Source organism: Streptococcus sp. HF-2466, from assembly GCF_015594645.1.
In the GTDB taxonomy this organism is placed as follows: domain Bacteria; phylum Bacillota; class Bacilli; order Lactobacillales; family Streptococcaceae; genus Streptococcus; species Streptococcus anginosus.
In genome coordinates, this window is sequence record NZ_JADNQU010000011.1 from 1 (window position 1) to 57,671 (window position 57,671).

Consider the following 57,671-nt stretch of genomic DNA (forward strand, 5'->3'; position numbering starts at 1 on the left):
TTGAGTTCTCACTCATTTCTGTCACTGACAGATTTATTGTTTCTTCTTAATGTTTGACGGACTGTCTTCTTAAACAGTCGCCTGCACATTGGTTCGTCTTGTTCAGTTTTCAAAGGTCCAAAGGTCTTTGTCGCCACTCAAGCGACAACTATCTTAGTATATCATCTCCTTCTCTTCTTGTCAATACCTTTTTTCATCTTTTTTTATTTTCTTAAACTTTTTCTTTCAATTTGATAGCTGGCAACATTTATTTGTTTTTATTAAAGAAGTTCCCATAGCCAAAAATACAAACATCTAATTTTAGAAATGTCATATGAGATGGATATAATTATTAAAAAAAGGAAGCAAGTAACGAGAAATTAACTTATGACTTCTTTACTTTTAGGAAGATGGTGGCTGATATTTTTGAAGTCAGTTGGTTCAGCTAAACAAGTTTATCTTATTGTTACCTTAACTAAAGCAAGAAAAACTATCAATCCAACCTTTTCTTTGGCTTATCAAAATGATAATTTCACCACTTTAATGATTAAATTTAATCGGAAAACACTAAATTTTTACAAAGAGAAACCAATCTACACTCTTGACGAAAACGATTTTTTAGGATAAAATAATAAACGTTGTGGCGGTATAGCCAAGTGGTAAGGCACGGCTCTGCAAAAGCTTGATCGTCGGTTCAAATCCGTCTACCGCCTTTCAGTACCTAATTTAACAGGAATTAACCGAATGAAAAGCCCGTAAAGTCGGGCTTTTTTGATTTTCCGTCAGGTTAAATCAGATCAAATCTGATAAAGTTGGTGGGCAAATAGTGGACAAGTAGTTTTAGAATGAATTTATTATTTTGGATAAAAATAGATAGCATAAAAAAGCACGCTAGGAATCAATTTCTGCATATACTGATTCTAGCTTGCTTTTTGATTATAATTCAGCAATTTGGTTTAGATTTACTTCGGCAACTGTATCATTCCCGAATAGCGAAATAATCATTTTCACTTTGTTGTTGTCAATTTCGGTGATTTTACCCGTATAATCTGCAAAAGCGCCGTCAATGATACGTACGGTATCGCCAACTTTCACATCAATATCAAATTCTTGAACGGTTTGTCCCATTGAAATCAAGATTTGGCGAATTTCCTCTTCCAAAAGCGGTGTTGGTTTAGAGCGGTTTCCATGTGAGCCGACAAAGCCTGTTACGTTTGGTGTGTTCCGTACGACGAACCATGCTTCGTCTGTCATCACCATTTCTACCAAGACGTAACCTGGGAAACGATTTTCTTCAACTTCTTTGGTTTTTCCGTTTTTCTCCACTTGTACCGTTTGCGTTGGAATTTCTACGCGCAAAATATTTTCCAACATATTATAGGTTTGTGCACGTTGTAAAAGATTTTCTTTTACTTTATTTTCATACCCTGAGTATGTCTGCAAGACAAACCAGCCTTTATCAAAACTGTCCATGAGTTCTTCCTTTCCTAAATAAAAAAGCCTGTGGGCTTCGGTTTCTTTCTAGCCCTATTATACCACAAAAATAGCAAATGCAATCTTTTTACTGCTATTTTTATAATAAAAGATAAAAGCCTACTTGATAAAACAACAAGCAGGCTAAAATTTAAAAGATATTTAACAATCGTACCAAACCTCTTGTGACAAGTAAGTCGAAAAGATAAATAATGACGACAAAGAAAGCTGTGTATTCCATAACTGAGATAAAATCTACCCAGCTTTGCTTTCTAGTTGGCCAAGTTGTATCTTTTAATACTTGAAATGTATCTTTAATAAATTTCACAACTTTCTCCTATCTAGTTTCTTTATGAATCGTGTATTTACTGCAATGTTTACAATATTTATTTACTTCCAGACGTTTTGGTTTTGGCGTACTACTCACTTTGATTGAATAGTTTCTCGATCCACAAACCGTGCACGCCAGACTCGCTTTTTTTAGTGCCATAACGCCTCCATCTTGTTTATTATATCAAGAAAGCCCATTTTTGACAAGTCTATTGGAACCAACTCTTAACCGTGTCCCAAAGATTCTGTGCTTTTTCAGGAATCTTAGCATCGTCAATTGCTTTTTTAGCTTGGTCAACCAAGTTCTTAGCTTTATCCTGCACATCTTTCAAAACATCTGAACGATTGTCACTTTGATTCGTAGTGTTATTTGTACCACTCGTATCAACCGGTGCAATACCATTTTTTGCATAGGCATTTTCATCACCGAACTTCGTACCATTTGTGTACGGTAGGATACTATTTGCCACACTTCGGAAAATAGCTGAAGCTTCATTGGCACTGGTGCCTGTCAGATAATGATTTTCATCTGTCTTTGGAAAACCTAACCACTGACTGATAACCACATCTGGCGTGTAACCAATAACCCATTGGTCTCCTGATAAATCTGGGTTAAAGTCAGTCTCTGTCGTTCCTGTCTTCCCAGCCATGTCATAGCCGTAAGGAGCAGCATAAACACCGGTACCATTGGTAAATGTTCCCAGCATCATACTGGTCATTTTTTCTGTTGTTGAGCGGTTAAGCACTCGCGTTGAAGTTGATTTATGAGTTTTGACTACTTGTCCACTAGCATTTTCGATTTTGGTAATCAAATGAGCATCATTCATAACACCATTATTGGCAAAAGTCGAGTAGGCTTGTGCCATTTGTAGCGGATTGGTTGTTACGCCACTGCCGAGAGCCACCCCAAGAGTCTGATCCACTTTATCCATATTCAAGCCAAATTTTTTACCATATTCAAAAACTTTTTTCAGTCCCAATTCATTAGCAGCAGCAACCGCTGGAATATTTAAGGATTGCGCTAAAGCCTGATACATTGGCACAGTCGAACTGGATTGAATCCCACCATAGTTGTTCACGGTGTAAGTTCCATACGTTGTTGTGCTATTGTCTAACTCTTTATTGATGGACCAGCCTGCATCAACTGCCGGGCTGTAAACTGCTAAGGGCTTAATAGTCGAGCCAGGGCTTCTTGAAGATTGTGTGGCATAGTTAAAACTTCTGAAATTGGCACTGGTACTATTGATTTGCCCAACAAGTGCGCGAACACCTCCCGTTTTAGGATCAAGCGCTACGCTACCCGATTGGGCTCTGGTGCCGTCTGCTGCTTGCGGGAATAAATCTTCGCGATCATAGATGACTTGCATGCTAGCTTGGTAATTTTGGTCTAGCTCTGTGTAAATACGGTAGCCGTTATTGACAATATCAGCTTCTGTTAAGCCATAATCTCGAACTGCTTCATTGATAACCGCATCAAAGTAAGACGGATAACGATAATCTGCCGATTTTCCTGTATAAGCATCTACCAATTGACTACCTAAACCGTTTGCTGCTGCTTGGTTTGCAGTATTTTGATTGATATAACCTGCTGCTACCATATTTTGTAAAACGGTATTGCGTCGATTCGTTGCGTTTTTTATAGAAGCAAGCGGATTATATAGTTCCGGTCCTTTGAGCATTCCTGCTAAGGTAGCTGCTTGATCTAGTGTCAGTTGGCTAGCAGATACTCCGAAATACTTTTTAGAGGCATCTTCTACGCCCCATACACCATTTCCAAAGTAAGAATTGTTGAGGTACATGGTGAGAATCTGATTCTTACTATATTTCTTGGTTAATTCCAAGGCAAGGAAAAATTCCTTTGCTTTCCGCTCAATAGTCTGATCCTGAGATAGGTAAGCATTTTTGGCTAATTGCTGCGTAATAGTGGATCCACCGCCAGAACGTCCCGCAGTCAAAATCGCCATGATAAAACGACCGTAGTTAATCCCACTATTTTTATAAAAAGAACGGTCTTCTGTCGCAATGACGGCATGTTGTAAGTTCGGGCTAATCTGGGACAATTCTACGTAAGTTCCCTTTTGCCCTGACAAACTTCCAGCTTTTTTGCCGTCCTTATCATAAATAGATGTCGTTGCTTTCAAAGCATTCTGCAAATCATTCACATTAGTGGATTTGGCAACATAAAAGAGATAGCCCCCTGTCACCAAACCAAAACCAAGTCCCAGAATCAAAACAATCTTCGTCAGGTGATAGCGACGCCAAAATCGACGAAAAGGGTGTTGAGAAATCGGCTTTTTCCGACTTTTTCCAGACCGGCTCAAATGTGGCTCAGATTCTTCAACCTCTGTCACTTCTTGATGCTTGCGCTCAGGACTTTCCTTTTTAAAATGATTCACTACTATTTCAAATAACTCACTTAATTTTTTCATATCCTTATTCTATCACCTTCTCCATATCCAGACAAGAAAGGACTTCTTATCAAACGTTTAGTTTAGAAAACTTTAAGAAATTGTTTAATCTCGAGCTGGTTATTTTCAATCATCGACTATTTTGTTACAATAACTATATGCAATTTACGATTACGATTCCACAAGGTTTGCCAGAGATGACAGTCAAAGAGCTGCTGGAAGAACATTTTTTGATTCCACGAAAGATTCGCCATTTTCTACGCATTAAAAAACACGTCTTCGTCAATCAAAAACCGATTAACTGGCAGAGCATTATCCACCCACATGATAAAATTACATTGATTTTTGACGAAGAAGATTATCCGAAAAAGTTCATTTTAGTAGGAAAAGCTGATCTTGTGGAGGAATTATATCAAGATGAACACATCATCATTGTCAATAAACCTGAAGGTATGAAAACACATGCCAATGAACCGACAGAGCTGGCGCTTTTAAATCATGTCTCTGCTTATGTTGGAAATACTTGCTATGTCGTTCATCGCTTAGACAAGGAAACAAGCGGAGCTGTTCTTTTTGCGAAAAATCCTTTTATCTTGCCAATCTTAAATCGATTGCTAGAAAACAAGGAAATTTCGCGTGAATATTGGGCTTTGGTACAAGGAGTATTCCCCAAAAAACGTCAAATCTATACAGATAAAATCGGGCGTGACCGTCACGATCGGCGAAAACGGCTAGTGGATAACAAAAACGGTCAATACGCTGAAACGCAGGTCACTAAGCTCAAAGAAATTGGAAACAACACCCTTATCAAGTGTCAACTTAAAACTGGGCGAACTCATCAAATCCGTGTACACCTTGCTCATCATAGGCATCCTATCGTTGGCGATCCATTGTACAATCCTCAAAAGTCAGAGCGCCTCATGCTTCATGCTCATCGTTTAACTTTCACACACCCTTTCACACTTGAAAAAATTAGTGTTGAAGCCAGCTCTCAAAGTTTTGAAAAAGGATTGGATTAAAAAATAATGGGAGTGGAACAGAACTAAAAATTTTCGATTTTTAGTTCGTAATCCCACCCCCGCAAGGATGCTCAACAGTCTGGGAGACTATTGAGGTGACAGATAAAGAAAAAAAGTTTTCGTCAAAAGTGCTCTTCCGAGCTTGAAAAGCGAACAGCTTTGATACTTGCTTCGCAAGTTTTATCTGCTACCTCAAAGCAGTGTTTTGAGCAATCAGAGTAGATTGCTGTGCAAGGCTGATTTCCCGACTTCAACAATTTACTAAATTGTTGAAGCTGCGTTATTCGTTTATTACTAATTCTAATAGAAACTGAGACTCTTTTTGCCCAGCCTCTTTTTTCTATGCAACAGTAACAACTTTATAAATTGTTTTAGCAAGTGCTGCTTGGTAGTCTTCTGCGCTGTAAATGTGATCCGTGGTTACAGTAGCAGCCTTTGTGTCTAAATCAATTTGAACATCCGATACACCTTCCAATTTTAGGAAGTGCTCGGTGACATGCTTCACGCAATTTTGACAAGATATATTTTCTAAAGTAACAATTTGTTTCATGATGAACTCCTTTTATGATTTTATTTTAAAGCGCCGTAAACGCAGCGCATTGGTGACGACAGAAACAGAGCTAAAGCTCATGGCAAGGCCGGCTAACATAGGATTAAGCAGCGGACCGCCAAATACATACAGAAGCCCCATTGCAACTGGTATTCCTAGAGTATTGTAGGCAAAGGCCCAGAACAGATTTTTTTTGATATTTTTAATCGTAGCTTGACTGAGGCGAATGGCTGTCACCACATCTAAAAGGTCGCTGTGCATCAAAACAATATCGGCTGAGTCAATAGCCACATCCGTTCCAGAACCAATCGCAATCCCGACTTCAGCTTGCACCAGAGCAGGTGCATCATTGATCCCGTCACCCACCATGGCAACCTTTTTCCCTTGCGCTTGCAAATTCTTGACGATATCTGCTTTGCCGTCTGGAAATACTCCTGCAATGACTTGATTGACACCAGCTTCTCTTGCAATGGCTTGAGCTGTTTCCTCACGGTCCCCTGTCAGCATCACCACTTCTAAGCCCATTTTTTGCAATTCAGCAATAGCTTTCCGGCTATTTTTTTTGATTTGGTCAGCGACTGCTATCATCCCCACCAGTTGTCTATCCAAAGCGACAAACATAGTCGTCTTTCCTTGATGCGATAAGGAAATCAAGTCAGAGATATATTCTCCGAGCTCGACTTGGTATTGTCTCATTAAGTTTTCATTCCCAATTAGAATTTCTTGAGCTTTTACTTGAGCTATAATCCCTTTACCTGAAATCGCTTGAAAATCTGTTACCGATGCTAATGGTATAGCTTCCGCTTGAGCAGCTTCCAAAATTGCCACCGCCAATGGATGTTCTGAATGTTGCTCACTACTTGCAAGCAAATGCAGCAATTCTTCCCGTGTGACATCACCAAAAGTCAACACATCCGTCAAACTTGGCTTCCCTTCGGTAATCGTACCTGTCTTATCCAGAACGACAACATCTACCAAATGAGCCGCTTCAAGAGCCTCCCCAGACTTAATCAAGACACCATTTTCAGCGCCCTTCCCCGTGCCGACCATAATAGCCGTCGGAGTAGCTAGCCCAAGCGCGCAGGGACAAGCAATGACCAACACCGCAATAAAGATAGAAAGCGAGAATTGCAAACTTTCTCCCGCCAGAAAATACCACAACAGAGCTGCTAAAACTGCCAAACTCAAGACAATTGGTACAAAATAGAGCGAGATCTTATCTGCCATAGCCGCAATAGGCGCTTTCGAGCCTTGCGCTTCCTCTACCAAATGAACAATCTGAGCTAAAGTTGTGTCCGAACCGACTTTGGTTGCTTCATAGTCAATAGAACCCGTTTGATTCATAGTTGCACTGGTAATCACATCTCCGACGTTTTTTTCAACAGGAACACTTTCACCTGTCATCATAGACTCATCTACATAGGTTTGTCCAGAGATAACCACACCATCTACTGGCATACGTTCTCCCGGTTTAATCCGCACAATATCTCCAACCTTGATGTCTTCTGTATCAATTGTTACGACTTCGCCATAGCGAATAACGATCGCTTGGTCGGGTACCAAACTCATCAAACTTTGAATCGCTTGTGAGGTTCGTCCTTTGGCATTGTCTTCCAGATATTTCCCCAGTAAAACAAGAGTGATAATCACACCAACTGATTCAAAATACAACTGGTGTACAAAAGTATGATGCCCCAGTAAAACTTGAACGACCGAGTACAAACTATACAGAAAGGCTGCACTCGTTCCTACAGCAATCAAACTATCCATGTTCGGATGCCGTTTTGCCAAATTCCGAAAACCACGTACATAAAAACCGCGACCAACCCAAATCGCTGGTAAAGTAAGGAAAAATTGCGCCAATACAAAGGCAATGGGATGCGTCATGTGATCTAAAAAGGAGGGTAACGGCAAGCCAATCATACTCCCCATTGAAATATAGAGGAGTGGCACGGTCGCTCCTGCCGCAAACCAAATCTGACGCGCCATTTGGCGCACATTTTCTTGCTTTTCCGTGACCTGTTTCGCATAATCAGACTGCTTTTGTTCCCCTTTTTCTACCGCTTGGTAACCCGCTTCTTTCACAGCCTCTAGGACTTGCTCGCTTGCAAATCCTTCTTTGGGAAGAACTGTCAATTTTTCCGTCGCCAAGTTCACCGTGGCTTCTTCTACTGTTGACAAATCGTTGACGACCATTTCAATGGTCATCGCGCAAGCTGCACAGGTCATGCCGGATAATTTATACTCTTTTTTATCTTTTTCCATTTCTTACTCCGCCATTTTCGATTGATTCGTGTCATCTTGACAATGCGCGCCACAAGTACATTGACCTGGTGGACAATTACATTGAACTCTTTTAGGAGCTTGTACCTGCTTTTCTTTTACAACATCTAGGATTCGAGACAAATCTGTTTGACTGAATTGATTGCTTTCTAGTATTGAAACTACTAAATCGCCATGCTTGGTGTTGCACATATTGTCAAGCAAGGTACGCCAACTATTTTCCAAATGCTCATCTTCTAAAATCAGAGCATCATAGTAAAATTTCCCCTCAATCTTTTCCATTGAAATAAACTCTTTGGTTTTCAGGCGATTCAGCAAGGTTTTAACAGTAGCCGGTTTCCAATCAAAATCAGCTTCTAAACGCTCCACCACCTCAGTACTTCTGCTATGAGGATACGCCCACAAAACACGCATAACCTGCCATTCTGCCTGACTAATATTTTGTTGTTCCATTTTGTTTCATCTCTTTTCTGATTACAATTGTAATTATCAATTCTTTTATAGTTTACATCTGTAATCAGAGTTTGTCAAGCAAAAAAATCGAGAAGATTGCTCAACTCGATTTTTCTCTTTCTGTATAGAAATTGTGTCTTTATCAATGCGCCAGCATTTCTTGAGCAATTTCTTGTCCGCTTAATTTAGTTGGATAGTAAGTTGGCCAATTTTCTAATTCGTTAAAGAGGGCTTCTTGGCTTTCACCACCGTAGAAAATGTGGAAGTGTGCTGCTTTCGTTGGTGCAATATTATGGTCGCTAAATTGAACGTATTTATACTTACCTGCATCTGGGTCTGTCGCTTCAAACATGAAACGCACGCCTCGGTTTCCTTTAGAGTACGTCAATGTATGCTTACCAACATATTTATAAGTATATTTCTTCTTTTGTCCGTTGACTACAAATTCCATAGTCTTATCTGTGATATTGATATGAGACACATCTGTCTTGTAGCCTTTTTCATAATACGCTTTGTACTCAGCAGCTGTCATCTTACCGCTTAATTTTGCTTTGTAATCAAAGACTTGGTTTAAAGTTCCATCTTGCAAATATGGATAAACGGATTGCCATTGACCTGCATAGTCAGACAACGTACGGTCTTTGACAGCACTATCTTCAAAGTAGCCATTTTGTACAGTCTTTGTATTTTTTTCTTTTTCAGCAGAAATTTCAGTACCAGCTTGATCTGTCGTCTTTTTCAAAGCTTTCAAGTTTGATTGCATGATGGAAATGTAGTCTGCTCCATCTTTTGTTTGCTTTTCAGTTAAACTTTCAAGCGGATTAAGCACATCTAACTTCACACCCGTTTCTTTTGCCAATGTAGAAGCCAAAGCTTGAGAAGCATTTTCTTCAAAGTAAATGTACTTGATATTGTTTTTCTTAATATATTTTGTCAATTCAGCCAAACGTGCCGCTGAAGGCTCACTATCTGGTGAAAGTCCTGAAATAGGCACTTGCTTCAAACCGTAGTCTAACGCTAAATAACGAAAGGCTGCGTGCTGTGTCACAAAACTCTTTTGTTTGGCATTTGCCAATCCCGCTGTGTATTCCTTATCCAGAGCTTCTAATTTTTTAATGTAAGCTGCTGCATTCTTTTGGAAAGTGACTTTCTTATCTGGGTAGCGTTTACTTAAGCTGTCGCGAATATTCTCCACCATTTTAATGGCACGTTTTGGTGACAACCATACATGGGGATCGTATTCATGATGGTGTCCTTCGCTCCCATGATCATGGTCTTCTTCCTCTTCTGTACCAGGCAGTAGCAACATCTTCCCAGTCGCCTTCACCACATTCACTTTACCTTTTTTCAAGGTTTTAAGCAATTTTGGCACCCAAGTTTCCATGTTTTCATTTTCATAAACGAAAGTATCTGCATCTTGAATCGTTGCAACTGCTTTGGCAGAAGGCTCGTATTCGTGCGGTTCTGTTCCTGCACCAATCAAGAGTTTGACATTGGCAGTATCGCCTGCTACTTGCTTGGTAAATTCATAAACTGGGTAAAATGTTGTGACAACATTTAATTTCCCATTTGCACTTTTTTGATTGGAACAAGCCACTAAAAAGAGACTTAGTAAGCTTGCTACTAATAGACCAATTTTCTTCATTTTTCACTCCTATTTGATAAATTTTTTTAATAGATTCACTAGTAAAAATACACCGACAAAAATAATCGTAATACTTGCACTGGCTGGCGTTTCAACATAGTAAGAAATATACAATCCAGCAATCATACCTACAAATCCGATAAAATTAGCTAATAGAATAACAGATTTGAAATTTTTTCCAAGCCGTAAAGCAATACTTGCCGGCAAAACCATAATGGTTGATACCAGCAAGGCACCTGCCGCTGGAATCATGAGGGCAATGGCAACACCTGTCACAATGTTAAACAGAATGGACATGGTGCGCACAGGCAGACCGTCCACAAAAGCTGTATCCTCATCAAAGGTCAAAATATACATTGGTCGAATGAAGAGGAAGGTTAATGCCAGCACGATTGCCGCAATGATAAAGAGTGAAATCACCTGCTCCGTACTAATCGTGACAATAGAACCAAACAAATATTGGTCTAAGCTCATGGAACTAGAGCTTTTGCCCCTGCTCATCACAATCAAAGCAATGGCAAGTCCTGTCGACATCAAAATTGCTGTTCCGATTTCCATAAAATCCTTGTAAATTGTCCGCAGGTATTCTAAGAAAACTGCCGCAATCATCACAATAATGACGGTTGAAATCGTAGGTGAAATGCCCAAAACCAAGCCAAAAGCAACCCCCGAAAGCGACACGTGGCTGAGCGTATCACTCATCAAACTCTGACGACGTAAAATCAAGAAAGTTCCTAAAACCGGCGAAAACAGACTCATAGCAATCACTGCTAGAAAAGCCCGCTGCATAAAATCGTAAGCTAATAAATTAAACATGGCTCACCTCCTCCTTGTCACTTTCGTGAACATTGAAGCAGCGCCATGGCGAATCTTGATTTCGCACCAAATGAATATTGCGGTCCGCATATTTTCGGACTTCCTCTGGATCATGTGTAATCATCAGAACAGCCTTGCCATGCCGATGCGCACTGTGGTGCATCAAATCATAAAATTCATCCTTGCTACCAGCATCCATCCCCGTTGTCGGCTCATCCAAGACAAAAACATCCGGATCCGAAGCAAACATGCGTGCAATCACTGCCCGTTGCTTTTGCCCACCCGAAAGCGAGCCAATCCGCTTGTCTCGATGTTCCCACATGCCAACGGCGTCCAGACTGACCTTGATATGTTCTTCATCATGCGCATTCAAACGACGAAACCAGCCTTTACGCGGATACCGACCTGATTTAACAAATTCATAGACGGTGCTTGGAAAACCCGCATTAAAACTAGCGATTTGCTGCGGCAGATAAGCAATCCGCAACTTCTTGCCAGCTGTATTCGTCTTAGAAATCGTCACCTTACCAAATCGAGGCTGCAAAATCCCAAGACTAGCCTTGATCAAGGTCGTTTTTGCTGCTCCATTTTCACCTGTCAAAGTCACAAACTCACCACTATCCACATAATAGTTAATATGCTCCAACACAGGCTCCTTATCATAATAAAAGGACAAATCTTCAACTGTGATATATCTCATTTTCCGATTTCTCCTACTAAGGTTTCCAAGAATTTTTGAATGGTAGCTTGCTCATTAGGAGTGTATTGATTGGCGATTTTTTCGTAAATTTCCAATGTATGCTGATGATGATGATGATGCTCCGCGGCAACTGGCTTCGCTAATTCTGTCAACCGATAAAAAATAACACGCGCATCTTTCTGATTCTTGAAAGGTTCCAGCATTTCTTGTTTGATGAGCGATTTGATAGCCTTTGTTACAGCTGCTTGACTGACATTTAAGCGCTTCGCCAACTCTGAGTTTGTCAACGACTCCTCAGACAGCAACATCAAGATGTGCTCTTGAGTATTTGTCAAAGGCATTCCACTTGTACAAGAACCAATCAAAATCTCATGCTGATTCTCGGCTTTTAAAATGATTTCATTTAAGAAATGATCCATTTCATGTGCTAATTGACTCATGTTGCTCCTTTTCTGATTAACCAGTTAATTCTTTACTAGTTAAGTATATCATAAAGAAAAAAAGAGTCAAGTGAAAATTTCAGCATAGTTTCCACGAAAAGGATTAAGTATTCTCTAAATTTTTGTATAACTTTTCTAAGTCCATTTTCTCTAGGAAACAGCTCTTCCTTTTTCTTTTCACATTCTATGCTTTAGGCATCAAAAAGGGGATCTAAAGAGCCCCCATTTCGGAGGAGAATGCTCTCTAGATTCCCAATTTAAACTTATTATTTTTCTGAAGTCTTGATTTTATCAAGATTTCTTCTTGATGAGATAAACTGCACCAGCCAAAACAATGAGTCCAATGAAAATAGCTAACATATGAATGACAGTACCTGTCTTAGGTAAGCCCTTCTTCGGTGGAGTATAGCGATTTTCAAATGTCTTGATGTTCTTGTCGTAACTTACTTTAGCGTGCAACTGACCATTGCCATCATCTGTGACAGTGACTGTCACCTTAATCACTTTCTTATCATAAGTGATTCCTTGAAGTTTTGTATCTTTTTCAGTGATGGTGTAATGATAAGTACCAGCTTTCGTGTACTCAATGGTGTCGAAAGTGACACTACCGTCTTGAGCATTCTTCTTGCTTTGAGTAACTTTATCATCTTGGCCTTTCAATTCAAACTCAAACTCGCCATCTTTCAAAGCACGACCTGTCAAGGCTTTCTTAACAGAGAGTTGTGCGTTTGTTTTTGCAACGGAATAAGTGTTCTTGAAGGTCTGATCATCTTTTTCATAAGCAACTTTTGTTACTAAGCGGCCTTGACCATCGTCTGTAACAGTGACTGTCGCTTTGATCACTTTGGTGTCATATTTCACACCGCCGAGCTTCGTATCTTTTTCGATAATCGTGTATTGATATGTACCGACTGCTGTATAAGTTAGCGTCTTAAAGGTAATCTTACCGTCCTTATCATTTGTTGCCGTTTCAAGCACTTCGTCCTTGTCATTTTTCAGTTCAAAACTGAATTCACCGGCTTTAAGGTCACGACCAGTTAATTGTTTATTAGCTGAAAGCTGAGCAGTCGTTGAAGCAGCTTGATATTGGTTCGTAAAGGTTTGGTCATTCTGTTCATAGGCAACCTGTGCTACCAATTGACCTTGACCATTATCTGTTACGGTTACGGTTGCTTTAATCACTTTCTTATCATACGTTACACCGCCTAGTCTGGTGTTCTTTTCGGTGATGGTGTAATGATAAGTACCGGCTTTCGTGTACTCAATGGTGTCGAAAGTGACACTACCGTCTTGAGCATTCTTCTTGCTTTGAGTAACTTTATCATCTTGGCCTTTCAATTCAAACTCAAACTCGCCATCTTTCAAAGCACGACCTGTCAAGGCTTTCTTAACAGAGAGTTGTGCGTTTGTTTTTGCAGCGGAATAAGTGTTCTTGAAGGTCTGATCATCTTTTTCATAAGCAACTTTTGTTACTAAGCGGCCTTGACCATCGTCTGTAACAGTGACTGTCGCTTTGATCACTTTGGTGTCATATTTCACGCCACCGAGTTTCGTATCTTTTTCGGTGATGGTGTAGTGATAAGTACCCGCCTTAGTATACTCAATGGTATCGAAAGTGACGCTACCATCTTGTGCATTTGTCTTCGTTTGGCGAACTTGATCGTCTGTACCAGTCAGTTCAAATTCAAATTCCCCTTCTTTGAGGTTACGACCTTCTAATAGCTTCTTAGCAGAAAGAGTCGCAGTTGCTTTATCTGCTGAATAAGTATTCGTGAAGGTGTTTTGGTTGTTTTCATAAGCAACTGTTGCATGTAGTTGACCTTTACCATCATCCGTGACAGTGACTGTTGCTTTGATTACTTTGGTGTCATATTTCACACCACCTAAAGCACCAGCTTGTTCTTTAATGGTATAAGTATAAGTTCCAGCTGTTTTGAATGTCAACTCTTTGAATGAAATCTTACCATCTTTAGCGTTCTTAACGGTTTCCACCACTTTACCGTTTGGATCAATCAAGTCAAAGGCAAATTCATTCGCTTCTAGGTCGCGACCAGTTAGCACTTTGTTCGCTTCTAATGTCGCAGTTGTTTCCTTAGCAAGGTAAGTATTGCGGAAGATTGGATTAGCTGTATCATAAGATACTTGGGCAACTAACTGACCATTGCCATCATCAGTAACTTTGACAGTCGCTTTGATTTCTTTCTTATCATAGGTCACACCACCTAAGCCATTGTCTTTCTCTTTGATGGTGTAATGATAAGTGCCAACTTTTGTATAGTCAATCGCATCAAAAGTAACACGACCGTCTGCTGCATTTTTCTTCGTTTGACGAATGTTGTCATCAGATCCGACTAATTCAAATTCAAACTCTTGGTCGTTTAATGCACGACCTGTCAGTTCTTTGGTCACGCTTAGTTGTGCACTAACCTTTTGACTAGAGTATGTATTGTTGAAAGTTTGGTCATTGTTTTCATAGGTTACTTTTGAAACAAGCTGACCTTTACCATTATCAGTGACTTCAACTGTTACCTTGATGGTCTTGGTGTCGTAAGTCACACCACCCAATCCTGTGTTTTTCTCTGTAATGGTGTACTTGTGGGTACCAACAGTTTGATACTTGATTGCATCAAATTGAACCTTACCAGCTTTATCATTCTTCTTGGTTTGAAGAACGTCTGCCTTGCCGTCTTCTTTCAGTTCAAAGCTAAACTCGCCATCCTTCAAAGCACGTCCGGTTAATTTCTTCGTGACAGAGAAAGTAGCATCGGTACCTTTGGCAGTATATTTATTTGTAAAGCTTTGTTTAGAAATTTTATTCTTACCGCTCTCGTCAAAACCGAGGTAGACGATATTGTAAATCAATTGTCCATCCTCTTCCTGTTGAACACGAATGGTAACCTTAATTGGTTGTTTATCGTAGTCAACACCTAGAACCTTACCAGCTTTCTCTTTGATAAGGTAGTTGTAAAGACCAGTCTTGGTGAACTTAAGAGCTGTGAAAGGAATCGTACCATCCGCTTTATTTTTAGCTGTTTGAAGTAAACTATTATCTTTTCCATCATACAGCTCAAACTCAAACTCGTCATCTTGTAGATTGCGACCAGTTAAAGTTTTTGTCACTTGTAGTGGTACTGTGATTTCTTTTGGTGTGAACGTATTCTTAAAGGTCTTTTTACCACCGTCATAAGTCACGGTAGTACTTAGTTTCCCTTTACCATCATCCGTTACTTTAACTGTGACTTTGACTTCGCTCGAGTCATAAGTAACTCCTGTCAGACCATTATTTTTTTCTGTAATGGTGTAGTGGTACTCACCTGCCTTGTCGTAGTTAATAGCTTGGAACTGAACTTTTCCTTTGGCATCATTTTTAGCCGTTTGAAGAACATCTGGCTTACCATCTTCCTTCAACTCAAACTCAAACTCTTGCGCTTTCAGTTTGCGACCCGTTAACTCCTTGGTTACATCAAAGGTTGCAGAAGTAGCTTGAGTGGTGTAGGTGTTGTTGAAGGTAGTGTCGTTTTTTTCATAGACAATTTCAGAATGTAGTTTTCCTTTGCCGTCATCTGTAATTTTGACAGTAGCTTTTACTTCTTTCGGATCATAAGTAATGCCACCTAGACCGTTGTTTTTTTCTTTAATAGTATAATGGTATTCACCCGCCTTGTCATATTCAATTGTATCAAATTGGATTTTACCAGTGGCGGTATTTTTCTTCGTTTGGTGAATATGATCTTCCTTGCCAGTCAACTCAAACTCAAATTCGTCTTTTTGTAGCTGACGACCTGTCAGGACTTTATTCACTTCTAATCTAGCAAAAGTTTTTCCTGGAGTATAGCGATTCTCAAAAGTTGGATGTTTAGTCTCCTCACCAGCTTTCGAATAAGTGACCTTTGTAACTTCAAGTTTTCCTCCCTTATCTTCGACAGTTACAGTTGCCGAGATAAGATTCGGTTCATATTCAACTCCTGGAACATCACCAGCCTTTTCACTAATGGTATAATGATAGGTTCCTGCTTTAGTATATTTAAGCTCTTTGAATTGAACCTTACCATCAGCCGTATTTTTTACAGTTTCTAAAATCTTTTTATTTTGTTGTAGATCTTTGAGTTCAAATTCAAATTCACCTTCTTGAAGAGGACGACCTGTTAAAACTTTTTTCACCTCTAACTTAGCAGATGTTTTAACTGGAGTATAGCGATTATTGAAAGTTGGTTTTTTAATTTCTTCTCCATCTGTCATATAAGTCACTTTGCTAACTTCAAGTTTACCGGATTTCTCCTTGACTTCTACTGTTACCGTGATAAATTTTTGGTCATAGGTAACTCCTGGTGCAGAACCTTTGTTCTCTCGGATAAAATATTCATAAGTTCCTGCTTTAGTATATTCCAATGATTTGAAATTGACCTCACCATTGGCGTTATTTTTAACAGTTTGCAAGATTTTACCGACAGTTGGACTAACCTCAGTATTATCAACTAAATCAAACTCAAACTCTTGCGCTTTCAGTTTGCGACCAACGAGCTTCTTATTTACCTGTAAAGTCGCAGATACTTTTTGCCGTTTATTTGAAATATCTAAACTGTAAGACTTACTACTATTGAAATTTTCTGGTTTAACCTTAATTTCTTTGCCTGTTAACTGATAACCATCCGGCGCTTTGATTTCTTTAATAGTATAATTGTCTTTCAGCAAATTAGGAATCGTGACTTTTCCTGTACTATCCGTAGTGAAGTTTCCTACAACAGCACCATTCCGATCACGTGTTACTCTAAAGACTGCTCCTGCCAAAGATGATCCAGAGGTCTCATCTTTTTTATGCAAGGTTATAGAATAAACATAGCCTTCTGCACTTCCGCCCGCTTCTAGATAGGTCGTTTTGGCGATAGAGTCTATAATTTTTGTTTCACTGGACCAAAGAGATGCAATATTTTCAACGACTTCACCACTTTGTAATTTATAATTTGGCTTAGCTTTATATTTAATATGGTAGCCCTCACCTTTATTTATCTTCCCTAACTTAATAAAAAATTCTGACTCAGAGGGAAATTCTACTTTAAATTGACTTGTAACATTTTCTTTATCTTTTAAAACCCAACGATTATCTTCAATGACCCATTTCCCTTTGTAAATTTCAAAACTATTTTTATCATAAGAAACATTTGGTGTTTTTAAAATATCAGTTACTTTTGCATCCAGAACTTCTTTTCCTGACTGATTTACAGTGATATCATAAGTGATGGTATTGTCTGGTTTAAAATTGCCTACTTTTGCTAAATCTTTTTGGGTTGGCGGAGTTAAACCTCCAAATTCTGGTTCTCCTACTTTAACCACATTACGGTTAACCGTGATTTCGATTGGAACTTTTTTCTTTTCTTTCACAATATGATGATTGACGTAAGTATAAAAATAAAAGCTACCCGTAATATCTGATTTATTTTCTACATATTTAGTATAAATCAATTTCAGTGTTCGATTTGTCGTATCTACATTTGCACGTGCTACTACTTGACCATTTGGGTCTTTTATATCAAAATCAGGAATTGGTACTAAGACTAAATTTTCTGAGATTTTGAATGTTGTATAATCCCCTTCATGCACATCGTTATTTGGCAACTTAAACTGACCATCAATTTTAAATTGTTCCCATTGTTGCAACGGTTTGTCTAAAGGTTTTCCATTAGTATCAGTAATACTAAATTGCGTAATCGCATCTATTTCTTTTGCTGCCCTTTTAGTTTTAGGAGCTGCTTGGGTATCTTTAGTATCTTTAGCAGCAGGTGGAGCTCCTGGCTGAGTCTCACTCTTTTCCTCTACCTTACTAGCTTTTTGTGAAGATGTATCTTCTTTTACTTGGCTAGCATCAGAGCTTTCTTCTTTTGAGGTGCTTGGCTTATTTTCCTGCTCATTTGAATTAGCTTCCGCTTTATTCTCAGTAGCAGGCTGCTGCCCCTGACTAGAACTAGTATCTGCTGTCTTTTGCGTTGACTCAGTGGGAGACGTTGGCTGTTCAGTCGTTCCTGTTTTCGGGGATGACTGAGTTGTCACTGTAGAAGATTGATTCGACAATGTCTGAGCAACAGCACTAGCTGGTGATAAGATTGTTGAAGCCAGCAATAATGCAACCCCAACAAGATTCATCGCTTTTTTAATCATGACGATTTCCTTTCTATGGTTTTTCAGGACTTTGTACAAAAGTACAAAACTCCACTAATACCAGTATATCAACTACCTTATAGTCCTTTCAATCAAAATGCTCTATATTTTAGTTCTATTTCTTGACAAACTGTAAAGTTTTAAACACCCCATTGATATACAACAGGATATCTCGCAGGCGGTTTACAAAATGTAAACTTTTTTCAATGGTTTTGCTAGACTACATATATTTTTTAAATTAGAATATTTATAAGGAAGGAGCAAGATGGTACTTAATACGAGAGAAAAAATTCTAGAGGCTTTTTTTGAGCTTGCTATGGAACATCCAAATAAAATGCATTTTTCTTTAGCAGAAATTGCCAAAAAAGCTGGAATTTCAAGACAAGCCATTTATAAACGTCATTTCAATGGAAATCATGAAATTCTAGACTATATTCATAAAGAACTTGATGCTGAATTTCGAATGATTTTTCAAACTTATGATAAGAAAGTTTATCCTGATCCTTTTGTCTTTTTTGCAGAGGTAGTGATTCCTATCTTATACACCCACCGAAAACAAATCAGCTGTCTTTTTACAACAGCAGCAGATCCATATTGGAGGGAATTTTTACGAAATACCTATGGACAATGGATTGAACAACATATTACGATTGACTATCAAACATTAAACATTCCAAAAGAAAAGGCTGCTCAAGTTCTTGTTAGAGGAATTTTGATCTTTATCGAAATTTGGATTACCCAACCTGAACCTACCCCTCCTGAACAATTTGCAGAAACCTTTTTAAAGTTGATTCATTTCCCTCTCACAGACTATGTTTGTTTCAAGCAAACTTCCTCTAATGACAAACTGATCGTTACAAACAGTTTGGAAGATAAAGAAAGGGAGTGAAACCGAACTAATCTTGAAAATTCTTAGTTCATAGTCTCATCTCCCATAGCTCTTCTGAGCTTGAAAAACGGATGAAGAAGTAAGTTGTCACGCTCACTTTTTATGTTATTTTTTTGTGGAGCAGATGATAAGATAGAATAACCACACTAATACCAATCCTGCTAATGTTAACAGAAATTTTGCTAAAAACAGTATGTCTGGATTAAGGGTTAAAATCCCTCCTGTCAGTAATAAAGCTAGGAAGACAAGGCTTAGTACAAGACGATTGGCTAAGGATTCAATACGCCGAAATCGTTGATTGTAGTCAATTAAGTCATGGTTGACAACCAAGCGACCGTTCACCACTTGCTCCACAAGTTGGTGTAGTCGTCGCGGAATACTTTTTCCATGCCGTAGCAAGTAAAGTAGTTCGATTAAGAAAGAATCGTAACTCAAAGTCTGGTGCAAGATGTCTGATTTCATATTTTCGAGGAAATATTGCTTGGCTAAAGTCATCAGATTGATGTTAGGAGCTAACTCGCGAAAAAGTCCCTCAATTTGCAAGGCTGCTTTTTCTAAGATCGTCATCTGGGACGGTACTTGCAAATGATGACGCCTACAAATCGCTACTACGTCCTCAAACATATTTGTAATAGACAAGGAGCCTAACTCTAAATTGCCGTATTTGGTTAGCATGCGTTCAACGTCTTGCTCTAATTGCAATTTATTGATTGGTTCACTAGCAGTCGTAATGGTCAGAATGGCTTGTGTCATCGAGTCAATATCCTGTGTCGTAAAACTAGACAACATGTCGTTTAGAGACACACGAAAACCCGTTTCCAATTCCCCCATAATCCCAAAATCAATAAAATAAATCTTTCCTTCATAGATCAAAAGATTGCCCGGATGTGGATCACCATGAAAGAATCCGTCTTTAAAGACTTGCTTGATAAAGCTCAGCATGAGTTTCTGACCAATATCTGCCAAATCGTAGCCGGCTTCTTGTAAAAAAGCATATTGATTGATACGGACACCAGGAATGTATTCCTCGACAATCAAGTGCGGAGTAGTAAACTCTGGATAAACCTTAGGAACTCCCACACAAGGAATATCTTGATTATATTGGGCGAACTCATCCATGTACTTAGCTTCGTTGCGAAAGTCAATTTCGTTCAGCAATGTTGTCTGCAACTGTTGCAAAATCTTTGGTAAATCCACCATGGGCAGCAAATGTTTGGGAAAATGACGGGCTAAACGAACCAGAAGAGCAAGGTCTTCTGTAATTTGCTCTTGAATGTGCGGACGCTGAATTTTCAGTACTACTTCATCACCATTTAACAAAACAGCACGATGAGTTTGTGCCACGGAAGCGCTCGCCAAATGCTCTTGTGAAACATCTGAAAAGAGTTGCTCAATCGGACGCTTTAACTCATCTTCAATCGCAGCCATAACCGTTTCTTTGTCCAAAGGATTGACGTCATCTTGCAGCTTGCTCAATTCCTTGATATAGATTTCTGGCAATAAGTCACTACGGGTAGATAAAATTTGACCGATTTTTACAAAACTGGGTCCTAGTTGTTCAAAAACTTCTCGCAATTGCTTGGGAGCTTTTTTCTCGTCCAACGGTTTTTTTCGATCTTTCAGATTGGACCAGCCGACTGCACTAAAGGCTGTTAGAATCTCTCGTAAGCGTTTATTTGCCATAAGGTTATCCTCATTCTGCTTGTTATCATTATTTTTTCTTTCAAATCCTACTTTTAGTTTAGCAAAAAACGCAGCCTTTATAAAGTTGTGACTGCGTTATCAGGAAGATTATTCTTCTGTTTTTGAAAATCCTTTGAGTAGCTGATCTAGTTTATCTTCTAGTCGTTCAATATCTTGCTTGGTTGCATATACATTATCTATGTGTTCAACTTGACTTTCAGCGGTTTGTTCTTTTGCTTTGCGCTTTAATTCTGACTGAAGCTGCTTGCCTTCATCCACCGTCAAGCGACCTTTGGCAATCAATTCTTTGACAAATTCGGTAGCTTTATCATAGGTCATAGATGTCAATCCAATACCTGCCAGCAAAACTTTTTTCAATTCGTCCATTTTAACACCTCCATATATGCAAATCTTTCCTCTTTCATTATAGCGCTTTTAAGCCATTTATTCTAGAGAAAAATGAAATGATAGACAAATTTTTAAAACAGATCAACTACAAGTTTTACATTCAAAATGGTTAATAAAATAGAAACGGCATAAGCTAAGTAGGTATTCCATTTGCTGTTGACAAATTCGCCCATGAGCTTTTTATTAGAGGTGAAATACACGAGTGGAAAGATTGAAAATGGCAAGGCGACTGAAAGAAAGACTTGGGAATAGACCAAAAGATTGTCTAGCACTTGTTCTTTGTCTCCGTATAAAATAGCAACAATCACAACTGGCAAAAGAGCTAATAAGCGGGTTACCAAGCGGAGAAACCACGGTGGTAGCTTCATGTTTAAGAAGCCTTCCATCACAATTTGTCCCGTTAAAGTTCCTGTAATAGTTGAGTTTTGACCACTCGCTAACAAAGCGACTGCAAAGAGCGTTGAGAGGATCGGGCTAGCAATAGCTCCAGCAATTTGAGGGTCTTTTAAGGCGTTGTACATTGCAGAAAAAGCACCAATTTTATCCGCATGACCAAAGAATAAAGCTGCTCCTAAAATCAACAGCAAAGAATTAACCACAAAAGCCAAACTCAATTGAATATTCGAGTCCCACGTCATAAACCGTACAGCTTCATGTACAGATTGTTTAGCCTTGTAGTTAACTTTTCGCGTTTGGGCGATAGAAGAGTGCAAATACAAATTGTGCGGCATAACCGTTGCCCCTACAATGCCCAGTGCCAAGGTCAAAACGGACGTTCCATTTTTACTAGCCGTATGTTGATAAGCTGCCACGTTTGGCAAATATCCTGATAAAATATGATGAAGATTGGGCTTTGCAAGGATTACCAGATATAAGAAAATCAATAAAATAGTTAAAATCAGCGTTCCAACAATTGCTTCAATCTTACGAAAGCCCAATTTCATCAAAAAAAGCAACAAGAAAACATCAAAGACTGTAATCAAAATTGAAAATAACAAAGACCAACCAAATAGTAAATGAAGCGCAATCCCTGCACCGATGACTTCTGCCAAGTCCGTTGCCATTAAAGCCAACTCTGTAATAACCCAAAGGAGATAGCGAATTGGCTTTGACGTATGAGCCGCAATGGCTTGTGCCAAATCCATCCTTGTGACAATTCCTAATTTTCCCGCCATTTGTTGTAACTGCATAGCCATTACAGAAGAAACCAAGACAGCTGATAAGAGCAAATAACGATAAGTGGCACCACCTACAACACTTGTAATCCAATTTCCCGGATCCATATAACCAACGGCAACCAACATTCCCGGCCCTGAAAAAGCTAATAAAGTACGAAAGAAACCAGCGTTTTTAGGTGTTGCAATGCTTTGGTTAACTTCACTTAAGGAAACCTTTTTGTCTGACATTTCTATCATTCTTTCTATTGTAGAATTATTTCTACTATATATTATAGCACAAACTATTAACGGTGGTTAATTTATATTTTTATAATGGTTAATATTTGGTGCTATTTAAACAATAAAATGCTTAGAATAGCTAAAATCGCAGGTCCGCCCTGAGTCAAGATGATTTTCTTGTTAGCTGTGGCTGCACCATACGCTGCGACCCCGATAACAAACAAAACAAAAATGGTCACCATTTCTAAATTATGTGAAATATACAAGCTATATAGTAGGAAAAGAGCTAAAAAGGCATTGTAAATCCCTTGATTTTTAAACAAGGAAGTGACGGACGGGCGAGATAATTCTTCCTTTGTCATATTAAAGACTCGGCTGGTGCTGTCTGACTGGGTAGCGATACTTTCTAGATAAAAAATATAGAGGTGTTCCAGTGCGACAAGTGTAGCTAATATAGTAGTAATGAGTGACATAATTTTTTCTTTCTAATGTTTTTCCACGGTAATCTGATCTAAGCCAGATACAAGTTTTTCTAATAAAGTGCTCAGCGTCCTTTTCTCATCATTCGAGAGAACTTTTTCCATTTGCTTTTTAACATTTACATGATAACTCGGTGGATCATGCAAAAGCTGCCCTTTTGCATGATCTGTTACATCCACTAAGACTTCTCGTTGATTTTTGGGATTGCGGCTCCGTTGAACATAACCGCGCTCTTCTAAAAGTTTGAAATGCCGAGTTAAAGCCGCAGGATCGATTTTTAAGACCTCTTGCACAGCAACTTGACTGCATGGAGCATTGTCCAATAAAAAATCCAGTATCTCGTACCGCGTTAAGCTAATTTCTAATTTTTTCTCAAAGAGTTGCGTGATGGCTTGATCGGTTAAATGCAATTGATATAGCAGGTGATGAATGGCAACCATATATTCTCCTTCCTGGCTTTAATTGACTAGTCAATTATTGATAAATCAATTATAGACTATCAAAAAAAGAAAAGCAAATATTTTGCTCCCCTTTAACAGATTATCTGTTTAATCTCTAGTAAATGGTTGATTTCGTGATTAATGTTTGGTCGGTCATCGCAGAAATTGATTGATTGAATACCGCTGTTAAAGGCAACATCTACATCCAACGTCCGGTCGCCGATATAGTAAGTGCTTGTCTTATCCAGCTGGTATTTCTCTACGAGATAGTTCACACCTTCTGGGTCGGGCTTCCTTGCAAATCCATTAGCAGTAGTTACAATTTCTGTGAAATAATCCAAAATCTCTAAATCCGCCAAAATTTGATAAGCATTTTTCCCTTTATGAGTATAGACAAACTGCTGAATATCTGCTTCCTGCGCCCAAGTAAGAATAGCCTTAGCACCATCCATGAGCTGAATGTGAGCATTTTTCTCTTGCAAACTTTGACCTCGAAAGCGGTTCATCTCTTCAGCATCTAAACCTTTTTCTGTTGCGACTTTTTCCAGTAATTTCTGAACAGAATGTTGCAAGATATAAGCATGGATAGCTGGTCTGTCAAAATCCAAGCCATAGTGCATATAGGTTTCCTCAAGCCCCGCCAAAATCGCATCATAAGAGTCCAGCAAGGTTCCGTCCAAATCCCAAATAAAAGCTCTTGTCATGTTTGACTCCTCATTTTTCGTTGATAGATGATTTGTAAAAAAATCCAGCGAAAGGTATTGTCCAAAAGGGTGGCTGTCCAAACTCCGGGCAAGCCCAATCCCAGAGTTACTCCCAGAAAGTAGCCCGCCACAATGCGAATCAGCCACATACCAACCGTCGTGGCATAAAAAGGTAACTTCGCATTGCCCAATCCTTGCCAAACAGCCGTGTAGATGACTGTTCCTGCTGTCATAGGCACACCCAAAAGTGAAAAAAGAATGACCGACAAGCTAGCTGTTACAGCGCCGCTATCCTTTGTATAAAGATGTGTTAGTGGCTGTCCAAGTGCAAAAATAAGCAGAGCCACCGCTAGCATGAGTCCAAGAGATAGCCAGTAGGTCTGCTTCGTCAGCTTTCTAACTGTTTGAAAATCTGCCTGTCCCACCGCATGAGCCACTAACATAACCGTTGCAGTAGCGACTCCAAAACCCGGCATATAGTTAAACTGAGTCAGAACCTCTCCAATAGCATTTCCCGCAACGGCATCTGTCCCGAACTTAACGATAATGGCAATAATCACCACATCTCCAGCCCGCATCATCAGCCGCTCTCCAGCAGCTGGCAGAGATAAACGCAACAAGTCCCAATCCAGCCTCCAACTCCAAGGCGCTAAAGGCAGAGACAATTCTTTCCATAAAATCAAAACGCCTACCAGACGGGCTAAAATGGTGCCCAGCGCCACTCCAACAATTCCCATGTGGAAAATAAAAATCGCAATACTAGAAAAAAAGACATTGAGCAGATTGCTTAAAAAGCTGATATACATAGGCATACAAGGATTGCTAGTTGCTCGAATCAAGGAGCCTAGCGTAGTCATCAGACCCAAAAGGAGAATCGTCCCCCCGATTAAAGCCAGATAAAGACCACCTGCATTGGCGACGACAGGCTCCGTTCCCAGCCAAGCTAATATCTGGCGTCCAAAAACAAGCGAGAAAAGCCCCAGAAACATACTCACAAGCATGGTGAGCTTAATGGCTTCACTAGTGTGATAAGCCAGATTGTCTCGGTCTCCTTCTCCCAAACTCTTGGAAATGAGACTGGTTACTGCTGCTCCCAGCGCAATAAAAATGGCTTGGTAAATCGTAACGATATTACCAGCAACCGAAACTCCTGAAATAGCCACGAGACCGAGACTCGCTACCAAATACGAGTCCACCATTCCCATTAGCATCTGCAAAAAGTTTTCGACCATGGCTGGTAGGGCAATATTTAAAATCTTTTTATAAGTAGTCATACATCATGAAACTCCTGCTTTTGATTATACACTTTTCTGCACTTTGCTGGCAATATTTTGTTTACACCCTGTTGCAATCTGAAAACACTCAGCTGGTAGCCAACTGAGTGTTTGTTACAAAAATTTATTAGATTATTAAAGTCCTAAATAGCTTTCTACTGCTGCCTGCATTTGGTCAGCAGCGACAGTCGTTTTATGGCGGACTTGTGCGTTTTCTAAGCCATCCACCGCTGGCGGAACTGCCACACCGGAAAGTTCATGTAACTTAGCCAATGCTTCAAAATCACTCAGGCCTGTCTGCCCAGTCACAGCTTCGACTGCTACTACTGGGAATTTATAAGGGCTAGCGGTTGAAGCGATGACTGTTTTGGTCTCATCACCTGTAGCTGTCCGGTATTTTTGATAAACAGCTGAAGCGACCGCTGTGTGCGGATCTTCAATGTAATCAGACGCTTCATAAACTCGTTTGATTTCAGCTGCTGTCTCAACTTCGGTGGCATATTCTGCCGCAAAGAGTTCTAAAATAGCTGGGTCAAAATCAGTCAACTCATACTGACCATGCTGATTGAGAGACTTCATCAAATCCGCTGTCTTTTCTGCACTATTTCCTAACAGGTGGAAAATCAAACGCTCTAAGTTTGAAGAAACTAAAATATCCATAGACGGACTAGAAGTTACCTTAAAGCTGCGCTTTTTGTCATAAACATGTGTCTTAAAGAAATCTGTTAGGACATTATTTTCATTAGAAGCACAAATCAACTTGCCCACCGGAAGACCGATTTGTTTAGCATAATAGGCTGCTAAGATATTGCCGAAGTTTCCAGTTGGAACAGCAAAATTAACTGCTTCGCCTGCCTGAATCTGACCAGCCTTAACCAACTGTGCATAGGCATAAACATAGTAAACAATCTGTGGCACCAAACGCCCGATATTCATAGAGTTGGCAGAAGAAAATTGCAACTTGTGCGCTGCTAGCCGCTCACGAAGAGCCGCGTCATTAAACATACGTTTAACATTGGTCTGGGCGTCATCAAAATTGCCCTCAATAGCCACCACATGAGTATTGTCCCCCGTCTGAGTGGTCATTTGCAGCTCCTGAACCTTGCTGACACCATCTTTAGGGTAAAAGACGATGATTTCCGTTCCTGGCACATCGGCAAAGCCTGCCATAGCTGCTTTTCCGGTATCACCAGAAGTCGCCGTCAAAATGACAATTTTATTTTTCAAACCATGCTTTTTCGCTGCTGTTGTCATCAAATGCGGGAGAATAGACAAAGCCATATCCTTGAAAGCAATCGTAGAACCATGGAATAGTTCCAAATTGTATTGCCCATTCAGTTTCACCAGAGGAGCAATCTCTGGCGTGTCAAACTTGCTGTCATAGGCATTGTTAATGCAGTTATCCAGCTCTTGATCTGTAAAATCATCTAAGAAAGCAGATAAAATCAATTTTGCAACTTCCTGATAGGAAGCGTCTTTGAGTTTAGTAAAATCCAGTTCCACCTGCGGATAAGAAATCGGCGTAAAGAGACCACCATCCGTTGCTAACCCCTGCAAAATAGCCTGACTGGCTGTCACCGTATTGTTTGCATCACGCGTTGATTGATAAACTAAAGTCATGAATTTTTGTCCCTTTCGTGTAGTCTGTTCTATTATAACATGATTTATCAGAAAATTCCCGCATTTTATGGGAAATGTGAGAGAGTGGAGTTGGAGATTTTTATTGTTTATATAGCTACCTCAAAAAAACAAACGGACGTGAGTTCATAGAATCCACCATCCGTTTTGTTTTTATTTCACCTTCATTACTCTCACTAGACTAGCGCGCTCGGCTTCTTCTAGCTTCATTTCGATATAATGAATGGTTTCTGTGAGATCTGGAATGGTTGCATACTCTAAGCCATTGACCCGACGGCGGGTCTTTTCAATCTCATCTGCCATCAGCTGGCAGCTCTTTTCAATCTCTGCTAAGTGCAGGAGGTCGGGCAATAAGTTGCCCATATCCTCAATCGTCTCATCCATCTGGCTGTTAGAAGCCACATAGCTATAAACCACATCTCCCTCATCATCACCATAAGGATTATCAATATGAGCATGCATTTTTGGCACCTGCACACTCATGATATTCTCCTGTTCGATATGGAGGTTGACTTCTCGCATAGGGACAGCAAAAATCTCTTCTACCATGAGGTCACTTTCCAAGGTTTTCGCCAATACAAAATCCTGCATGTGACCAACCAGAGCTGTTTCAACTTTTTGGCGAAGGCGGTTGTTTTCGCGAACAGCTTCAATGAAACGACGCATCAGTTCATCTCGCTTATCCTTGAGAAGTTTATGACCGCGAGTAGCTGTTTTCAGGCGCTCTTTCAGGTTGTTCAGCTCCATTCGGGTTGGTTTGACATTTAAACGAGCCATTCAGATCACCTCCCTAGGCTTGCTGTTTACTTTCTGGTAAATATTGATCAATCATGTCGTCCTTGATCCGCTTAAGCTCCGTCCGTGGCAAAACAGACAACAATTCCCAGCCTAAATCCAAACTTTCTTCAATCGTCCGATTGGTATAAAAACCTTGATTGATATATTCTTTTTCAAATCGATCGGTAAATTGAACATAGAGCTTGTCGGTGTCAGATAAGGCTGATTCTCCTAATATAACCGCTAATTCTTTGGCTTGTTTGCCTTGTGCATAAGCCGCAAAGAGCTGATTCATAGTTGCTGCATGGTCTCCCCGAGTCTTTCCCTCGCCAGAGCCCTTATCCTTAAGACGCGAAAGAGACGGCAGTACGTTAATCGGTGGACGATAACCGCTGTTGTAAAGGTCACGCGACAGGATAATCTGACCTTCGGTGATGTAACCTGTCAAATCAGGAATGGGGTGAGTGATGTCATCCTCAGGCATAGTGAGAATGGGAATCTGCGTCACTGAGCCTTTCTTCCCCACCAAGCGCCCCGCCCGTTCATAAAGGGTGGAAAGATTGGTATAGAGATAACCCGGATAACCACGGCGTCCCGGCACTTCTCGGCGAGCCGCAGATACTTCACGCAAGGCCTCGCAGTAGTTGGTCATATCTGTCATGATGACGAGAACGTGCATGTCCTTTTCATAAGCCAAGTATTCGGCAGCCGTCAAGGCAATCCGCGGTGTCGCAATCCGCTCAATAGCAGGATCATTGGCTAGGTTGATGAAGAGGATAGAGCGATCAATAGCTCCCGTTTCCCGCAAGTCGTTCATGAAAAATTCGGCTTCTTCAAAGGTTGTCCCCATAGCTGCAAAAACGACTGCAAAATTTTCTTCTGAATTGAGCACAGTAGCTTGACGAGCAATCTGGGCAGCCAATTCCTTGTGAGGCAGACCTGAACCAGAGAAAACTGGCAATTTTTGTCCCCGAACCAAAGTATTGAGGTGATCAATGGCTGAAATCCCAGTCTGGATAAACTCATCGGGATAATCTCGCGCGACCGGATTGATGGCTTGACCGTCAATATCCAAGTATTTTTCCGGCAAAATATCTGGTCCACCGTCAATAGGCTTGCCCATACCATTGAAAATCCGTCCTACCATATCTTCTGATACTGGCAATTCAAGCGGTCGACCAGTAAAACGCACCTTGGCTTTTTCTAGATTGATACCGCTGGAGCCTTCAAACAGTTGCACCATCGCCTTGTCTTCCTGCACTTCCAAGACCTGCCCCTGGCGCTTGGTTCCATCATGGAGCTGGATTTCCACCAGCTCATTAAAATGCACACCTTCGACTTGCTCCACAATCATCAAAGGACCAACAACTTCACTGACGGTACGGTATTCTTTAATCACGTTCATTGTCCGCTCCTCCTTGTGCAAGAATCTCATGCAAGTTTTCTCGAATAGCAGCATCCAAATTACAAATTGCATCCAGCTGCTCTTCTGGGATAAATTTAGAGCGAGCAATTCGATCTCGCAACTCCACAGTACCGTTCATGATTTCGGTAAAGTAGGCACCTAAATTCAAGGCACGATTGGCTTCCTCATCAAATGTTAAAATATTAGTGAGCAGAGTTACTTGTTTTTTAAAGGAAGTGTAGGTGTCAACCTCATCAAAAGCATTCTGCTGCAAGTAATCCTCACGAATCATTTTTGCTGTATTCATGGTGAGGCGATCCCTTTCAGACAGAGAATCCAGACCGACCAACCGCACGATTTCCTGTAGCTCACTCTCTTTTTGGAGAACGTTCATCGCCTTGGTCACTTTTTCCGACCAAGCCAACTGTTCATGCTGATTGATATATTGACCCACCTCGTCTAGATAAAGCGAGTAAGAGCTAAGCCAGTTAATCGCAGGGAAATGGCGACGTTGTGCCAACTGAGCGTCCAAGCCCCAGAAAACTTTGACAATCCGCAGAGTGTTTTGCGTGACTGGCTCAGAAATATCTCCACCCGGAGGGGAAACGGCACCGATTGCGGTAATACTTCCTTCACGATCACCTCTCCCTAAAGTTTTAACCCGACCAGCTCGTTCGTAATATTCAGCAATACGGCTGCCCAGATAGGCTGGATAGCCTTCGTCACCTGGCATTTCTTCCAAACGCCCTGACATTTCCCGCAGAGCTTCTGCCCAACGAGATGTTGAATCTGCCATGATAGCCACAGAATAGCCCATATCTCGGAAATATTCAGCAATCGTAATCCCTGTATAGATAGAAGCCTCACGCGCTGCAACTGGCATATTAGACGTATTGGCAATCAGAACAGTTCGTTGCATGATAGACTGACCAGTCGTTGGATCAATTAGCTCTGGAAATTCATTGAGCACATCGGTCATTTCATTGCCCCGCTCACCGCAACCCACATAAATCACGATATCCACATTGGCAAACTTAGCAACCTGATGCTGAACGACCGTCTTGCCTGCTCCAAAAGGACCTGGAACGGCAGCCGCCCCGCCCTTGGTGACTGGGAAAAAGGTATCAATCACTCGTTGGCCCGTCACCAAAGGCTCCTCTGGAATCAGCTTTTGAGCAAATGGGCGACCTCGGCGAACCGGCCACTTCTGCATAAGACTGCCGACAAAGACGGAGCCGTCTGCCTGTGCAATCTCATAGACAGGCTGATCGACAGTATAGCTCCCCGCTTCTATCTTAGTCACACGACCGCTGACACCAATCGGCACTAGAATGCGGTGAGCTACTAATGTGGTTTCTTGAACCGTTCCCAGAATATCTCCAGCGGTCACCTCTGTTCCAATCTCCAGACAAGGCACAAAGTCCCACTTGGTCTCTCGATTCAGATGAGGCAGTTGCACTCCACGCACCAGGAAATCACTCTGCGTCACCGTTTGAAAGCGTGCCAAAGGCCGCTGAATTCCATCAAACATTTGCGAAATCAGCCCCGGCCCCAACTCGACCGACAACGGACTCCCCGTCGTTTCCACCGGCTCTCCTGGTCCAAGCCCAGAGGTTTCTTCATATACTTGAATGGAGGCCTCATCTCGACGCATCTCAATGATTTCCCCAATCAAGCCCAAATTGCCCACACGACAAATATCCTGAATATTCGCTTCCTGCATCCCAGAGGCGACCACCAAAGGACCTGAAACTTTTATAATCTTTCCTTGACTCACAATCTTCCTCCATTCTTTGGGAGATTTTTGCTTATTTTCTATTCTTGCCGTGAGCTTGAAATCTTTCTTAGTTATCTCTACAGCAAAAATTGATACTTCTTATTTTAAAAATCAGACAAAGCTTTTATTTGTTGCCCATTTTCATCGAAATTATCTGGGCTTAGCCATTTTTCTAAACGAATTTTAACCGCTGGCCAGTCCTTGTCAATCATGGCTAGCCAATCAGTGTCTCGGTTCCGCCCTTTATAAACAACCGCCTGACGAAAAGTGCCTTCGTAGATAAAACCAAGCCTTTCTGCTGCGTATCTTGAAGGTTGATTGAGTGCATCGCATTTCCACTCGTAGCGGCGATACTCCAGCTCCTCAAAAACATAGCGTGCCAACAGATATTGGGCTTCTGTCGCCAGTCTGGTTCGTTTCAACTGGGGCGAATAGGTCACAGACCCTACCTCAATGACACGGCTGCCCCGATCAATCCTCATTAAAGCAAAAGTACCTAATGCCTTGCCACTCTCCTTATCTACAATGGCATAGTAGAATCGATCCTGAGCTGCCAGCATCTGATCTAGCAAGACCGACCATTCTTCCTGACTTTGAACAGGATTTTGAAAGAGATAAGTCCACATGTCAGCAGGAGAATCCGGACCATAGACTTCATACAAATCCGCCCCATGTTTGTCCTTGGACAGGCATTCAACGATAACATACCGTCCTTCTAGTCGCTCCATCTTGGGCAAATCTCCCGGTTTGAAATTCGGCAGGGCATCTCCAATGGGCTGGCCTAATTCATTTATTTTCATAAAAACCTCACAATATATCCTGTCCAACTGCTTTTTCTACGTTCTTACGAATACGTCTCTGTCCTAATCCTGTTACTCCTTTATGAGTCGGGATTAAGATAATCGCTGGCAACACTTGCTTATCATAGTAAGCCAGCGTTTCAGGGATTTCAGCAGCCATGTCTTCTGTCAAATAAATAATAGCAAAATCTTCTCGGCTCAGTCGTCGTAAAGTATTCACCACATCGGTCGCTTCGGTGACTGGAAAAGTCTGAAAACCAATCAGGCGAAAAGGCAGAATGGCATCGCGATTCCCCACCACACCAATTTTATAAGTTTTACTGGCCATAAATCGGTCTCATCCTTTCTTTGATGATCTCTACTGGAAGCTGGTTCGTCAAACCAGTCAAAATAAGTCGAAGATTCTTCACTTCCAACTCTTTTCCAAATAAATAACGAACCAGCAGAAGCGGACCACTTGTTTCAAATCGTCCTTGCTCTAAGAGTTTAAACTGAACCAAGTCTGCCAAATATTCCAGTTCAAGATTTGTCAACTTACCCGAACGCATTTTTTCTTCATAAGTGCTCAGTTCTGCGTCAAATTCCAATGGATTAACTTTGGAAAACCAGCCAGCAAGATCGCCTTTTTCAGCCAACTCAATCCACTCTACACTCGTCAAAGAGCCTTCATCTGATAACAACTGTGTCATGAAACTGTGCGGTTTTTGGTGCCGAATAGCTCGCTGCACCGTTACTGCATTATAAAAATCAATTGTCAACCGCACCAGTTGCTTGAGCCGCTCATCTTCAAATGCAGACTCCAAGCTTTTTAAGTGCTTGAAATAAGCCAGATCCATTCCAATTTCCAGAACGCGTACATCTTGATAATCTTGATATTCCGCCCAAGTCGCCGCCATTTCATCCGCCATCAATTTAGGACAATGTTCAGCAGAAAAGGTTGCAACCAAATGCTCCAAAATATCTAAAGGATAAGGTCCAACAGAAATCAACAGATGCTTTAAATTCAAACCTGTCGCCTTGTGCTTAAGCAATACCTTAAGATTGTGATAAGTATATTTGAGCGTAAAAAACTCCACCAAAGCAGATTCTGGACTAACTTCAAAAGCCCAAGCATACTCTGCAAACAAATGTTTCATGAGAAACCTCTCAATCGCATTTAAGTCTGTTAGTTGCTCATAATCCAGATTATAAACCGTTCCTTCCAAAGCTGCTGACCGACCTTCAGAAGTGAAAGTCCGCAACAACTGCTCGTATTGCGCTAAGCTTAAAAAGCTACTCTCATGAATGCTAATTTCTGTATTCACTTGAGCGAAGGTCTTTTCATTCATAGAACGCCTCCTTAGTCTGCTTCATCTTGGAAAATCGTCTGAGCAAGCTGATAACTCTCCTCCTGCCACAAAGAATCTACTAAATTGCGATAGAGGTAATTATAGTCAATATTGCCTCGCGAAAGGAGAAAACCTGCTTCTCCATTCACAGGAGAGGAAGCCAATCTTACGTGCGGATAGTGCTCTAATAATCGTTCCAATTGTCCAGCCGAATATTTAACCAATGTCCGTGAGCCAACTGTCAAAACAAGCTCTTCTTGCGGATACTTTTTTAAGACCTGCTCCAAGAAAGCCTGCTCCTGCTCGATCGACCAAGCCGTCATTTGCTCATAAGCCCCCGCAAATAATTCTTTCAAAATCCCTTCCTTAGTCGCCAAAGTAGACTGACGTTTTTCATTTTCAAGCTGCTGCACTTCACGCTGTACCTGACGATTGATCGCCTTTATTTCTTGCTCACGCTGTTGCAGTTTTTCTTGTTTCAACCGTGCTTCTTGCTCTTTAGCTTCACGCTCAATAGACTCTTTAGCATCGGCTAATAACTGCCGCCCATTTTCATGCGCTTGCTCCAAAACCGAATCCCTCAAATGAGATTCAAATTCCATATCTGCCTCCTTCTATGAAATCTTGTTTCAAGACATTGAACCTGTCTCATTTTACATTCAAAACCATCAAAAGAGATACAACAAAGGCAAGGATAGCATAAGTTTCTACCATGGCAGCAAGGATAACCCCTTTCATGACATCTTCAGGTCGCTTTGCCAAAATCTGCATGCCAGCGGTTGCTACATTTCCTTGGTATTTAGCAGAATAATAACCAACGATTCCGATTGGAAGTGCGGCAAAAAAGAGGGCTAGACCTGTTTGAAGAGCCATCTCAGGTTGAATTTTAAAGAAAATCAAAATCCCGATAACAAAACCATACAAACCTTGCGTACCTGGCAAAAGTTGCAAAATCAAAGCACTGACGAATTTCTCAGGTTGCTCTTTTAACAGGGCTGCCGCAGCCTGACCGGTCGCTCCGACATTACGCGCAGAGCCAATACCGCTGAGGAAAATCGCAAAAACCACACCGAGTGCTGCGAAAAAGGCACCACCGTAAGTTGAAAAATAAGATGAAAAAGCTTGCATGAATAAACTCCATTTCTAATAGTAAACATTATTTATTTGGTTATTTTGTCAATGACATAAAACTTCTAGCTGAGTTGCTAAAATAATTTAGCTGTTCTATTTTTTGTAGCGGACATATTTCTCTGCTGGTTTTAAGGGTTTAAAGGCTTTTCCGCCACCGTCATAGAATTTCCCAAAAAACTCAACGAAAATCAAACGCGCTCCGTGCACATAGCCTGATAAAAAGGAGAGAAACATATTGATACTGTGGAGGGCGAGAAACAACACAATGCCAATACTGAAGCGAGCAAAAGGTGGAAAGAGACTAACAATTAAGTTAAAAGCTGAGCCAATGCTTGCACCAGCAAGCCCCAAAGCCATAAGTCGCGTAAAGCTCACCAAGTCTCCCACATAGCTACTGATATTGTATAGATTAAACAGTGCAGGACCCAAGCCTTTCAAACTTTTAGCGCTGATAATAGAAACCAGTACAATGCCCACAGCATTTACAGTAGCCAGCCATTCTCCGATAAAGCCGACCATAGCAAGATCTGGGAACAGTCGCCCCGCTGCTAGCAAAGCCAACCCGATGAGAATCAACATCCAAGCAAAACCCGAATTATAGGCTGCCGCATAATCCTTCATGCGGATATTCTTTTTACCACTGAGGAAAAGTCCTGTCATGACTGTCACAAAGCCAATCACGACCGAAATAATCAAAATAGTGATCACATCTGTGCTGGTATCAATGAGCGCAAAAGGCAATTTGAAGCCAAAGAAAGAACCATAAATCACTCCCCAAAGTGCAACGCCAATTCCTAAAATTCTAAAAAAGCGTAAATTCTTTGCCAGGCTTGGCTTGACATGTAAAGTCTTCAAAGCCCAAGTCGTTCCGCCAAAAAGCAACAAACCATAGCCAATATCAGCCGCCATCATGCCAAAAAAGATAAAGTAGAAGACCGAAACAACGGGCGTTGGATCTTTATCTTCGTACTTCGGCAGCGAATACATCTCTGTCACCAGCTCAAAGGGCTCAATCAGAGCATTATTTTTAAGTTTTGTCGGGACTCGCTGTCGATCGGCTTCCGTCAGTTCATGGATTTGAAGCAAGACAGCACCGCCAAATTGCTGCGCGAGACCCGTTTTCAAATCTTCTATCTGCCCCTGCTCCATCCAACCCTCTAAAGCAACCAAATTCTGCGTGCTGGCAAGGGCTTCCTTGCTCTCTTGGCGAGAGGTGAGATTCAAAATATAGTCCAATTGAAGCTTGAGCTGTTGCAGCTCCTCATTAGATGCCGCTAGTTGTGCTTGCGTTGAAGTTATGAGTGCTTCTTGCTCTTTTATCGTCTCTTGCAAGGCTGTCAAACGCTCTTTTGGTAATTCTTCAAAGGCATATTCAAAAGGTTTGAAACCAAGCTCTGTCAAGAATGCTTGCATTTCCTTAGCTGTTTCTGCTTTACATAGCACAAGAATTCCACTTTCTGTGGTACTGGTGAAAATCTCTTGGACTTCCAGATTAGGATAGTCCCGCAATCGAGCATTTAGCTGATTGTTCTCACTGCTTGGAATGCTTCCCACAAACGCACGAAGATGTTTAAAATGCTTAAGCGCTGACGGCGTAACGGCTAAACTCGCCCATTTTTCTAGCTCTGCCATCTCCGACTGAGCTCTTTCTTTGACTTCCTGCGCTCTTGCCAACGCTTGAAATTGTTGCTGAATATTGACAAGAAGAGCTTCTTCATCACGCGCCTGCCCCGCTTGCTCTAAATCCACAAACGTTATTTCCAAAGGCACTTCCTTCAACGACTCCAGTAATTTTTTCTTGGGCACAAACGCCTGCAAACGTTCAATCATATTGGCAAGTTTTTCCTGCCGCCGAGTCAAAGTTTGAAGATGTTCCGAGAAAGACTTATCAGGATTCCACACCAACTCTTGCTCAAAAGCTCCCTGCCAAGTCTCTTTTGCCTGCAAATCCTGAATCTCAACTGACTGGAGATTTTGCAAATAAGAAAGGACATCATCCAACAAATCTTTTGGCAATAGCAACGACAACTCTTGCATGTGACTAATGGCCATATTTTTCTACCACCCTGTCCACAATCATTTGCAGCAGTACCTCTTTTTTATTTGACAAAGCTGCTTGGGCTTTTTCTTCGTTCTCTTGTCTCGTTTTTTCTAAGTCTTGTGTCAAGTTGGCAATCTCTTTTTCAGATTGTTCTTTTAACTCAACAAGCAATTGTTGCTTTTCTTCATCATAGACTTTCTCTAGCTGTTTCAGATTGCTGCTAGCTTGCTCTCGCAATTCCTGAATTTGACTTTTATAGCTCGCCAACACTTCATCTGCTGCTTGCTCGATTTCCTGCATTTGCTCAAAAGTAGCGTTCGTCATGTCTTGCACCTCCTTTGTATCATACAATGGCTGTAACGTTTACTTGTGTAAATTATAACACATTTTCAAACCATTCGTCACAAAGTTTTATTGGTTTTCTTCGCTTAATTGAAATCATTTCACCCTATGCTATTTATCAAGCTACCTAGCGTCCTATTTTGTAAAACTATGTTATAATACAAATAGGTTTTTCAAAACATTTGTTCTATATCATTACAAGTAAAGAGAGTACATCTATGGAAAATACGCAGCATATCATGGCGAGGATTGAAAGCCATTTTGATAGCATGACTGACTTAGAAAAGCGGATTGCCAACTACTTTTTGAGCCCTTCTAGTATCTATGACGATCTCTCTTCTCAAAAAGTTGCGCAAACTCTCTACATTTCTCAAGCAGCCTTGACACGCTTTGCGAAGAAATGCGGATTTAAAGGCTACAGAGAGTTTAATTTTCAATATATTCACCAGTTGCAAGACAAATCAGAGCAAACTGAACATTTGCAAAATGACTTATCTCGTAGAGTGCTGCGAAACTATGCTCAAATCCGTCAACAAACTGAGGAATTGGTTGATGAAGACAAATTGCTACGCGTTGCCAATCTTATCGAAGCAGCTGACCGCGTCTATTTCTTTGGAACTGGAAGCTCTGGTCTTGTCGCACGCGATATGAAACTGCGCTTCATGCGGCTTGGTGTTGTCTGCGAAGCGTTGACAGATCAAGACGGCTTTGCTTGGACAACCAGTATCCTAGATGAAAATTGCTTGGTTATTGGATTTTCTTTGTCCGGAGGAACGCAATCTATCATCAACAGTCTCATCGACGCTCAAGCAATGGGCGCTAAAACGGTGTTAGTAACAGGACACCCCAACAAAGTCAAAGAAAACTTTACTGAAATCATCACCGTTGCTACTCAAAACAAGCCGGAGTATATCTTACGCATCTCAGCACAATTTCCTATGCTACTTATGATCGACCTCCTTTATGCCTTTTTCCTAGAAATTGACCGAGAAAGAAAAGAAAAAATCTTCAACAGTTTTTGGGAAAATCAAAAATTAAATGGCTATTACAGACGACACAAATAAGGCACCAAACAAAAATGAGCATCTCCTCACTAAGGATTTGCTCGTTTTCATTATAGAAGGCTTTTCGTTAATGATGTTTATTTTTAAAGTGATAATAAGCTCCAAACATCCCCGCAGCATTTTGATGATGAGCGAAAGCGAGCTTGGTTTTTTCAGCAATACTTGGCACCAAACAGGCTTTCATAGCAGCCTCAATTCGAGGACGGAGAATGGCTTCTTGACCCATAATGCCGCCACCTAAGATCACGACTTCGGGATTGACCACATAGCAAATATTCGCAATCCCTTGCCCCAAATAATTGACCATGCGGTCGATTCCTTGGATACAACGTGCATTTCCTTCTGTTGCTTCTTTGAAAACGCGGCGTCCATTCCACATAGTCGGATCTTCTCCGTGAAGCTCTGCTACATAATTGACCAAGGCAGTCGTTGAAGCCACATCTTGGAAAGCACCGTCTGGCAGATACACATAGCCGACTTCACAGGCCGAATTACTAAAACCGTGGAAAACCTGACCGTCCACCAGCAAACAACCACCAATCCCTGTTCCAATCGTCAAACAAATCGCAATACTCGCTCCCTTGCCGCTGCCTGACATGACTTCCGACAGACCAGCACAATTGACATCATTTTCAATTTCACAAGGAATGGAAAATGCTTCTTCCAACACTTTCTTGAACTGAGTACCTGCATAGTTCGGAATCTGAGGACCAGCATAAAAGATTTCTCCTTTATCTGGATCGACCATTCCAGCCGAGGAGATACAAACCCCAGCAACTGGAATTTGTTCTAAATAACGTGCTACAATTCCCTTTACCTTGCGCAAAATTTCTGGACCGCCCTTATGAGCCTCTGTTGGGATTTCGTGCGCTTCCAACAAGGTGTCGGTATCATCAATCAGACCATATTTGATATTTGTTCCACCAATATCAATGGCAATGTATTTTCTCATAATCCACCTCTTTTTCTATTATAGGAATGCTTCCTTAGCTGCACAAATCAAGCGCGCCGCTTCTTCTACAATCGGACGATCCGCGTCTGTAATTGGTGTTAATGGAGAACGGACAGAGCCGATATTCAGATTTTCATTGATTTTCAAGACTTCCTTGATGACGGAATACATATTCCCATGAGCAGCTGTTAATTTCCCGATGATAGCATTAATGGTAAATTGCAGTTCTTTTGCTTTTTCCAATTCTTTGTCAGCAATCAATTGATTGAGCTTCAAGAAAAGTTCTGGCATTGCGCCATACGTTCCGCCGATACCTGCTCTTGCTCCCATCAGGCGGCCGCCTAAGAATTGCTCATCTGGACCATTAAAGACGAGGTGGTCTTTCCCACCAAGTGCTGCAAAGGTTTGAATGTCTTGGACAGGCATAGAAGAGTTCTTCACACCAATCACGCGTTCATTTTTGAGCATTTCTGTATAGAGACTCGGCGTCAGAGCTACACCTGCTAACTGTGGAATATTGTAAATCACAAAATCTGTCTGCGGCGCAGCTGCGCTAATGTCGTTCCAATATTGGGCAACCGAGTATTCTGGCAAGCGGAAGTAAATCGGCGGAATAGCCGCAATAGCATCCACTCCCAAACTCTCTGCATGGCGCGCCAACTCCACACTATCCTTGGTATTGTTGCAAGCGACATGGGCAATAATCGTTAATTTCCCTTTTGCCACCGCCATGACTTCTTCCAAAATCAATTTCCTATCGGCAACGCTTTGGTAGATACACTCCCCAGACGAGCCATTAACATACAAGCCCTGAACTCCTTTTTTGAGGAAATATTCTACTAACGCCCGCACACGCTCCGGACTAATCTCACCTTGGTTATCATAGCAGGCATAAAAGGCCGGAATGACCCCTTCGTATTGTTTTAAATCTTTCATAGTTTATTCTCCAAGTTAATTGGTTTTATCGTTTATACTTATTAAAAATAGTTTCCATAATAGGCAATTGCAAAAATCCTAAGGCTGCAAAGCCAACTAATACAAAAAGAGTAAAGCCCAGTAGCAATACAAATCCTGAACTAGAGAGGAAAAAGACAATTACAGCTAATAAGGCTATCATCAAAAAGAACCACGGGAAATGCAAACTCACCATGATCAGTCCCGTTTGTAATAGATCTTTTACCGTCATTTCAAACTTAGCTGCCAAAGGATAGATGCATAAAAACAGCAAACTAGTAAAAATGATGACACCGATACAAGTTGCTTTTAGCATTTGAAACAGCATTGTTTCCTGCCTCCAAAAAAGCACGAGGTCAAATAGACTGATTCCTACAAGTAGCAGTTCTAGCAAACCAAGTTTTAAACCGACTTTCCAATTTTTTCTAAATGCTTGCATGTACATCGCTGTGACTTTTACGCGACGCGCACCCTTGATTTCAAACAAAGTTTCATACAAGCTAATTTTGGCAATACCAATCGTAACAAGTGGTAAACAAGACAGCAGAAAAAGAAGATTGACTGTCACTAAATCAAGAATTTTTTCACAAATTCTCATGAATAAATTATCCGTATTAAAAATAGATTTCACTAACTGAGAGCTTTTGTTCTCCATGCTCAATCTCCTTTATTTTTCTAGTTAGTCAAATAGCACTTTTACCACGCATTTCTTGACCGTCAACCCCTTGCCAGCAAAACCATTTGGGTGATGAGCTTCTTCTGGTAAAAACGCCACAAAATTCCGATGATCCAAAACTAGCGGATAGACTTGGTTGCAAGTGTTAAAACCAATATCTTTCTCTGCATCATAAACCCTGCGAAGTTCCGTTTGCTCATAGCCATACTGGATTATTTCTCGCCCTTCCAAGAGAAAATGCAAATCCAAATAACGATGATGAAATTCAAAGCCATCATTCTCTTCTTGATTAAGCTCATTTTCCTGCACAAAGAAGAAAACTTTGTCTCCATTAATCTCATACCGTCCTAACTCATAATTACTTAAATCGTGAGTTAGGAGATAATCAATGGCACAATCTAAATGATTATGGATACCTTTGTAATGGGCGAGATTTTCCAATTCATCGAAAATCATTCGTTTTCCCTCCTTATCCTTTCACAGCTCCCATGGTAATACCTTGTGTGAAGGATTTTTGGAAGACAAGAAAGACGGTTACAATCGGAACAGCTGCCATCGCAGCACCAGCCATAATCAAACCATAATTCGTTGCCATTTCAGCTTGCATCGTTGCCACTCCAAGTGAAATCGTTAGATTCTGCCGCGATGTCAGCATGACCAATTGCATAAAGTAATCATTCCATGTGTTGATAAAGGTAAAAATGGCAAGGGCAGCAAAACCTGGTTTTACAATTGGAAAAGCTACATTCCAAAAAGTCCGAATTTCACCACAGCCATCAATCTTAGCAGATTCCAACAATTCCGTTGGGATATTTTCACTAAATTGCTTCATGAGGAAAACCCCAAAAGGCCAACCGACAAGAGGCAAAATAACTGCAGCTAGTGTATCATGAATTCCCATAAAGTTGACAATACGGACCAAAGGAACCAGTACTACTTGTTTAGGCAGAGCCATAGCAGCGATAAAAGTTGCAAAAAGAATCCGCTGCCCATAGAAACGTTTTTTAGCCAGAACATAACCCGCTAAGGCAGAAGTAATGCAGACCAAAAACATGGTCGCTAGCGAGATAAACACACTATTCCACATCCATTGCAGGGCCGGGTTTTGCACCATCAGCTGTTGGAAATTTTCTAATGTTGGCATCTTAGGCCACCATTGAGGTGGAATGACGATCGTATCTGGCTGCGATTTGAAAGCCCCTGTTAAAATCCAATAGAAAGGAAAAACAAAGAGAACGGTCAACACCAAGAGAATAATCGTTGACATTACCGTAAAGGCACTCATTTTTTTCTGTTTCATCTTGTCTCTCCTTTCTTTAATATTCGACGTCATTTCCAAGAATCTTGAATTGGGCAAAGCTAATCAAAGCAATCATGACAGCTAAAAATACTCCCATGGTATTAGCATAACCATATTCAGATAACTTGAAGGCTTTTTCATACAGGTAATACATCAATGTACTGGTTGAATAGTTTGGCCCTCCGGATGTCAACAGCTGAATCAAGGCAAAACATTGGAAGGAATTGATTGTTGTAATGATCGCAATATACAGAGTTGTTGGCAAAAGACTTGGCCATTTAATCTTCCAGAAAACTTGCAGCTCTGTCGCTCCATCAACACGCGCAGCTTCCACCAATGAATTGTCAATATTTCCCATAGCAGCAATATAGAGAATAATAGGCTGCCCGACAGAAGTTGTCAGCAAAATCACAATAATCGCCATCAACGCCCAATGCTTATCACCCAGCCAAGAAATATTCTGATTGATGACATGACCCGACTTCAGGACGAAATTCAAAATCCCTGACAGTGGGTCGTAAATCCATTTCCATACAACCGTTACAGCTACACTCCCTGTCACCACTGGCAGGAAGAAGACAAACCGATAAAATGACCGTGCAATCGCATTCTGACTATAGGTTTGAGAAGCCACAAACAAAGAGAACAACACAACAATTGGTACCGAACCAATAACGATAATCACCGTATTAATGAGAGATTTAATAAAGACTGGATCTTTAAACATTCGTGAGTAATTGTCCAATCCAACGAATGAAAAGGATGTCATAGAATAATTAAAGAAACTCGTTACAAATCCCATCACCATCGGTGCCAATACAAAGACAATAAAGAATAATAGAACTGGTGCCAAAAAAGCATAGGAAATCACCGTTTCTCTCATTCTTATTTTATTCACTTTCACATTCAACACCTCATTTAGCTAGAGGAGATACTGACCTCCTCTTTTTGATAAAAAATTCCCTTTTCCTATTTTATGAAACCAACAACAGAAAAAGGGAAATCGTTACATTATTTATTTTTTACTTTTTTTAATGGTTTCATTTGCTTTTTCTGTAAAGGTCTTCAAAGCAGATTCAACTTTTTCATCGCCATTTGAAACAGATTGCAACATTGGGAACCAGAGTGTTCTCATTTCTGCAAATCCATCAATCGTATTGTAATATGGTGAATAATATTTTGTCCAAGTGCTGATTGTTTCCATCCGTTTGTCATTATACAATTTTCCAAATGAGGAACGGACTGGGAAGGCACCTGTACGAACAACATTTTTTGGCCCCCACTTTTTATCATCCGCAATAAATTTGACAAACTTTTTAGCAGCTTCTACTTTCTTTTTATCTTTATTGTTAAAGATACCAAAACCATTTACAAGGTATTCCAAAGCAGGTTTTCCGTTATCTGATGGGAATGGCACTTCCACAACTTCGACGCCACTGGCTTTCAAGAGTTTAGCTTGGATGCCTTTTTGCGCAGGTGCCCAAAGAACAGTATAAGAAGTTTGCCCATTCGCAAAGTTTTGAATATCTGCTCCACCATCGAATTGAGAGCCGTTTGTCATCAAACCATCTTTAATCCAGCTCACTGCTTTGTTCAAACCTTTGACAAAGTTTGGACTGTCCGTTGTATATTTTGTCACCTTATCATCTGTTACAGAACCACCATAAAGATTTGAAATGAAAGCACGTGTACCTTGGTCACCACCTTGACCATTACTGAAGAGTGAGCCAGGAGTATACCCTTTAGCTTTCAATGCTTTTAATACTTTTTCAAAGTCAGCAGTTGTCCAACCCTCTTTAACAAGGTCTAACACACCAGCTTCTTTCAGCATTTTCTTGTTCAATGCCATGTAAAATGGCGCAGAGCTAATTGGATACATATAAGCTTTGTCACCAGCTTTGCTGGCTTGAATGATTTGATTGTTATTGACATCTTTGACAAAATCATTTGTAAAGAGATCGTTCAATTCTGCCAATTTACCATTTTTACCATATTGAATGATCCGACCCGGTGCGTCAAAGAGGACATCTGGTGCTGTTCCTGCTTCAATCGCCGTTGTGATTTTTTCTGGACCAGATTTGAAATCAATTGTTTCTAGTTTCACTTTAATATCTGGATTGGCTTTTTCAAATGCTTTGATAATTTCTTTTTCATAAGTTCCAACACCATCGTTTGCTTTTTCTTGCGTGAAGACTGGGAAAGCCCACCAAGTAATCTCTGTCTTACCAGAAGAATTACCTGAATCAGCCGACTTGTTTGAACCACCTGAATTTCCACATGCTGCCAAAGATAAAATTGCAGCTCCTGCAACTAACGAACAAAGTATTTTCTTCATCCTCATATTGTTTCTCCTTTTATTGTCATCCTTTTTAGGATAAAATTGTTCCTACTTTTCACTTACTGCTGCAACAAAACGCTCTGTAATTTCTTTTGGACGCGTAATGGCACCACCTACTACAATTCCTCTAACACCTAAGTCATGAATCGTTTTAGCTTCACTTGGATAATGAATTTTTCCTTCCGCGATAACATCCAAACCTGCATCACATAAATTTTTTATCAGATCAAAATCCGGCCCCTCACATTGCAAACTATAAGAAGTGTAGCCCGACAAAGTTGTCCCTACAAAGTCCACACCCGCTTCTACCGCAGCAGCTCCCTCTTCAAAGGTACTCACATCTGCCATGAACAATTGATGAGGATATTTCTCCTTCACTTGCTTGATGAAATCCGCAATCTTTAAACCATCAAAACGCTCCCGCTTTGTACAATCAAAAGCAATTACTTCAATATCCAGAGCTGCTAGTTCATCAATTTCTCGCATCGTTGCGGTAATAAATGGCTCTTGAGGTGGATAATCTCGCTTGATAATGCCGATGATTGGCAGCGAAGTAACCTCTTTAATTTCCTTAATATCCCGAACACTATTAGCTCGAATGCCAACAGCTCCTCCTTGTTCAGCCGCTTTTACCAAAAGGGGAATAACTCCACCTGCTTCAGTATATAGCGGTTCGTGTGGCAAGGCTTGACAGGAAACAATGATGCCATCTTTTATTTTGGCAATCAGCTCGTCTTTTGTCATTTGTGCCATAGACAGCTTTCTCCTTTGCTATTGTAGATCAGTTTTTAAAGCGCTTTCAATCTCACGGTGTTATTATAACCATTTTTCGAAGCGCTTTCAACAATATCTGAGATTTTGGTTCTAATTTCTAATAACAATTACTTTTCTCTTAAATCTTGAAAGTAGTTTCAGAGAATAAATTATATTGACATGATATTATAATCATATCAAATTGCCTCTGAGGCATGCAAAAAGACTACATCTCTGCGAGTGCTATCTACCATATCGTCACAAGCTTTCCCCCAAGAATTTTCCAGAATGGAGACCTTATAATAGAATTAGCAAGGGGGAACACTTTTTTCAGGAGTATCAGCCAGAGTCGCTTTTGAATAAAAGTTTAAAAGTTTCTCAGTGCTGGTGTTCTTTGCGATATTGTCCTGGCGTCCGTCTAAATTTCTTTTTAAAAAGTCCGTTGAAGTGTTTTATAATATTTTATGCCACGCGACTTCTCACAAAAGATTATCAGTCAATATTTGCCAATTTTATTTTACGAACGAACCAGAGGTAGGGGACATATTGGGCAAGCATAAAAATTGAAAACGTAAATAAGCTACCGAAAATTTCATCGGTAGCTTATTTTTATGACAAATCAGTGCTTAAAACAATTCTTTGTAAAGAGCAATCGTTTCTTCTAGCGTCGGCATAAATGGATTTCCTGGTGCACAAGCATCAACGAGTGCATTTTTAGAAAGGTATTCAAAATCAAATTCCTCTTCTTTAATGTCCAGTTCTGTCAATTTTTTCGGAATACCCACAGTTGCTGATAATTTTTCAATTTCAGAAATGGCATAATCAGCGCATTCTTTATCACTTTTGCCTTCCGTATGGAGACCAAGAGCTTTTGCAACATTTCGGAATGCTTCTGGCACACGTTTTGCATTTTCACGCTCTACAATCGGTAAAAGCATGGCACAACAAACACCGTGAGGAAGATTGTAAACTGCTCCAAGTTGATGAGCCATAGAATGTACATAACCTAGCCCAGCATTATTAAAGGCCATACCACCTAGGAAAATCGCATTAACCATCGCTTCGCGTGCTTCAATGTCATGGCCATTTTCAACAGCACGTGGTAAAAATTCTTTAATTAACTCAATGGCACCAATAGATAATTTTTTCGTCACATTGTACGCACCTGGTGTTACCAAAGCTTCAACCGCATGTGTAAGGGCATCCATACCCGTGGCAGCTGTCAAAGCTTTTGGTTTTGAAATCATCAATTCCGGATCATTTACTGACAGGAGCGCAAGGCTATTCTTATCAACCATAACCATTTTCACTTTACGCTCTTCATCAGTAATAACATAGTTAATCGTGATTTCAGCTGATGTTCCTGCTGTCGTATTGATTGCTACAACCGGCAAGCCTTTTTCCTTTGATTTGTGAACACCTTCGTAATCTTGCGGACGCCCACCATTCGTTGCAAGAATTGAAATACTACTTGCAGCATCTTGCGGCGAACCACCACCAAGTGAAATAATAAAATCACAATTATTATCTCGCAAAACAGCTAAACCATCTTCAACATTTTTAACAGTTGGATTTGGCTCAACATCACTAAAAACGACATACTCAATGCCTTCCTTATCAAGTGGTGCAGTTACCTTAGGTAAAATGTCACTACTTGCAATATAATGGTCTGTCACCAAGAGAGCTTTCTTATACCCCAACTCTTTGATATGACCACCTATTTCATTAATCACACCACAACCAATAAGATTAACTGATGGAACATAAAATACTGACATTATATTTCCTCCTTATTTTTATAAATATCATCCATTTTAGAAACCGTTTACACAATTATATTATAACACTCATAATGCTTTAACATCAACTTTTCATTATTTTAGTATCAAATTTACAGATTCAAAACTTATCAGTCTATTATGATATTTTAGGGAAAAGAGAAGTATAAGATTTTCTGTATCCACAATGACATCGTCCCTATCAAATACCAACAATTGAAACATGACCGCCCTCCTTTTTTCACAACTAGTTTACAGGAAAACGCATACAATATTAAGCAAGAGAAAGGACACTCTCTCCAAATAGAAAAATCTCCCTACAAAAGCAGGGAGATGGTGACTGATAAACTGATTTATGTCTAAAAATCTGAATACATTGTCTGTACAATGACGAACGATTCAAATTAGAACAAACTTTACTGTCTATTTACGACGTCCTGGACGTTCTGCATAGCCATAGTAGGCATCAGCCATAATTTCTTCCATGTCAGTAACTATTGGCAAGCGTGGATTTGCTGGTGAACATTGGTCTTCATAAGCAAGAACGGCAATATCATGTAAGCTATCTTTCCAAGTTTTTTCATCAATACCTTGATCTTTAAAGTTCATCTTGATACCAACCGCTACACCAAGGTCATAAACAGCTTTAGCATACGCTTCAACCGCTTCTTCTGGTGTTGAGCAAGGAAGACCTAGCATACGAGCGATATCTTGGAATTTTTCATCAGCTTTCCAGTAATTGTACTTAGGCCATGTTGTAGTTTTAGATGGACGAGTTCCATTATAACGGATAACATAAGGAAGTAAAATAGCATTTGTACGTCCGTGAATGGTGTGGTGAACAGCACCAATCTTATGCGCCATTGAGTGACTCATTCCAAGGAAGGCATTTGCAAAAGCCATACCAGCCATTGTAGAGGCATTGTGCATCTTTTCACGGGCTTCTGAGTCAGCCGTTTTTACAGATTTTTCCAAGTATTTGAAGACTAACTTGATAGTTTGAAGAGCAATACCATCTGTATAGTCATTGGCAAAGTTAGAAGTATAAGCTTCAGTTGCGTGTGTCAAGACATCCATACCTGTGTCAGCAGCAATAAATGCTGGAACAGATTCTACCAAAGCAGGATCAACAATTGCAATGGTTGGTGTCAATGCATAGTCAGTGATAGGGTATTTACGATTATTTGCCTTATCAGAGATAACTGCAAACGGTGTTACTTCTGAACCTGTACCAGATGTTGTTGGAATACCAATATATTGAGCTTTCTTACCAAGTGATGGGAATTTGAAGGCACGTTTACGGATATCCATGAATTTTTGAACGAGGTCACCGAAGTCAACGTCTGGCTGTTCATAGAACATCCACATACCTTTAGCCGCATCCATTGGTGAGCCACCACCAAGGGCAATGATAGTATCTGGTTCAAACGAGCGCATTACTTCAACACCACGACGAACTGTTGTGATATCTGGATCTGGTTCAACATCTGAGAAGACTTGAATCGTGACTTTGTTTTTACGAAGATTCAATTGGTCAATCACACGTTGTACAAAACCGAGTTTTTCAATTGATTTATCGGTAACAATCATGACACGTTCGATACCTTCGCAAGTTTGAAGGTATTGGATTGAGTTACGTTCGAAGTAGATTTTTGAAGGAACTTTAAACCATTGCATATTATTTCTACGTTTCCCTACTTTCTTGATGTTAAGAAGGTTGATAGCTGATACGTTATCACCAACTGAGTTGTGTCCGTATGAACCACATCCAAGTGTTAATGATGGAATGAAGGCGTTATATACATCACCGATACCACCAAAGGTAGATGGAGAGTTCCAGATGATACGCATTGCCTTTATTTCCGTACCGAAACGTTTTGCAAGAGCTTCGTCTTTTGTATGGATAGCAGCTGAGTGTCCTAGACCATTAAATTCAACCATTTGACGAGCTTTTTTAAGTCCATCTTCAGTATCTTCAGCTTTCAAAACTGCAATAACAGGTGATAATTTTTCACGAGTCAATGGTTCTTTAATTCCAACTTCTGCACATTCAGCAGCCAAGATATTTGTACCTTTTGGTACTTTGAATCCTGCTTGCTCAGCAATCCATGTAGCTGGTTTACCAACAATATTTGGGTTCAATTTTGCACCAGCGCAGTTCTTGCTGTTGGCTTTTGCACCAAAACAGAATTCTTCCAAAAGCGCTTTTTCTTTTTTGTTGACAAAGTAAGTATGGTAAGATTTGAATTCTTCTACAAATTCATCATAGATTTCTTTATCAATGATCACGGCTTGCTCAGATGCACAGACCATACCATTATCAAATGATTTGGACATCACGATATCATGTGCTGCTTGGCGGATATTTGCTGATTTTTCAACGTAAGCTGGAACATTACCAGCACCAACTCCAAGAGCAGGTTTGCCGCATGAATAAGCAGCTTTTACCATGGCGTTCCCACCAGTCGCAAGGATTGTTGCAATCCCTTCGTGGTTCATCAAAGCTGTTGTTGCTTCCATAGATGGCTGTGTAATCCATTGAACACAGTTTTCAGGTGCACCTGCTGCAATCGCTGCATCACGTACGATTTGTGCCGCATGAGCAGAAGATTCTTGAGCAGATGGGTGGAAAGCAAAGATAATTGGATTCCGCGTTTTCAACGAAATCAATGATTTAAAAATCGCTGTTGAAGTTGGGTTGGTCGTTGGAGTGATTCCGCAGATTACTCCGACTGGTTCAGCAATTTTCGTTAAACCTGTAATAGGATCATCTTCAATCACACCAACAGTTTTAACACCACGCATATTGTTAACAACATGTTCGCAGGCAAAAAGGTTTTTTGTTGCTTTGTCTTCAAAGACACCGCGACCTGTTTCTTTAACAGCATGTTCTGCTAAGATACCATGTGCATCAAGAGCAGCAACTGAAGCTTTTGCAACAATGTAGTCTACTTGTTCTTGATTTAATTTTCTCATTTCTTCTAGAGCAATTAGCCCTTTTTGAACAAGTTCGTCAACATGCTTTTCAGCAGCTAACTTTTTTTCTTCGGGAGTTAATGTTTTTTTATCAGCCATGTGTTCCTCCAATGGTTCTCAGGATTTTTAAAAATCCTTTGTTAATTTTTTCACAAGATTATTATACCTTATTTTCTTTCTCTTGTAAACACTTTCAAGTAAACTTCACAAACTTTTTCTTTTATATTGTGAATTTGTTTCAAAATATGTGTTTTCTGCTGTGTCTTAAAGCATTGTTTGTGAATTTCAAAACACAAAAAATATATTTCACATACTTGAGCCAAGGTTTTATAGGCGAAAAGATTGTATCAAAGAGCCTTTTTTGCTGCCTTATTTACTCCGCTCACATGACACTCACTTCTTACGCTACACAAAAGCCATGAATCGCAATGCAATCCATGACTCCTAATTTATTTACTATTATTTCTTAACGGTTCCTTTTTTCGTTGCCTCCTCAATCGTTTGTTTGACGGTTTGAGCATAAAGTTCTCCACCCTTGGTGATTGTAGTCGACTCTGAACCAAAGTGTACGTAGTCTGTACCGTACCAAATTTCAGGATGTTCGATAGCTACCTGATACCAATCTGCTACAAAGACATAATCGTATTTTTTAGCCAATTCCAATTCATACTGACGTGTTTTTACAGCGATACTGGTCCCATCATGCGCTGTGCGTCCGTCATAAGGCGTTACCAAGATTAAGCGATGACCTTTCGGTAATTTTGCAATAAATTGATTGAGCAGACTTTCATAGTTGTCAACAGTATTAGCGCCCAACGCTAGCACAACATTTTCCAGAAGCACTTTATTGGAAATATCTGTTTGATAAACCTCCAATCCTGATGCTAAATTACGGCTAACAGCTGCATCTACTTGAGCCTCTGGCATAGCTTGTTTGAGCCATTCACTTGCCCGTAAAGCAACAGAATCTCCGATAACAGTTGTTCCTTTCGTAACATTGTATTGGCTGGCTGTCGCATGATCAACCTGTGTACGAGTGATTTGCATTTTATTATCAGCTTGATTGAGTCCATTGACCAATAAATTTTCTTCAAAGGCACCGATTTTGGGAGCAGTTATCATAATGATCAATGTTATCAAGGTAAAAGGAATTAAACTATAAAATACAGGTGTTGTGATCTGCTTAATATTCATTTTCAAGCCAAATACTTTGGGCTCTTTACCTGCTAATGTTGGCTCCAAAAGGTAAAAAGAGCCAGCAGCGAAAACAAAGGAGAGAATGGTTGTCAAAAGCACAGCTAAACCATTGCTCATCAATTGAGAGAAAATGATATAGAATGGCCAATGGAACAAATAGACACCGTAGCTCGTATCTGCAATGAAAGTTATAATCGGTGGCTCATCAACATGTGGCGTCTTCTCATGGAGCACACGTGTTGCTAAAATCATCACTACTGAAAATACCGTTGCAAGAAGAAAACCAAACAGATAAGTCAATAAATTGTCAAACCTCAGAAGAAAAGTCAACAGTAGCAAAGCTACAAAACTTCCACCAAGTAGATAAAAGGTTTTTTTCAAATCAAGCGCTTGCTCTATTTTATGGAAAGGTGCTCCCAAGTCGCTCACACCTGAAACCGTAGCTAGAACACTTCCTACAAAAAATGGGAAGATATGAGTAAAACTCGAAAAGTAAATCACAGAAAAGTTTGAAGAGAAAAAACCTCTGACAAACATAGAAAGAAAACTAATGAAGAACAAAGCAGACGAAACAAGAAAGATGACACCACGAAATTGTCCAACGTTCTTACTTTTCTTTGCTAAATACCATGTTGCCAACCCCCATAAAATATAGTAGTGCATTTCCAAAGCCAAGCTCCAAGTGTGCACAAAAAGGTGCGGGATGAATTGGCTTTCGTAATTTCCACCGGACAAGATTTCATAGAAATTGGTCATAAAGCCGAAGGCAGCAGCGATTTGCGTTCCAATCCCCGCCACAAAATCTCTCCGAATTAAAAGCGTGAAAGGCATAACAACCAAAATCATTAGCACAAGCGGCGGCACAATCCGATAAAATCGCCGTCTCAGAAATCCTTTGATGTCAATTCCCTTGTTTCTGGCAAATTCATCAATCAAGAGAGATGTAATCAAAAAGCCTGAGAAAGTGAAGAAAATATCCACACCAATAAAACCGCCAGGAAAAGCTTTCTGGAAGAAATGGTAGAGCAGGACCAGAAGTAACCCTGTAATCCTCACTAATGAAAACCATTTAACGCGCATTTTGATAAATCCCCTGTTTAAACTTTCCCTTGTAGACAACATTGTCCTCTGTCGTCAATTTTCCTTGACCATCTGCTTGACCATTTACAAAATTTCCTTCATACTTCCAGCCAGCTTTAGCGGTAAAAGTTCCTTGCCCATTAAACGTTCCATTTTTAAAATGCCCTTTATAGACATCGCCATTTTTAAAAGTCAAGGTTCCTTGTCCACTCATTTTCCCACGAACAAGGCTGCCATTGTACTTGATTGCTCCTTTATCCAACGTCAAAGCCCCTTGACTTGGAATCCCTGATGTAAAGGCAACAATCGCTGATATGACAATAACTGTTACTGTTAGCAACTCTAAATTATGCCTTGTGAGATAAATTTTGTACTTTTCGTAAAATTCTTTTAATATGTCCATTCTCTCCACTAATCTTCGCTCTTTATGCGCTCAATCCATTTCTGACAACCTACCAAAACAAGGTGGTAAGTCTCGTCAAAATCACCTGTGTACCAAGGATCTGGCACACTTCTCTCTTCAAATTGAAATACTTTCTCCAGATATTTTCCCGGTGCGATTTTCCTTAAATCTTGAAAATTGGATTCGTCCATTCCTATAATATAATCAAAGTCTACAAAATCCTGCTGTGAAATTTGTTGAGAAGTTTTGCTTTGGTCGTAAGGAATGGCATATTTCTTAAAAATCGCCTGCGTTCCCGAATGGATTGGATTACCATGCTCCCAATCCGAAGTCGCACGACTTTCAACATAAACACCATCTGTCAAATCTTTCATCACAAATTCTGCCATTGGACTGCGACAGATATTTCCCAAGCAAACAAACACAATTTTTTTCATAGCATAGACCTCTTTACTATTATAACAAAATCTAAAAAAATAGGAATTTAAACCCCTGAGAATTTTTGAATTCTTTTAAAAACACAAAAGCCGCCGATTGGGCGACTCTTATAGGGAGATTATTATGAAAAAGAAAAGTTTTTAGGAGTTCAAGTTAAGTTCTTCTCAACTTGTGATTATAGTATACCGATTCTGACTTAAATTTTTCTTAAAGATTTTACTATTTTTGAGAAATTTTAAAGAAATTCAATTTGAAGATTGTTCCACTTCTTCTGCCAATTCTTTTTGCTCAGTCGTTGTTCATAAAGAGCTTTTCTCGCTGGATCTGTTAAGAAATGCGGAGTCGGCTGAACACGAAAATGGAGAATGTCGTCTAAGCCATAAGGCGCAAAGAGTTCCAGCTGTCTATTATCCAACAAACGTAAACCCACAGCTGTACAGCGCTCTGGATATTTACTCATGGCATCTTGCGAGTTAGTATAAGATTGGGTATTTGGACTGTAGATATGCATATAGACTTGATTATTGACTTCCCAATGGTAATGTGGAAATTCTCGCTTGAGTCGATTTTCAATATTGAGCGTTTCCTCGTAAGAAATATCTGGGTCAAAGAAGATTACATCCACATCCGTCTCTGTATCAAAGCCGGGCTTGTCCGACAGGATATTCCAGATGAAATTTCGCACCGAACCAGCACAAAGCCAGCTGTCTTTCAATTGCAAGTCATAGATAATCTGTAAGATAGTCATCATATCTTGGTCTGATGAAAACGCATGTAAAATCTCTTTTTCGGACAGCATGTTATTTCTCCAAATATTCATAACCCAAATGCTCGTAAGCTTTACGAGTTGCCACGCGCCCTGTTCGAGTTCGCATAACAAAGCCTTTCTGGATCAAATAAGGCTCATACATGTCTTCGACCGTTTCTTGCTCTTCTGCGATATTGACAGACAGAGTCCCCAGACCAACTGGTCCGCCGCCATACACTTCAATCATGGTCTTGAGAATCTTCTGATCCACATAATCTAGACCTTCCTGATCCACATCCAGCATCGTCAGGGCTTGATCAGTAATTTGGTCATCAATCAGCCCGTCACCCATAATCTGAGCAAAATCTCGTACGCGTTTAAGAAGTCGATTGGCAATCCGAGGCGTGCCTCGGCTACGCAGTGCTAATTCTTCAGCTGCTTCATGCGTAATCTCCATTTCAAAGATGTCTGCCGTCCGCTCCACAATCTCCGTCAAATCTGCTTCTGCATAATATTCCATGTGACCAGTAATGCCAAAACGAGCCCGTAAAGGATTGGACAGCATACCAGCTCTGGTCGTAGCGCCAATCAAGGTAAACGGTGGCAAATCCAAGTGAACACTACGACTGGTCTCGCCAGAGCCAATCATAATATCAATGTAAAAGTCCTCCATAGCGCTATAGAGCACCTCTTCAACAGACATAGGCAAGCGGTGAATCTCATCAATAAAGAGAACATCTCCCGGCTCCAAATCGTTCAAGATTGCCACCAAATCGCCCGCTTTCTCAACAACTGGACCCGAAGTTTGCTTGAGATTGACTCCCAGTTCATTGGCAATGACAAAAGCCATAGTGGTTTTTCCCAACCCTGGAGGTCCAAAAAGCAACGTGTGATCTAGCGCTTCATCTCGCATTTTAGCTGCCTCAATGAAAATTTTCAGCTGATTTTTGACCTTGTCTTGCCCAATATATTCTTGTAAATACTGGGGACGCAATGTGCGCTCTACGAGCTCCTCGTCTCCCATCAATTCATTATCCAAAATTCTACTCATAAATACTATTATAGCAAAAAATCAGGTTGGTAAGCTGGTTTAACCTTAGATTTTACAAATAGAAATCAAAGGAAGTGAGATTATGATGATGTTTGATGATACTAAATGTCTTAAATCAAAAACGACAGAAAAATGTACTGCCGTTTTTAATATTCATTTTCATTTGCCTGTTGCATGATAAATGGTTGTGCTGGTAAAAACCTCACCTGCTTTCAAGATAACATCAGCTTTCAGGTCGCTGTGAATGGCATCTGGTAGGGCTTGGGTTTCAAGAGCCAAGCCATTGTGTTGAATCATGGATTGTCCATTTAAAATGACCGTATCATCTACAAAGTTTGCTGAGTAAGTCACTAGGCATGGCGCACTTGTTTTAAATGTCAAAAGGCGACCGGATTTAGGATCATACAAGGAACCTGCTTCTTTCTCTCCTTTTTTCAATGCAAACGGATGATCCAAGCCGAACACAATCTGAATCTGCTCATCTTGATTGGCAAAAATATCTTTAAAAGCCACACCTTTTGTTAGATCTTTGACAAACCCCCGCTCTGAATCTGACATTTTAGCAGGCACGCCGTCCGGTGCGATTGGAAATACACCTAAGGTATTCAACTGCAAGATACAGTTATCAATTGGTTGGCTGAAATCACCTGATAAGTTGAAGTAACTGTGATTGGTTGGATTGACCAAGGTATCCTTGTCCGTCTGAACTTGGTAAGAAATCTCTAACTCACCTAGTTCCGTTAAAGTATAAGAAACCCAGACTTTCAGATTTCCCGGAAAACCACCCGTTCCATCTGCACGTTCGGTATAGAAAGTGACGCCTTCATTTGTGACTTCCTCAACTTGAAAAATAGCACTGTCCCAGCCAGTAGAACCGCTATGATTGCAATTTTCTGCGTTGTTGACTTCTAACTGATAGGTTTCGCCATTCAGCTCAAACTGTGCTTTTGCAATCCGTCCTGCAACTGGTCCGACGCTTGCACCATATTTAGGGCTGTTGCCTACATAGGCATCAAAATGATCAAACCCCACCACGATATTTGCAAATTCATGATTTTTATCCGGAGTGACATACTCTAAGACAGTCGCACCATAAGTCATGACTTTCAAACGATAGCCCAAGTCATTTTCAAATGTATAAGCAACAATATCTTTTCCTTGAAATGTTCCAAAAATAGCTTCTTGATAAGATTTCATACAACTTTCCTTATTTTTATTACAAATTTATGTTTTCCTATTTTAAATTTTTAGTTTTTCCGTCCACGAAACAGCTGTTTCACGTAAAACACGATTCAAGTCTTCAATATTTTGACGCCCCGCTTCATCTAGCCAAGCTTTAGCTGCATCCGCTCCTTGATCTGCAAAGACCGTAACTGCGTCTTTCCAAGTAGCACGGCCACAAAGGACACCGTTAAATTGAGAGCCTGCCTCACGCGCCACTTTGAGCGTTTCCTGGAAAAGTTCTGCACTAACTCCAGCACTCAAGAAAATAAAGGGCAGATGAGTTGCATCAGACTGCTCTTTGAAAAATGTCTTGGCTTCCGCGAGGTTGTAGACAGCTTCAACTCCGCCTTTCGTAAACTCTTCGACAAAATTCATATTGACCGGTACTTCTACTTTCAAAACATCTACATTGTAACGTGGATCTGAAAAGAGTTTCATAGCTTCATTGACTTTGTGTGGTTTTACTTTCGCATAATCTGCATCTACTACATTATCACGCTTTGCATCATACGTCAAGATTTCAAGGAAGTAAGGAATGTGTTCTGCCACACATTCACTTCCTACGCGCTCTACCCAAGCTTGTTTGATGTCGTTGATTTCAGGTTTGTCATCTATATCATAGTAAATCAAAACTTTGACTGCGTCAGCGCCTAACTCTTTCATGCGTTTAGCTGACCAATTTGGTAGCAAGTCTGGCAGGCGCCCTTCTGTCGTCGCATCATAGCCTGTTTTTTCATAGGCAACAATAAGACCGCATTCTGGCGCACGTAATTTGGTAGCAGGTACACCGAATTCTGGATCCAAAAGGATAGAAGTTGCATACGGAGTCAACTGACTGGAAATCAATTGTTTAAATTCAATGAGCGCTTCATTTCCTGATACAGCATGTGCGCCACTTGCCAGCATTTTTTTCAACGAACCTCTCTGGTCAATCGCCAAAGCTCCAATAATATCATTTTCATCTGAAAGTTTTTTTAAGTGTGCTAATTTTTCGTGACTAATTCTTAATTTTTCCATGGATTCCTTCCTATTCTTTGTCAAATGAGTGAATGATAACACCCTGCACAACACGGTTGACGGTGCCTGTCGGAGACGGTGTGTCTGGACGATTTTTCACCTTGAGGGCTGTCAACAAGGCAAATAATTGACCATAAACAATATAAGGGAATACGCGATAAACATCATCTGCTAGCTGTTGACTAGAAAAAATGACTTGTTCAACATTTTCCAAATCTTCTTTTTGATCTGTCAATAGAATCACCTTGCGGGCAATCTCATCTCCGGCTACTTCTCGTACTAAGTCAAGGTCGTATAATTTGGTGTAGGAATCTGTCGAGCCAAACACCACAACGACTGTCTTTTCATTCACTAACGACTTTGGACCGTGACGGAATCCGACTGGGCTTTCATACATGGTCGCCACTTGTCCTGCGGTCAATTCTAAAATTTTCAGCTGAGCTTCATGCGCCAAGCCAAAGAAGGGACCTGCTCCTAAGTAAATGACACGGTTGTAATCTAAGGAAACAATCTCTTGAATCGCTTCTGCTGAGTCCAGCACTTCTTGACTCAATGTCATCAATGCAGAAACTTTTTCGGCTTTTGCAACCAAATCTGCTTTATCAAAGACGAGCAAAGCTGTCAACATCATAGACGTAAAGCTCGATGTCATGGCAAAGCCAGCATCATTTGACGGTGCAGGTTGGAGCAAGAGCAAATTGCGTTCGTCACCGTGTGCTTGCTGGGCTAATTTACCTTCTTCGGCGCATGTAATCGTGATTTGGTAAAGTTCCTCAACTATGTCTTTTGCCAAGTCAACTACCGCAACACTCTCTGGTGAATTGCCGCTACGAGCAAAGGAAACCAAAATGGTCGTCACTTCCTTGTGCAGATAAGCCAAAGGATTTGCTACAATATCTGTCGTTGCAATGGCATTAAAGTTCCACTTGCGTTCATCGTAAATCTTTCTGAAATAAGGG

Annotated in this window: 52 protein-coding genes and 1 tRNA gene (1 of these 53 running past the window's edge); 5 read left to right on the forward strand and 48 right to left on the reverse strand. The window is 40.5% G+C overall.

The window, feature by feature from the left end; genetic code table 11:
• Window positions 1-366 precede the first annotated feature (366 nt).
• Both IYQ91_RS08220 and IYQ91_RS08225 read left to right on the forward strand, forming a co-directional pair.
• Window positions 367-606, forward strand: a complete 240-nt coding sequence (locus IYQ91_RS08220) for a hypothetical protein (protein WP_195673580.1) — start codon at window positions 367-369, stop codon at window positions 604-606.
• A gap of 15 nt (window positions 607-621) precedes the next feature.
• A tRNA-Cys gene (locus IYQ91_RS08225) sits at window positions 622-692 on the forward strand.
• Window positions 693-915: 223 nt separating this feature from the next.
• Here IYQ91_RS08225 and nusG read toward each other — a convergent pair.
• From nusG to pbp2a, 4 genes are all read right to left on the reverse strand, one after another.
• Entirely contained in the window at window positions 916-1,452 is a 537-nt protein-coding gene (gene nusG, locus IYQ91_RS08230) for a transcription termination/antitermination protein NusG (RefSeq protein WP_003027329.1), read from the reverse strand.
• A 151-nt stretch (window positions 1,453-1,603) separates the two neighbouring features.
• Entirely contained in the window at window positions 1,604-1,780 is a 177-nt protein-coding gene (gene secE / locus IYQ91_RS08235; protein ID WP_003027327.1) for a preprotein translocase subunit SecE, read from the reverse strand.
• A 9-nt stretch (window positions 1,781-1,789) separates the two neighbouring features.
• The gene (rpmG, locus tag IYQ91_RS08240; RefSeq protein WP_003027324.1) at window positions 1,790-1,942 is read right to left on the reverse strand and encodes a 50S ribosomal protein L33; all 153 of its coding nucleotides are present in this window, start codon (window positions 1,940-1,942) and stop codon (window positions 1,790-1,792) included.
• Between the two features lie 49 nt (window positions 1,943-1,991).
• Window positions 1,992-4,211: a penicillin-binding protein PBP2A gene (pbp2a, locus tag IYQ91_RS08245; RefSeq protein ID WP_195673581.1), complete on the reverse strand. Its 2,220-nt coding sequence runs from the start codon at window positions 4,209-4,211 to the stop codon at window positions 1,992-1,994.
• A gap of 137 nt (window positions 4,212-4,348) precedes the next feature.
• Between pbp2a and IYQ91_RS08250 the strand changes: the two genes are divergently transcribed.
• Window positions 4,349-5,209, forward strand: a complete 861-nt coding sequence (locus IYQ91_RS08250) for an RluA family pseudouridine synthase (protein WP_195673582.1) — start codon at window positions 4,349-4,351, stop codon at window positions 5,207-5,209.
• 340 nt (window positions 5,210-5,549) lie between these two features.
• On the opposite strand, the gene IYQ91_RS08255 is transcribed toward IYQ91_RS08250, so the two are convergent.
• From IYQ91_RS08255 to IYQ91_RS08290, 8 genes are all read right to left on the reverse strand, one after another.
• On the reverse strand, window positions 5,550-5,759 hold the full coding sequence (locus IYQ91_RS08255) for a heavy-metal-associated domain-containing protein (RefSeq protein ID WP_084740619.1): 210 nt from the start codon (window positions 5,757-5,759) through the stop codon (window positions 5,550-5,552).
• Window positions 5,760-5,771: 12 nt separating this feature from the next.
• The gene (locus IYQ91_RS08260; protein ID WP_195673583.1) at window positions 5,772-8,024 is read right to left on the reverse strand and encodes a heavy metal translocating P-type ATPase; all 2,253 of its coding nucleotides are present in this window, start codon (window positions 8,022-8,024) and stop codon (window positions 5,772-5,774) included.
• Between the two features lie 3 nt (window positions 8,025-8,027).
• Window positions 8,028-8,495, reverse strand: coding sequence for a CopY/TcrY family copper transport repressor (locus tag IYQ91_RS08265; RefSeq protein WP_144208535.1), 468 nt, complete (start codon window positions 8,493-8,495; stop codon window positions 8,028-8,030).
• 142 nt (window positions 8,496-8,637) lie between these two features.
• Window positions 8,638-10,140: a zinc ABC transporter substrate-binding protein AdcA gene (locus tag IYQ91_RS08270; RefSeq protein ID WP_195673584.1), complete on the reverse strand. Its 1,503-nt coding sequence runs from the start codon at window positions 10,138-10,140 to the stop codon at window positions 8,638-8,640.
• 9 nt (window positions 10,141-10,149) lie between these two features.
• Window positions 10,150-10,956: a metal ABC transporter permease gene (locus IYQ91_RS08275; protein ID WP_195673585.1), complete on the reverse strand. Its 807-nt coding sequence runs from the start codon at window positions 10,954-10,956 to the stop codon at window positions 10,150-10,152.
• Complete coding sequence (locus IYQ91_RS08280; RefSeq protein ID WP_003032001.1) at window positions 10,949-11,656, reverse strand: metal ABC transporter ATP-binding protein; 708 nt, start codon at window positions 11,654-11,656, stop codon at window positions 10,949-10,951. The genes IYQ91_RS08275 and IYQ91_RS08280 overlap by 8 nt, the downstream gene beginning before the upstream one ends.
• Entirely contained in the window at window positions 11,653-12,096 is a 444-nt protein-coding gene (locus IYQ91_RS08285) for a zinc-dependent MarR family transcriptional regulator (RefSeq protein WP_003027297.1), read from the reverse strand. Before IYQ91_RS08285 ends, IYQ91_RS08280 begins: the two co-directional genes overlap by 4 nt.
• A 291-nt stretch (window positions 12,097-12,387) precedes the next feature.
• The gene (locus tag IYQ91_RS08290) at window positions 12,388-18,249 is read right to left on the reverse strand and encodes a Spy0128 family protein (protein ID WP_195673586.1); all 5,862 of its coding nucleotides are present in this window, start codon (window positions 18,247-18,249) and stop codon (window positions 12,388-12,390) included.
• A 265-nt stretch (window positions 18,250-18,514) separates the two neighbouring features.
• Between IYQ91_RS08290 and IYQ91_RS08295 the strand changes: the two genes are divergently transcribed.
• Window positions 18,515-19,138 (forward strand): TetR/AcrR family transcriptional regulator, encoded by a 624-nt coding sequence (locus IYQ91_RS08295; protein WP_022526405.1) that lies wholly within the window; start codon window positions 18,515-18,517, stop codon window positions 19,136-19,138.
• A gap of 105 nt (window positions 19,139-19,243) precedes the next feature.
• Here IYQ91_RS08295 and IYQ91_RS08300 read toward each other — a convergent pair whose 3' ends face one another.
• From IYQ91_RS08300 to IYQ91_RS08385, 18 genes are all read right to left on the reverse strand, one after another.
• Window positions 19,244-20,821, reverse strand: coding sequence for an ABC1 kinase family protein (locus IYQ91_RS08300; protein ID WP_195673539.1), 1,578 nt, complete (start codon window positions 20,819-20,821; stop codon window positions 19,244-19,246).
• Between the two features lie 108 nt (window positions 20,822-20,929).
• A complete protein-coding gene (locus tag IYQ91_RS08305) occupies window positions 20,930-21,208 on the reverse strand; it encodes a phasin family protein (RefSeq protein ID WP_106079424.1) in 279 nt (92 codons plus the stop codon).
• A 92-nt stretch (window positions 21,209-21,300) separates the two neighbouring features.
• Window positions 21,301-22,635 carry an Nramp family divalent metal transporter gene (locus tag IYQ91_RS08310; protein WP_229311748.1) on the reverse strand — a complete coding sequence of 445 codons (1,335 nt, stop codon included), beginning with the start codon at window positions 22,633-22,635 and terminating at the stop codon, window positions 21,301-21,303.
• A 101-nt stretch (window positions 22,636-22,736) separates the two neighbouring features.
• A complete protein-coding gene (locus IYQ91_RS08315) occupies window positions 22,737-23,099 on the reverse strand; it encodes a DUF1304 domain-containing protein (RefSeq protein ID WP_195673538.1) in 363 nt (120 codons plus the stop codon).
• Window positions 23,100-23,111: 12 nt separating this feature from the next.
• Window positions 23,112-23,546, reverse strand: a complete 435-nt coding sequence (locus IYQ91_RS08320; RefSeq protein WP_195673537.1) for a MarR family winged helix-turn-helix transcriptional regulator — start codon at window positions 23,544-23,546, stop codon at window positions 23,112-23,114.
• A 92-nt stretch (window positions 23,547-23,638) separates the two neighbouring features.
• A complete protein-coding gene (locus IYQ91_RS08325; RefSeq protein ID WP_084740599.1) occupies window positions 23,639-24,250 on the reverse strand; it encodes an HAD-IA family hydrolase in 612 nt (203 codons plus the stop codon).
• On the reverse strand, window positions 24,247-25,524 hold the full coding sequence (locus IYQ91_RS08330; protein ID WP_195673536.1) for an MATE family efflux transporter: 1,278 nt from the start codon (window positions 25,522-25,524) through the stop codon (window positions 24,247-24,249). Before IYQ91_RS08330 ends, IYQ91_RS08325 begins: the two co-directional genes overlap by 4 nt.
• 135 nt (window positions 25,525-25,659) lie before the next feature.
• A complete protein-coding gene (gene thrC, locus IYQ91_RS08335) occupies window positions 25,660-27,144 on the reverse strand; it encodes a threonine synthase (protein ID WP_195673535.1) in 1,485 nt (494 codons plus the stop codon).
• A gap of 171 nt (window positions 27,145-27,315) precedes the next feature.
• Window positions 27,316-27,939, reverse strand: a complete 624-nt coding sequence (locus IYQ91_RS08340; protein ID WP_020999427.1) for a V-type ATP synthase subunit D — start codon at window positions 27,937-27,939, stop codon at window positions 27,316-27,318.
• Window positions 27,940-27,952: 13 nt separating this feature from the next.
• The gene (locus IYQ91_RS08345; protein WP_195673534.1) at window positions 27,953-29,344 is read right to left on the reverse strand and encodes a V-type ATP synthase subunit B; all 1,392 of its coding nucleotides are present in this window, start codon (window positions 29,342-29,344) and stop codon (window positions 27,953-27,955) included.
• On the reverse strand, window positions 29,331-31,121 hold the full coding sequence (locus IYQ91_RS08350; RefSeq protein ID WP_195673533.1) for a V-type ATP synthase subunit A: 1,791 nt from the start codon (window positions 31,119-31,121) through the stop codon (window positions 29,331-29,333). Before IYQ91_RS08350 ends, IYQ91_RS08345 begins: the two co-directional genes overlap by 14 nt.
• Window positions 31,122-31,225: 104 nt before the next feature.
• Window positions 31,226-31,921 (reverse strand): GNAT family N-acetyltransferase, encoded by a 696-nt coding sequence (locus tag IYQ91_RS08355; RefSeq protein WP_195673532.1) that lies wholly within the window; start codon window positions 31,919-31,921, stop codon window positions 31,226-31,228.
• Between the two features lie 7 nt (window positions 31,922-31,928).
• Window positions 31,929-32,249 (reverse strand): V-type ATP synthase subunit F, encoded by a 321-nt coding sequence (locus IYQ91_RS08360; RefSeq protein ID WP_003028571.1) that lies wholly within the window; start codon window positions 32,247-32,249, stop codon window positions 31,929-31,931.
• Window positions 32,239-33,249, reverse strand: a complete 1,011-nt coding sequence (locus IYQ91_RS08365; protein WP_195673531.1) for a V-type ATPase subunit — start codon at window positions 33,247-33,249, stop codon at window positions 32,239-32,241. Before IYQ91_RS08365 ends, IYQ91_RS08360 begins: the two co-directional genes overlap by 11 nt.
• Window positions 33,250-33,260: 11 nt before the next feature.
• On the reverse strand, window positions 33,261-33,851 hold the full coding sequence (locus IYQ91_RS08370) for a hypothetical protein (RefSeq protein ID WP_195673530.1): 591 nt from the start codon (window positions 33,849-33,851) through the stop codon (window positions 33,261-33,263).
• A gap of 46 nt (window positions 33,852-33,897) precedes the next feature.
• Window positions 33,898-34,377, reverse strand: a complete 480-nt coding sequence (locus tag IYQ91_RS08375; RefSeq protein ID WP_003032013.1) for a V-type ATP synthase subunit K — start codon at window positions 34,375-34,377, stop codon at window positions 33,898-33,900.
• 96 nt (window positions 34,378-34,473) lie between these two features.
• The gene (locus tag IYQ91_RS08380) at window positions 34,474-36,432 is read right to left on the reverse strand and encodes a V-type ATP synthase subunit I (RefSeq protein WP_195673529.1); all 1,959 of its coding nucleotides are present in this window, start codon (window positions 36,430-36,432) and stop codon (window positions 34,474-34,476) included.
• Window positions 36,422-36,745 carry a hypothetical protein gene (locus IYQ91_RS08385; RefSeq protein WP_003032005.1) on the reverse strand — a complete coding sequence of 108 codons (324 nt, stop codon included), beginning with the start codon at window positions 36,743-36,745 and terminating at the stop codon, window positions 36,422-36,424. Before IYQ91_RS08385 ends, IYQ91_RS08380 begins: the two co-directional genes overlap by 11 nt.
• A gap of 236 nt (window positions 36,746-36,981) precedes the next feature.
• Between IYQ91_RS08385 and IYQ91_RS08390 the strand changes: the two genes are divergently transcribed.
• The gene (locus IYQ91_RS08390) at window positions 36,982-37,827 is read left to right on the forward strand and encodes a MurR/RpiR family transcriptional regulator (RefSeq protein WP_126466380.1); all 846 of its coding nucleotides are present in this window, start codon (window positions 36,982-36,984) and stop codon (window positions 37,825-37,827) included.
• 67 nt (window positions 37,828-37,894) lie between these two features.
• Here the strand turns inward: IYQ91_RS08390 and IYQ91_RS08395 are convergent, their stop codons facing one another.
• The 18 genes from IYQ91_RS08395 to IYQ91_RS08480 form a co-directional block, all read right to left on the reverse strand.
• Window positions 37,895-38,779 carry an ROK family protein gene (locus IYQ91_RS08395; RefSeq protein WP_195673528.1) on the reverse strand — a complete coding sequence of 295 codons (885 nt, stop codon included), beginning with the start codon at window positions 38,777-38,779 and terminating at the stop codon, window positions 37,895-37,897.
• An 18-nt stretch (window positions 38,780-38,797) separates the two neighbouring features.
• Entirely contained in the window at window positions 38,798-39,715 is a 918-nt protein-coding gene (locus IYQ91_RS08400; protein ID WP_195673527.1) for a dihydrodipicolinate synthase family protein, read from the reverse strand.
• Between the two features lie 25 nt (window positions 39,716-39,740).
• Complete coding sequence (locus IYQ91_RS08405) at window positions 39,741-40,388, reverse strand: DUF624 domain-containing protein (protein ID WP_048800195.1); 648 nt, start codon at window positions 40,386-40,388, stop codon at window positions 39,741-39,743.
• A 24-nt stretch (window positions 40,389-40,412) separates the two neighbouring features.
• Window positions 40,413-40,865, reverse strand: coding sequence for a YhcH/YjgK/YiaL family protein (locus IYQ91_RS08410; RefSeq protein WP_195673526.1), 453 nt, complete (start codon window positions 40,863-40,865; stop codon window positions 40,413-40,415).
• Between the two features lie 13 nt (window positions 40,866-40,878).
• Window positions 40,879-41,709, reverse strand: coding sequence for a carbohydrate ABC transporter permease (locus IYQ91_RS08415; protein ID WP_003071171.1), 831 nt, complete (start codon window positions 41,707-41,709; stop codon window positions 40,879-40,881).
• Between the two features lie 16 nt (window positions 41,710-41,725).
• Window positions 41,726-42,613 (reverse strand): carbohydrate ABC transporter permease, encoded by an 888-nt coding sequence (locus IYQ91_RS08420; protein ID WP_003074939.1) that lies wholly within the window; start codon window positions 42,611-42,613, stop codon window positions 41,726-41,728.
• Window positions 42,614-42,724: 111 nt separating this feature from the next.
• Window positions 42,725-44,050: an ABC transporter substrate-binding protein gene (locus tag IYQ91_RS08425; RefSeq protein ID WP_037596356.1), complete on the reverse strand. Its 1,326-nt coding sequence runs from the start codon at window positions 44,048-44,050 to the stop codon at window positions 42,725-42,727.
• A gap of 45 nt (window positions 44,051-44,095) precedes the next feature.
• Window positions 44,096-44,800, reverse strand: coding sequence for an N-acetylmannosamine-6-phosphate 2-epimerase (locus IYQ91_RS08430; protein ID WP_195673525.1), 705 nt, complete (start codon window positions 44,798-44,800; stop codon window positions 44,096-44,098).
• A gap of 626 nt (window positions 44,801-45,426) precedes the next feature.
• Window positions 45,427-46,578, reverse strand: a complete 1,152-nt coding sequence (locus IYQ91_RS08435; protein ID WP_195673524.1) for an iron-containing alcohol dehydrogenase — start codon at window positions 46,576-46,578, stop codon at window positions 45,427-45,429.
• A 423-nt stretch (window positions 46,579-47,001) separates the two neighbouring features.
• On the reverse strand, window positions 47,002-49,653 hold the full coding sequence (gene adhE, locus IYQ91_RS08440; RefSeq protein ID WP_195673523.1) for a bifunctional acetaldehyde-CoA/alcohol dehydrogenase: 2,652 nt from the start codon (window positions 49,651-49,653) through the stop codon (window positions 47,002-47,004).
• Between the two features lie 360 nt (window positions 49,654-50,013).
• Entirely contained in the window at window positions 50,014-51,831 is a 1,818-nt protein-coding gene (locus IYQ91_RS08445; RefSeq protein ID WP_195673522.1) for an acyltransferase family protein, read from the reverse strand.
• Window positions 51,821-52,234: an MORN repeat-containing protein gene (locus IYQ91_RS08450; RefSeq protein WP_195673521.1), complete on the reverse strand. Its 414-nt coding sequence runs from the start codon at window positions 52,232-52,234 to the stop codon at window positions 51,821-51,823. Before IYQ91_RS08450 ends, IYQ91_RS08445 begins: the two co-directional genes overlap by 11 nt.
• Before the next feature lie 8 nt (window positions 52,235-52,242).
• Window positions 52,243-52,671 (reverse strand): low molecular weight protein-tyrosine-phosphatase, encoded by a 429-nt coding sequence (locus tag IYQ91_RS08455; protein ID WP_195673520.1) that lies wholly within the window; start codon window positions 52,669-52,671, stop codon window positions 52,243-52,245.
• A gap of 236 nt (window positions 52,672-52,907) precedes the next feature.
• Window positions 52,908-53,471, reverse strand: coding sequence for a nucleotidyltransferase family protein (locus IYQ91_RS08460; RefSeq protein WP_195673519.1), 564 nt, complete (start codon window positions 53,469-53,471; stop codon window positions 52,908-52,910).
• Window position 53,472: 1 nt separating this feature from the next.
• Window positions 53,473-54,471: a Holliday junction branch migration DNA helicase RuvB gene (gene ruvB, locus IYQ91_RS08465; RefSeq protein ID WP_195673518.1), complete on the reverse strand. Its 999-nt coding sequence runs from the start codon at window positions 54,469-54,471 to the stop codon at window positions 53,473-53,475.
• Window positions 54,472-54,630: 159 nt separating this feature from the next.
• The gene (locus IYQ91_RS08470; protein WP_195673517.1) at window positions 54,631-55,668 is read right to left on the reverse strand and encodes an aldose epimerase family protein; all 1,038 of its coding nucleotides are present in this window, start codon (window positions 55,666-55,668) and stop codon (window positions 54,631-54,633) included.
• Between the two features lie 42 nt (window positions 55,669-55,710).
• The gene (gene lacD, locus IYQ91_RS08475) at window positions 55,711-56,712 is read right to left on the reverse strand and encodes a tagatose-bisphosphate aldolase (RefSeq protein ID WP_126466369.1); all 1,002 of its coding nucleotides are present in this window, start codon (window positions 56,710-56,712) and stop codon (window positions 55,711-55,713) included.
• A gap of 10 nt (window positions 56,713-56,722) precedes the next feature.
• A protein-coding gene (locus tag IYQ91_RS08480; RefSeq protein ID WP_195673516.1) for an SIS domain-containing protein crosses the window boundary here: on the reverse strand, window positions 56,723-57,671 show its 3' portion. Its footprint extends 221 nt past the window's final position; only the last 949 of its 1,170 coding nucleotides appear in the window; its start codon lies beyond the right edge, outside the window; the stop codon is at window positions 56,723-56,725.

Bases quoted from the DNA above. Each gene is read 5' to 3' on its own strand.
- IYQ91_RS08220 (WP_195673580.1), top strand. From the start codon at position 367: ATGACTTCTTTACTTTTAGGAAGATGGTGGCTGATATTTTTGAAGTCA.
- nusG (WP_003027329.1), bottom strand. From the start codon at position 1,452: ATGGACAGTTTTGATAAAGGCTGGTTTGTCTTGCAGACATACTCAGGG.
- rpmG (WP_003027324.1), bottom strand. From the start codon at position 1,942: ATGGCACTAAAAAAAGCGAGTCTGGCGTGCACGGTTTGTGGATCGAGA.
- pbp2a (WP_195673581.1), bottom strand. From the start codon at position 4,211: ATGAAAAAATTAAGTGAGTTATTTGAAATAGTAGTGAATCATTTTAAA.
- IYQ91_RS08250 (WP_195673582.1), top strand. From the start codon at position 4,349: ATGCAATTTACGATTACGATTCCACAAGGTTTGCCAGAGATGACAGTC.
- IYQ91_RS08255 (WP_084740619.1), bottom strand. From the start codon at position 5,759: ATGAAACAAATTGTTACTTTAGAAAATATATCTTGTCAAAATTGCGTG.
- IYQ91_RS08260 (WP_195673583.1), bottom strand. From the start codon at position 8,024: ATGGAAAAAGATAAAAAAGAGTATAAATTATCCGGCATGACCTGTGCA.
- IYQ91_RS08265 (WP_144208535.1), bottom strand. From the start codon at position 8,495: ATGGAACAACAAAATATTAGTCAGGCAGAATGGCAGGTTATGCGTGTT.
- IYQ91_RS08270 (WP_195673584.1), bottom strand. From the start codon at position 10,140: ATGAAGAAAATTGGTCTATTAGTAGCAAGCTTACTAAGTCTCTTTTTA.
- IYQ91_RS08275 (WP_195673585.1), bottom strand. From the start codon at position 10,956: ATGTTTAATTTATTAGCTTACGATTTTATGCAGCGGGCTTTTCTAGCA.
- IYQ91_RS08280 (WP_003032001.1), bottom strand. From the start codon at position 11,656: ATGAGATATATCACAGTTGAAGATTTGTCCTTTTATTATGATAAGGAG.
- IYQ91_RS08285 (WP_003027297.1), bottom strand. From the start codon at position 12,096: ATGAGTCAATTAGCACATGAAATGGATCATTTCTTAAATGAAATCATT.
- IYQ91_RS08290 (WP_195673586.1), bottom strand. From the start codon at position 18,249: ATGATTAAAAAAGCGATGAATCTTGTTGGGGTTGCATTATTGCTGGCT.
- IYQ91_RS08295 (WP_022526405.1), top strand. From the start codon at position 18,515: ATGGTACTTAATACGAGAGAAAAAATTCTAGAGGCTTTTTTTGAGCTT.
- IYQ91_RS08300 (WP_195673539.1), bottom strand. From the start codon at position 20,821: ATGGCAAATAAACGCTTACGAGAGATTCTAACAGCCTTTAGTGCAGTC.
- IYQ91_RS08305 (WP_106079424.1), bottom strand. From the start codon at position 21,208: ATGGACGAATTGAAAAAAGTTTTGCTGGCAGGTATTGGATTGACATCT.
- IYQ91_RS08310 (WP_229311748.1), bottom strand. From the start codon at position 22,635: ATGTCAGACAAAAAGGTTTCCTTAAGTGAAGTTAACCAAAGCATTGCA.
- IYQ91_RS08315 (WP_195673538.1), bottom strand. From the start codon at position 23,099: ATGTCACTCATTACTACTATATTAGCTACACTTGTCGCACTGGAACAC.
- IYQ91_RS08320 (WP_195673537.1), bottom strand. From the start codon at position 23,546: ATGGTTGCCATTCATCACCTGCTATATCAATTGCATTTAACCGATCAA.
- IYQ91_RS08325 (WP_084740599.1), bottom strand. From the start codon at position 24,250: ATGACAAGAGCTTTTATTTGGGATTTGGACGGAACCTTGCTGGACTCT.
- IYQ91_RS08330 (WP_195673536.1), bottom strand. From the start codon at position 25,524: ATGACTACTTATAAAAAGATTTTAAATATTGCCCTACCAGCCATGGTC.
- thrC (WP_195673535.1), bottom strand. From the start codon at position 27,144: ATGACTTTAGTTTATCAATCAACGCGTGATGCAAACAATACGGTGACA.
- IYQ91_RS08340 (WP_020999427.1), bottom strand. From the start codon at position 27,939: ATGGCTCGTTTAAATGTCAAACCAACCCGAATGGAGCTGAACAACCTG.
- IYQ91_RS08345 (WP_195673534.1), bottom strand. From the start codon at position 29,344: ATGAACGTGATTAAAGAATACCGTACCGTCAGTGAAGTTGTTGGTCCT.
- IYQ91_RS08355 (WP_195673532.1), bottom strand. From the start codon at position 31,921: ATGAAAATAAATGAATTAGGCCAGCCCATTGGAGATGCCCTGCCGAAT.
- IYQ91_RS08360 (WP_003028571.1), bottom strand. From the start codon at position 32,249: ATGGCCAGTAAAACTTATAAAATTGGTGTGGTGGGGAATCGCGATGCC.
- IYQ91_RS08365 (WP_195673531.1), bottom strand. From the start codon at position 33,249: ATGAATGAAAAGACCTTCGCTCAAGTGAATACAGAAATTAGCATTCAT.
- IYQ91_RS08370 (WP_195673530.1), bottom strand. From the start codon at position 33,851: ATGGAATTTGAATCTCATTTGAGGGATTCGGTTTTGGAGCAAGCGCAT.
- IYQ91_RS08375 (WP_003032013.1), bottom strand. From the start codon at position 34,377: ATGCAAGCTTTTTCATCTTATTTTTCAACTTACGGTGGTGCCTTTTTC.
- IYQ91_RS08380 (WP_195673529.1), bottom strand. From the start codon at position 36,432: ATGGCCATTAGTCACATGCAAGAGTTGTCGTTGCTATTGCCAAAAGAT.
- IYQ91_RS08385 (WP_003032005.1), bottom strand. From the start codon at position 36,745: ATGACGAACGCTACTTTTGAGCAAATGCAGGAAATCGAGCAAGCAGCA.
- IYQ91_RS08390 (WP_126466380.1), top strand. From the start codon at position 36,982: ATGGAAAATACGCAGCATATCATGGCGAGGATTGAAAGCCATTTTGAT.
- IYQ91_RS08395 (WP_195673528.1), bottom strand. From the start codon at position 38,779: ATGAGAAAATACATTGCCATTGATATTGGTGGAACAAATATCAAATAT.
- IYQ91_RS08400 (WP_195673527.1), bottom strand. From the start codon at position 39,715: ATGAAAGATTTAAAACAATACGAAGGGGTCATTCCGGCCTTTTATGCC.
- IYQ91_RS08405 (WP_048800195.1), bottom strand. From the start codon at position 40,388: ATGGAGAACAAAAGCTCTCAGTTAGTGAAATCTATTTTTAATACGGAT.
- IYQ91_RS08410 (WP_195673526.1), bottom strand. From the start codon at position 40,865: ATGATTTTCGATGAATTGGAAAATCTCGCCCATTACAAAGGTATCCAT.
- IYQ91_RS08415 (WP_003071171.1), bottom strand. From the start codon at position 41,709: ATGAAACAGAAAAAAATGAGTGCCTTTACGGTAATGTCAACGATTATT.
- IYQ91_RS08425 (WP_037596356.1), bottom strand. From the start codon at position 44,050: ATGAGGATGAAGAAAATACTTTGTTCGTTAGTTGCAGGAGCTGCAATT.
- IYQ91_RS08430 (WP_195673525.1), bottom strand. From the start codon at position 44,800: ATGGCACAAATGACAAAAGACGAGCTGATTGCCAAAATAAAAGATGGC.
- IYQ91_RS08435 (WP_195673524.1), bottom strand. From the start codon at position 46,578: ATGTCAGTATTTTATGTTCCATCAGTTAATCTTATTGGTTGTGGTGTG.
- adhE (WP_195673523.1), bottom strand. From the start codon at position 49,653: ATGGCTGATAAAAAAACATTAACTCCCGAAGAAAAAAAGTTAGCTGCT.
- IYQ91_RS08445 (WP_195673522.1), bottom strand. From the start codon at position 51,831: ATGCGCGTTAAATGGTTTTCATTAGTGAGGATTACAGGGTTACTTCTG.
- IYQ91_RS08450 (WP_195673521.1), bottom strand. From the start codon at position 52,234: ATGGACATATTAAAAGAATTTTACGAAAAGTACAAAATTTATCTCACA.
- IYQ91_RS08455 (WP_195673520.1), bottom strand. From the start codon at position 52,671: ATGAAAAAAATTGTGTTTGTTTGCTTGGGAAATATCTGTCGCAGTCCA.
- IYQ91_RS08460 (WP_195673519.1), bottom strand. From the start codon at position 53,471: ATGCTGTCCGAAAAAGAGATTTTACATGCGTTTTCATCAGACCAAGAT.
- ruvB (WP_195673518.1), bottom strand. From the start codon at position 54,471: ATGAGTAGAATTTTGGATAATGAATTGATGGGAGACGAGGAGCTCGTA.
- IYQ91_RS08470 (WP_195673517.1), bottom strand. From the start codon at position 55,668: ATGAAATCTTATCAAGAAGCTATTTTTGGAACATTTCAAGGAAAAGAT.
- lacD (WP_126466369.1), bottom strand. From the start codon at position 56,712: ATGGAAAAATTAAGAATTAGTCACGAAAAATTAGCACACTTAAAAAAA.